This window comes from Neisseria elongata subsp. elongata, from assembly GCF_900113545.1.
In the GTDB taxonomy this organism is placed as follows: Bacteria; Pseudomonadota; Gammaproteobacteria; order Burkholderiales; family Neisseriaceae; genus Neisseria; species Neisseria elongata.
The window spans coordinates 170,403-225,478 of the sequence record NZ_FOPS01000001.1 but is presented as its reverse complement, the minus strand read 5'-3'; the positions used below and the strand labels follow the sequence as shown (position 1 = coordinate 225,478).

Annotated in this window: 58 protein-coding genes, 1 tRNA gene and 2 pseudogenes (1 of these 61 only partly in view); 19 read left to right on the top strand and 42 right to left on the bottom strand. The window is 51.6% G+C overall.

The genetic code is table 11. The features are described 5' to 3' along the window. The 3 genes from BM261_RS01190 to BM261_RS01180 all read right to left on the bottom strand — a co-directional run. Positions 1–1,552, bottom strand: the 5' portion of a protein-coding gene (locus BM261_RS01190; RefSeq protein ID WP_074894357.1) for a phosphatase PAP2/dual specificity phosphatase family protein. 98 nt of this gene lie to the left of the window's left edge; the window shows 1,552 of its 1,650 coding nt (coding positions 1–1,552); its start codon is at positions 1,550–1,552; its stop codon lies off the left edge, out of view. Positions 1,553–1,556: 4 nt separating this feature from the next. After that, positions 1,557–2,147: a hypothetical protein gene (locus BM261_RS01185; protein WP_074894355.1), complete on the bottom strand. Its 591-nt coding sequence runs from the start codon at positions 2,145–2,147 to the stop codon at positions 1,557–1,559. 62 nt (positions 2,148–2,209) lie between these two features. Then, a complete protein-coding gene (locus tag BM261_RS01180; RefSeq protein WP_074894353.1) occupies positions 2,210–2,998 on the bottom strand; it encodes a tetratricopeptide repeat protein in 789 nt (262 codons plus the stop codon). A 319-nt stretch (positions 2,999–3,317) separates the two neighbouring features. Between BM261_RS01180 and BM261_RS01175 the strand changes: the two genes are divergently transcribed. Further along, positions 3,318–3,680, top strand: a complete 363-nt coding sequence (locus BM261_RS01175; protein WP_074894645.1) for an ACP-like domain-containing protein — start codon at positions 3,318–3,320, stop codon at positions 3,678–3,680. A gap of 167 nt (positions 3,681–3,847) precedes the next feature. On the opposite strand, the gene murB is transcribed toward BM261_RS01175, so the two are convergent. The 10 genes from murB to hscB all read right to left on the bottom strand — a co-directional run bounded on the left by murB (position 3,848) and on the right by hscB (position 12,037). After that, positions 3,848–4,870, bottom strand: a complete 1,023-nt coding sequence (murB, locus tag BM261_RS01170; RefSeq protein ID WP_074894351.1) for a UDP-N-acetylmuramate dehydrogenase — start codon at positions 4,868–4,870, stop codon at positions 3,848–3,850. Then, entirely contained in the window at positions 4,867–6,246 is a 1,380-nt protein-coding gene (locus BM261_RS01165; protein WP_074894349.1) for an MATE family efflux transporter, read from the bottom strand. The genes murB and BM261_RS01165 overlap by 4 nt, the downstream gene beginning before the upstream one ends. 91 nt (positions 6,247–6,337) lie before the next feature. Then, positions 6,338–6,535, bottom strand: coding sequence for a Fe-S cluster assembly protein IscX (gene iscX / locus BM261_RS01160; RefSeq protein ID WP_074894347.1), 198 nt, complete (start codon positions 6,533–6,535; stop codon positions 6,338–6,340). A gap of 218 nt (positions 6,536–6,753) precedes the next feature. Continuing rightward, on the bottom strand, positions 6,754–7,095 hold the full coding sequence (fdx, locus tag BM261_RS01155) for an ISC system 2Fe-2S type ferredoxin (RefSeq protein WP_074894345.1): 342 nt from the start codon (positions 7,093–7,095) through the stop codon (positions 6,754–6,756). 60 nt (positions 7,096–7,155) lie between these two features. Next, positions 7,156–7,956 carry a hypothetical protein gene (locus BM261_RS01150; RefSeq protein WP_074894343.1) on the bottom strand — a complete coding sequence of 267 codons (801 nt, stop codon included), beginning with the start codon at positions 7,954–7,956 and terminating at the stop codon, positions 7,156–7,158. A 329-nt stretch (positions 7,957–8,285) separates the two neighbouring features. After that, positions 8,286–8,648: a TIGR02328 family protein gene (locus BM261_RS01145; RefSeq protein ID WP_074894341.1), complete on the bottom strand. Its 363-nt coding sequence runs from the start codon at positions 8,646–8,648 to the stop codon at positions 8,286–8,288. After that, positions 8,645–8,917, bottom strand: coding sequence for a hemagglutinin repeat-containing protein (locus BM261_RS01140; protein ID WP_240317900.1), 273 nt, complete (start codon positions 8,915–8,917; stop codon positions 8,645–8,647). Before BM261_RS01140 ends, BM261_RS01145 begins: the two co-directional genes overlap by 4 nt. Before the next feature lie 103 nt (positions 8,918–9,020). Further along, positions 9,021–9,452 (bottom strand): hypothetical protein, encoded by a 432-nt coding sequence (locus BM261_RS01135; RefSeq protein WP_240317899.1) that lies wholly within the window; start codon positions 9,450–9,452, stop codon positions 9,021–9,023. Positions 9,453–9,641: 189 nt separating this feature from the next. Next, positions 9,642–11,495 carry a Fe-S protein assembly chaperone HscA gene (gene hscA / locus BM261_RS01130; protein WP_074894339.1) on the bottom strand — a complete coding sequence of 618 codons (1,854 nt, stop codon included), beginning with the start codon at positions 11,493–11,495 and terminating at the stop codon, positions 9,642–9,644. Between the two features lie 41 nt (positions 11,496–11,536). Next, a complete protein-coding gene (gene hscB, locus BM261_RS01125; protein ID WP_074894337.1) occupies positions 11,537–12,037 on the bottom strand; it encodes a Fe-S protein assembly co-chaperone HscB in 501 nt (166 codons plus the stop codon). A 199-nt stretch (positions 12,038–12,236) separates the two neighbouring features. On the opposite strand from hscB, the gene BM261_RS01120 reads away from it, so the two are divergent. Beyond that, complete coding sequence (locus BM261_RS01120) at positions 12,237–12,467, top strand: alternative ribosome-rescue factor A (RefSeq protein ID WP_074894335.1); 231 nt, start codon at positions 12,237–12,239, stop codon at positions 12,465–12,467. Here the strand turns inward: BM261_RS01120 and iscA are convergent. The 7 genes from iscA to iscR all read right to left on the bottom strand — a co-directional run bounded on the left by iscA (position 12,435) and on the right by iscR (position 16,012). Then, positions 12,435–12,755 carry an iron-sulfur cluster assembly protein IscA gene (gene iscA, locus BM261_RS01115; protein WP_049253545.1) on the bottom strand — a complete coding sequence of 107 codons (321 nt, stop codon included), beginning with the start codon at positions 12,753–12,755 and terminating at the stop codon, positions 12,435–12,437. The two genes, BM261_RS01120 and iscA, sit on opposite strands and share 33 nt — an antisense overlap. 52 nt (positions 12,756–12,807) lie before the next feature. After that, complete coding sequence (locus tag BM261_RS01110) at positions 12,808–13,056, bottom strand: recombinase RecA (RefSeq protein WP_074894332.1); 249 nt, start codon at positions 13,054–13,056, stop codon at positions 12,808–12,810. A 141-nt stretch (positions 13,057–13,197) separates the two neighbouring features. Beyond that, the gene (gene iscU / locus BM261_RS01105; protein ID WP_074894329.1) at positions 13,198–13,584 is read right to left on the bottom strand and encodes a Fe-S cluster assembly scaffold IscU; all 387 of its coding nucleotides are present in this window, start codon (positions 13,582–13,584) and stop codon (positions 13,198–13,200) included. A 68-nt stretch (positions 13,585–13,652) separates the two neighbouring features. Beyond that, complete coding sequence (locus tag BM261_RS12815) at positions 13,653–13,781, bottom strand: hypothetical protein (RefSeq protein WP_002234986.1); 129 nt, start codon at positions 13,779–13,781, stop codon at positions 13,653–13,655. A 111-nt stretch (positions 13,782–13,892) separates the two neighbouring features. Further along, entirely contained in the window at positions 13,893–14,285 is a 393-nt protein-coding gene (locus BM261_RS01100) for a hypothetical protein (protein WP_074894327.1), read from the bottom strand. A gap of 42 nt (positions 14,286–14,327) precedes the next feature. Continuing rightward, the gene (locus BM261_RS01095; protein WP_049229055.1) at positions 14,328–15,542 is read right to left on the bottom strand and encodes an IscS subfamily cysteine desulfurase; all 1,215 of its coding nucleotides are present in this window, start codon (positions 15,540–15,542) and stop codon (positions 14,328–14,330) included. Positions 15,543–15,568: 26 nt separating this feature from the next. Beyond that, entirely contained in the window at positions 15,569–16,012 is a 444-nt protein-coding gene (gene iscR / locus BM261_RS01090) for a Fe-S cluster assembly transcriptional regulator IscR (RefSeq protein ID WP_003770462.1), read from the bottom strand. A 229-nt stretch (positions 16,013–16,241) separates the two neighbouring features. Between iscR and BM261_RS01085 the strand changes: the two genes are divergently transcribed. Next, positions 16,242–17,411, top strand: coding sequence for an alpha-hydroxy acid oxidase (locus BM261_RS01085; RefSeq protein ID WP_074894325.1), 1,170 nt, complete (start codon positions 16,242–16,244; stop codon positions 17,409–17,411). A gap of 128 nt (positions 17,412–17,539) precedes the next feature. Here BM261_RS01085 and BM261_RS01080 read toward each other — a convergent pair whose 3' ends face one another. The 3 genes from BM261_RS01080 to mnmA all read right to left on the bottom strand — a co-directional run bounded on the left by BM261_RS01080 (position 17,540) and on the right by mnmA (position 21,712). After that, positions 17,540–18,577, bottom strand: a complete 1,038-nt coding sequence (locus BM261_RS01080; RefSeq protein WP_074894323.1) for a histone deacetylase family protein — start codon at positions 18,575–18,577, stop codon at positions 17,540–17,542. Between the two features lie 267 nt (positions 18,578–18,844). Further along, positions 18,845–20,530, bottom strand: a complete 1,686-nt coding sequence (locus BM261_RS01075; protein WP_074894321.1) for an AMP-binding protein — start codon at positions 20,528–20,530, stop codon at positions 18,845–18,847. Positions 20,531–20,608: 78 nt separating this feature from the next. After that, the gene (mnmA, locus tag BM261_RS01070; protein ID WP_074894319.1) at positions 20,609–21,712 is read right to left on the bottom strand and encodes a tRNA 2-thiouridine(34) synthase MnmA; all 1,104 of its coding nucleotides are present in this window, start codon (positions 21,710–21,712) and stop codon (positions 20,609–20,611) included. A gap of 174 nt (positions 21,713–21,886) precedes the next feature. Here mnmA and BM261_RS01065 point away from each other — a divergent pair. Further along, positions 21,887–21,962, top strand: a tRNA-Ile gene (locus BM261_RS01065). Between the two features lie 256 nt (positions 21,963–22,218). Here the strand turns inward: BM261_RS01065 and pntB are convergent. Both pntB and BM261_RS01055 read right to left on the bottom strand, forming a co-directional pair. Further along, complete coding sequence (gene pntB, locus BM261_RS01060) at positions 22,219–23,604, bottom strand: Re/Si-specific NAD(P)(+) transhydrogenase subunit beta (protein ID WP_074894317.1); 1,386 nt, start codon at positions 23,602–23,604, stop codon at positions 22,219–22,221. Between the two features lie 98 nt (positions 23,605–23,702). Further along, positions 23,703–25,244 (bottom strand): Re/Si-specific NAD(P)(+) transhydrogenase subunit alpha, encoded by a 1,542-nt coding sequence (locus BM261_RS01055; protein WP_074894315.1) that lies wholly within the window; start codon positions 25,242–25,244, stop codon positions 23,703–23,705. A gap of 289 nt (positions 25,245–25,533) precedes the next feature. Between BM261_RS01055 and gloA the strand changes: the two genes are divergently transcribed. Next, the gene (gene gloA, locus BM261_RS01050; protein WP_049248450.1) at positions 25,534–25,941 is read left to right on the top strand and encodes a lactoylglutathione lyase; all 408 of its coding nucleotides are present in this window, start codon (positions 25,534–25,536) and stop codon (positions 25,939–25,941) included. Between the two features lie 85 nt (positions 25,942–26,026). Here gloA and serS read toward each other — a convergent pair whose 3' ends face one another. The 3 genes from serS to BM261_RS01035 all read right to left on the bottom strand — a co-directional run bounded on the left by serS (position 26,027) and on the right by BM261_RS01035 (position 29,477). Next, positions 26,027–27,319: a serine--tRNA ligase gene (serS, locus tag BM261_RS01045; protein ID WP_074894313.1), complete on the bottom strand. Its 1,293-nt coding sequence runs from the start codon at positions 27,317–27,319 to the stop codon at positions 26,027–26,029. Between the two features lie 122 nt (positions 27,320–27,441). After that, positions 27,442–28,854, bottom strand: a complete 1,413-nt coding sequence (locus tag BM261_RS01040; RefSeq protein WP_074894311.1) for an SLC13 family permease — start codon at positions 28,852–28,854, stop codon at positions 27,442–27,444. Positions 28,855–29,033: 179 nt separating this feature from the next. Continuing rightward, positions 29,034–29,477 (bottom strand): DUF6882 domain-containing protein, encoded by a 444-nt coding sequence (locus tag BM261_RS01035; RefSeq protein ID WP_074894309.1) that lies wholly within the window; start codon positions 29,475–29,477, stop codon positions 29,034–29,036. 24 nt (positions 29,478–29,501) lie between these two features. On the opposite strand from BM261_RS01035, the gene BM261_RS12610 reads away from it, so the two are divergent. Then, positions 29,502–29,789: a hypothetical protein gene (locus BM261_RS12610; protein WP_174888218.1), complete on the top strand. Its 288-nt coding sequence runs from the start codon at positions 29,502–29,504 to the stop codon at positions 29,787–29,789. Here BM261_RS12610 and BM261_RS01030 read toward each other — a convergent pair. The 8 genes from BM261_RS01030 to BM261_RS00995 all read right to left on the bottom strand — a co-directional run bounded on the left by BM261_RS01030 (position 29,759) and on the right by BM261_RS00995 (position 38,401). Then, positions 29,759–30,253, bottom strand: coding sequence for a hypothetical protein (locus tag BM261_RS01030; protein ID WP_003770536.1), 495 nt, complete (start codon positions 30,251–30,253; stop codon positions 29,759–29,761). The two genes, BM261_RS12610 and BM261_RS01030, sit on opposite strands and share 31 nt — an antisense overlap. 190 nt (positions 30,254–30,443) lie before the next feature. Then, on the bottom strand, positions 30,444–32,069 hold the full coding sequence (locus tag BM261_RS01025) for an ABC-F family ATPase (RefSeq protein ID WP_074894307.1): 1,626 nt from the start codon (positions 32,067–32,069) through the stop codon (positions 30,444–30,446). Between the two features lie 100 nt (positions 32,070–32,169). Further along, complete coding sequence (locus BM261_RS01020) at positions 32,170–32,661, bottom strand: DUF456 domain-containing protein (RefSeq protein ID WP_070453185.1); 492 nt, start codon at positions 32,659–32,661, stop codon at positions 32,170–32,172. Between the two features lie 141 nt (positions 32,662–32,802). Further along, on the bottom strand, positions 32,803–33,909 hold the full coding sequence (gene rodA, locus BM261_RS01015) for a rod shape-determining protein RodA (RefSeq protein ID WP_074894305.1): 1,107 nt from the start codon (positions 33,907–33,909) through the stop codon (positions 32,803–32,805). After that, on the bottom strand, positions 33,906–35,960 hold the full coding sequence (gene mrdA, locus BM261_RS01010) for a penicillin-binding protein 2 (protein ID WP_074894303.1): 2,055 nt from the start codon (positions 35,958–35,960) through the stop codon (positions 33,906–33,908). The genes rodA and mrdA overlap by 4 nt, the downstream gene beginning before the upstream one ends. Continuing rightward, positions 35,957–36,457 (bottom strand): rod shape-determining protein MreD, encoded by a 501-nt coding sequence (gene mreD, locus BM261_RS01005; RefSeq protein WP_074894301.1) that lies wholly within the window; start codon positions 36,455–36,457, stop codon positions 35,957–35,959. Before mreD ends, mrdA begins: the two co-directional genes overlap by 4 nt. A 6-nt stretch (positions 36,458–36,463) precedes the next feature. Then, positions 36,464–37,339, bottom strand: coding sequence for a rod shape-determining protein MreC (gene mreC, locus BM261_RS01000; RefSeq protein ID WP_074894642.1), 876 nt, complete (start codon positions 37,337–37,339; stop codon positions 36,464–36,466). 18 nt (positions 37,340–37,357) lie between these two features. Further along, positions 37,358–38,401, bottom strand: coding sequence for a rod shape-determining protein (locus tag BM261_RS00995; protein WP_049248438.1), 1,044 nt, complete (start codon positions 38,399–38,401; stop codon positions 37,358–37,360). A gap of 196 nt (positions 38,402–38,597) precedes the next feature. On the opposite strand from BM261_RS00995, the gene gatC reads away from it, so the two are divergent. The 11 genes from gatC (at position 38,598) to BM261_RS00940 (ending at position 47,507) form a co-directional block, all read left to right on the top strand. Then, entirely contained in the window at positions 38,598–38,888 is a 291-nt protein-coding gene (gene gatC, locus BM261_RS00990) for an Asp-tRNA(Asn)/Glu-tRNA(Gln) amidotransferase subunit GatC (RefSeq protein ID WP_040665683.1), read from the top strand. A gap of 30 nt (positions 38,889–38,918) precedes the next feature. Further along, the gene (locus BM261_RS00985; RefSeq protein WP_074894299.1) at positions 38,919–39,404 is read left to right on the top strand and encodes a hypothetical protein; all 486 of its coding nucleotides are present in this window, start codon (positions 38,919–38,921) and stop codon (positions 39,402–39,404) included. A gap of 84 nt (positions 39,405–39,488) precedes the next feature. Further along, the gene (locus BM261_RS12605) at positions 39,489–39,818 is read left to right on the top strand and encodes a hypothetical protein (RefSeq protein WP_074894297.1); all 330 of its coding nucleotides are present in this window, start codon (positions 39,489–39,491) and stop codon (positions 39,816–39,818) included. Between the two features lie 190 nt (positions 39,819–40,008). Then, positions 40,009–41,217: a phospholipase D family protein gene (locus BM261_RS00975; protein WP_074894295.1), complete on the top strand. Its 1,209-nt coding sequence runs from the start codon at positions 40,009–40,011 to the stop codon at positions 41,215–41,217. An 87-nt stretch (positions 41,218–41,304) separates the two neighbouring features. Continuing rightward, positions 41,305–42,753, top strand: a complete 1,449-nt coding sequence (gene gatA / locus BM261_RS00970) for an Asp-tRNA(Asn)/Glu-tRNA(Gln) amidotransferase subunit GatA (protein WP_074894293.1) — start codon at positions 41,305–41,307, stop codon at positions 42,751–42,753. Between the two features lie 133 nt (positions 42,754–42,886). Then, positions 42,887–43,411 (top strand): hypothetical protein, encoded by a 525-nt coding sequence (locus BM261_RS00965; protein ID WP_143095743.1) that lies wholly within the window; start codon positions 42,887–42,889, stop codon positions 43,409–43,411. A 135-nt stretch (positions 43,412–43,546) separates the two neighbouring features. After that, entirely contained in the window at positions 43,547–43,903 is a 357-nt protein-coding gene (locus tag BM261_RS00960; protein WP_074894289.1) for a VOC family protein, read from the top strand. A 14-nt stretch (positions 43,904–43,917) separates the two neighbouring features. Then, positions 43,918–44,538, top strand: coding sequence for a trimeric intracellular cation channel family protein (locus tag BM261_RS00955; RefSeq protein WP_049248432.1), 621 nt, complete (start codon positions 43,918–43,920; stop codon positions 44,536–44,538). A gap of 93 nt (positions 44,539–44,631) precedes the next feature. After that, the gene (gene gatB, locus BM261_RS00950; RefSeq protein WP_256205698.1) at positions 44,632–46,077 is read left to right on the top strand and encodes an Asp-tRNA(Asn)/Glu-tRNA(Gln) amidotransferase subunit GatB; all 1,446 of its coding nucleotides are present in this window, start codon (positions 44,632–44,634) and stop codon (positions 46,075–46,077) included. Between the two features lie 165 nt (positions 46,078–46,242). Continuing rightward, positions 46,243–46,662 carry a hypothetical protein gene (locus BM261_RS00945; RefSeq protein WP_074894285.1) on the top strand — a complete coding sequence of 140 codons (420 nt, stop codon included), beginning with the start codon at positions 46,243–46,245 and terminating at the stop codon, positions 46,660–46,662. Positions 46,663–46,880: 218 nt separating this feature from the next. Next, entirely contained in the window at positions 46,881–47,507 is a 627-nt protein-coding gene (locus BM261_RS00940; RefSeq protein ID WP_074894283.1) for a peptidoglycan-binding protein, read from the top strand. A gap of 227 nt (positions 47,508–47,734) precedes the next feature. Here the strand turns inward: BM261_RS00940 and BM261_RS00935 are convergent, their stop codons facing one another. Further along, entirely contained in the window at positions 47,735–48,208 is a 474-nt protein-coding gene (locus BM261_RS00935) for a hypothetical protein (protein ID WP_240317897.1), read from the bottom strand. 69 nt (positions 48,209–48,277) lie between these two features. On the opposite strand from BM261_RS00935, the gene BM261_RS00930 reads away from it, so the two are divergent. Together BM261_RS00930 and BM261_RS00925 are read left to right on the top strand one after the other, a co-directional pair. Continuing rightward, a complete protein-coding gene (locus tag BM261_RS00930; RefSeq protein ID WP_074894281.1) occupies positions 48,278–48,565 on the top strand; it encodes a hypothetical protein in 288 nt (95 codons plus the stop codon). Positions 48,566–48,629: 64 nt separating this feature from the next. Then, entirely contained in the window at positions 48,630–49,268 is a 639-nt protein-coding gene (locus tag BM261_RS00925; RefSeq protein WP_074894279.1) for a DUF1294 domain-containing protein, read from the top strand. Between the two features lie 142 nt (positions 49,269–49,410). Here the strand turns inward: BM261_RS00925 and BM261_RS00920 are convergent, their stop codons facing one another. The 5 genes and pseudogenes from BM261_RS00920 to BM261_RS00895 form a co-directional block, all read right to left on the bottom strand. Beyond that, positions 49,411–51,147, bottom strand: a complete 1,737-nt coding sequence (locus BM261_RS00920) for a ShlB/FhaC/HecB family hemolysin secretion/activation protein (RefSeq protein ID WP_074894277.1) — start codon at positions 51,145–51,147, stop codon at positions 49,411–49,413. A 319-nt stretch (positions 51,148–51,466) separates the two neighbouring features. After that, entirely contained in the window at positions 51,467–52,045 is a 579-nt protein-coding gene (mog, locus tag BM261_RS00915) for a molybdopterin adenylyltransferase (RefSeq protein WP_074894275.1), read from the bottom strand. Positions 52,046–52,404: 359 nt separating this feature from the next. After that, positions 52,405–53,046: pseudogene (locus BM261_RS00910) on the bottom strand (molybdopterin dinucleotide binding domain-containing protein); the annotation flags it as partial. Further along, positions 53,042–53,938: pseudogene (gene narH, locus BM261_RS00905) on the bottom strand (nitrate reductase subunit beta); the annotation flags it as partial. The pseudogenes BM261_RS00910 and narH, both read right to left, overlap by 5 nt. A gap of 364 nt (positions 53,939–54,302) precedes the next feature. Further along, positions 54,303–54,845 (bottom strand): DUF2478 domain-containing protein, encoded by a 543-nt coding sequence (locus BM261_RS00895; protein ID WP_083426620.1) that lies wholly within the window; start codon positions 54,843–54,845, stop codon positions 54,303–54,305. Positions 54,846–55,076: the final 231 nt, after the last annotated feature.

Here is a 55,076-nt window from a genome sequence, read left to right as displayed (position 1 = left end):
CCTGCGCCAAATCCCGACAGCCGCCGTAAACCAGCAGCCAAGTCAGCACCACCGCCGCACTGCGTCCGTAGCCCAGCGCACAACAGATCAGAACCTTGCCGCGTTGTCGGCGCAATGTTTCCAGCAATGAAGCCGCCTGCATCAAATTGTTTTCAGACGGCGCAACCATGTCCAATAACGGCAGAGCACAGTATGCGCCGCAATAACGGTGATGGGGATATTCGGCGCATACGTCCAATACAGCGGGGAGGCCGTCTGAAATTGCCAGGGGGTGCGGAGATTTAGCTTGTGAAGCGGATTTTTGTGGCAAAAAATGGTAGATGCAAGGCAAAAAGCGCAGCAAGGTTGAACACCTTGCGAGCATTTTTAACGCAGCAGATGCCGTTTTTTTCCCAAAAACTCCGCCACAATGCTGAATCTCCGCAACCCCTGAGATACTGCCAATCGACACATCATCACGAATCCGCGCCGTCTTTGCCTTGCCGCTCAGCCAATAAGCCATGTTCAGCCGCACGCCCACCAGATAAGGCAGCAGCAAAATCGTTGCTGCTGCCGACAATCTGCCGTTTGCCTGTTTTTGGAATACCGCCGCGTTGCCGGTCAGATAGGCGAAAGCGACCACCGATAGCGACACGCTGACCCACAACATCCACAACCATACACCGCCGAACAAGGACGGCAGAGCCGACAATACTGCTCCCGCCAGATACAGCATGGCGATTTTGATTTCGCGGGAACGTATTTCGGGGGAAGTTTGGGCTTCACGGAAATCAGTGTTGTTCGTTTTAGCTTCGCAGAAACTCACTTCGCTCGTTTTAGCTTCGCAGAAACTCACTTCGCTCGTTTTGGCGAAATTTGCTTCGCTCATTTTAGCTTCGCAGAAACTCGCTTCGGTCATTTTCAGACGACCTGTTTGGCTGTCCGGCTCTGCTACGGACAAACTTCGTCTCCTGAAAGGCGATACGCCGTGTTGCGGTATTGCCCACAACACCAGCCAGCCCAGCAGCGCGCCGGTCGGTACATCGATAAAGTGGTGTTGGTAAGTCGTCAGCACCGATAAGGCAATCAGGCTTTGCCACAACAAAATCGGCAAACGGATTTTGGGAAACCGCGTCCAATAAAACGCACCGACAATGATAGACAGCGCGATATGCAGCGACGGCGCTTGGTTGTACGGCAAGTCAAACGCTACCAACGAATCAAAAAGCCAACCCCACAGCCCGTCGGTAGGCGGCTTCGGCCAGCCGAAATGCAGCGGAAATAGCATGAAGCAAGTAGTGGCAATAATTTGCGCCGATACCAGCCGTGCGACGTAGCGATTTTGTTCACACGCATTTCGGCAAAGGAAAAACGCCGCCGCATACATCAGGTTCAGCGACCAATAAGGCACAATCGTCCACGCCCAAAACGGAATGCCGCGCTCCCACGCAAAAGCGACTTCCGGCACATAGGCCAGCGATGCCGCGTAATGGTTGGACAGGCCGTAGCTGGTGTAGAACAGCGCACCGACCAAAGCAAGCTTGCATAGGGAGATTTTCAGGCGGGGAGTCATGATTCTATTTCGAGCATCCGAATTCATCGCCGTAATGATCAGAATGCAGGCAGGATAAAGCATTTTCTCTTGGATGGTAGCGGAACTCCTGCCACGGGCCATCAGATGAAACGGCACGCCAGTGATGCGGTGAAGATTGGTATTGCTTCAACGTCCCGTGTGTACCTTTGATACAAAAATTCTGCGCCCTACCCGCTGCCAACATACCGCGTCGTTTATCGGTTGGTGTTGTAAATAAGGGAATAAGCTTAGACATATCGGCATTTCGGGCAAACTTCATTTTGACATAGCCGAATCCTTCATTGGATTCAATAACTAAGGCTGACAACGGCTGTCCGAAAGCAATAGAGTTTTTCAATTCGATGGTGAATACTTCACCATCTGATGCTGTCTGTCTGCTATGGCTGCGGGCAACGGAGGCACGGTATTTGGCAGGCAGTTTGCCGATTGCGGACTTTCCATAAGGCAAGGCATTAAAATCAACAGCGCAGCCTTTCTTCATAGATTCCAACAACGGCGTCCAGTCAACCGCAGCAGCATGGCCGACGGTTGTTGAAAATATAGAAATAAGTAATATAGGAATAGACTTAATCATAAGGAAACTTGTGTTGAGCAGTGGCTAGGAGATGGAGAAAGTTATCCGGGTATGTTGCCTGATCAGTGTGTTTCTCCGTTTATTTCCTTGTGTAAGGCATCGCTGAATTTCTCATGATATTCATCTACTTTTTGTTGCCATTTGGCTGCTTCCGCCGCATCTTTTCTAAAGCAGGCCGAACCGTTTTTATACCAGTGAACCAGCAGTTTGTAGGTCTCGCCGTCATTTTGTTCCGCAGCCCGCCGAATCCAGCCTTCGGCTTGTTTGCAGTCGCGTTTAAGGTATTTGCCTTCGTTCAAACCGATTGCCAACCGTCGCTGTGAGTCGGCATTGCCTTGTTCGGCGGCTTTGCGCGTCCAGTAGTAATATTTGTCGTGGTTTTGGTTGCCGAGTGTGAGGTAGAGGTAGGCCAGTTGGTTTTGTGCCAATTCATGTCCCTGCTCTGCGGATTGTTCCAAGAATTTCATGCCGCGCAGACGTTCTTTTTCGGGGTGCCCGTCTCCCGTCAAATAGTCTCCCAGCAGATATTGAGCTTGGATGATGCCTGCTTGTGCGGCTTCTTCCAGAAGAGGGATGGCTTTTATATGGTTGAGTTCGGGGCGGCCTTTGGGATTGTAAGGACTGGTGCAGCCTCTAAGGTACAGATAGCCTAAATTGCTTTTTGCGCGGGGATTGCCTTGTCCAGCCCATTTTTGCCAGATTTTTTCAGCAGTAACATAATCTTGTTGATAGTAACAGGCTAGCTTGGCAACAGTGTTTTCGGGTTCAAACTCAGCATTTTGCCGTTCTGTTTGTGCAAAGGCATTAACCGAGAGAAGGGCGGTGAGGGCAAAGGAAAGATACTTAGGCATGTGGCCTCCATGTTTGGGTGGGATAACGGCGGAGTTTTGCTGGTGTGTATGGTTAAACCGCCGAGTTTCATGGTTGAAAGTATGGCATTTTCGGCTGGAGGAAGGAAGTTTTTTGTGCGAACCGTATAACTTCCAGAATATTATTCATAATAAACATAAAGTTAATAATAAACAAACATAAATTTTCAAATTTTCGATTGAATGTTCAATCGGAAGCTTTACAATGCGACCCGTTGCATTGGCAACCGAAGGAAAATCGCTTGCAGGTTTTCCGGTTGAAAAGCAAACTCTTCCAATAATGAAAATGGAGTACATATTTATGAAATTATTACCTGCTTTTGCCGCTGCCGCTTTGGCTGCCGTTTCATTCAGCGCCGTTGCCGCTCCTGCCGGTTATGTGTCTTACCGCTGCGACAGCGGTAAAAAACTGAATGTAATGTATGAATTTGACCGTGATGGCAATGCTGTCGGTGCTGCTGTCAATGCAGCCGGTACTAAAGCAAACCTGCGTGTTGACAGAAATCGTTCCGACGATACCGGTACGACTTTCAGCAATAAACGCGGTTATGTAATGTCTGCAGGCTACATCGGCAGAGACACCCACACTACATCTGAAGTGGTTGGATTGAACGCTCCGGGTGGACGTTTCATCGTTAAAAACTGTGAGCCTACCAGCCGTTAATCCCGTTTGATATAAGAGGCCGTCTGAAAATTGTTTTCAGACGGCCTTTCTGTTGCCGTTTTTGGGATGGGGCGGTAAGGTTTTATTGTATTTTTATTGGCAACGGTTTCGGCAGGTGGCGATAAGGTTGGGGATAGCGGTAATCCGTTATGGCCAAATGTCGGCAGTTAAACCCAGTTGGGTTCGGTTTCCAATTCGACGGCAAAAGTTTGATAAACCTGAGTGCGGATTTCGTCTGCCAATGAGGCAACGTCAGTAGCGGAGCCTTGTCCGAGATTGACAATGACCAATGCCTGTTTTTCATGTACGGCCGCGTTGCCGATGCGTCGGCCTTTCAGGCCGCATTGGTCTATCAGCCATCCGGCGGCGAGTTTGACTGTTCCTTCTGCCTGGGGATAGTGCGGCATGGTTGGATGGGCGGCGAGCAGTTCGGCGGCACGGTGTGTGGAAACCACGGGGTTTTTGAAGAAGCTGCCGACATTGCCTTGAATTTTAGGGTCGGGCAGTTTGCTGCGGCGGATGGTGCAGACGGCTTCGGAAACGCTGCCGGCAGTCGGCTGCCGTCCGCCGCATTGTTCGGCCAATACGGCTGCCAGGTCGCCGTAAGCGGCTTTCAGGATGAAGTCGGTGGAGAGTTTGAATACGACGGCGCAAATGACGTAACGGCCTTTGCCTTCCTGCTTGAACAGGCTGTCGCGGTAGGCGAAGCGGCATTCGGCGTTGGAAAATTCGACGAACCGCCGTTCGGCCAAATCGAAGCATTTGACGGTGTCGATCAGGTCTTTCACTTCCACGCCGTAGGCACCGATATTCTGTACGGGTGCCGCGCCGACCGTGCCGGGAATCAGGCTCAGGTTTTCCAAGCCGTTCAGGCCGATGGTGACGGTGTGGCAGACGAAGTCGTGCCAGATTTCGCCTGCTTGCGCTTCCAGTAGCACCAGGCCGTCTGAACGCCGGATTTCACGGATGCCTTTATTGTTGATTTTCACCACCAGCCCCGGATAGTCGCCCCGGAGCAGGATGTTGCTGCCGCCGCCCAGCCAAAGGACGGGATGCTTGGCAAATATTTCGCTATCGCAGAGGGCCGGCAGTTCGGCTGCATCGTTCAGTTCGGCAAAGTAGCGGGCACGTCCCGGCAGGCCGAAGGTGTTGAGGGTTTGCAAATCAATGTTTTCTTGAATGTTTATCATGACGACCTCGAATGGTTAGCGATGGTTCTGCTGTGTTTTTCAAGCAGCCACACGAGCAGGACGGCGGCAGCGGCGAGGGAAACGATCAGTGCCGCCCAAAAGCCGTAAATCTTCATTCCGGCCAAATTGGCCAACAGCCATCCCGGTATCAGTCCCAAGCCCCAGAAGGCGGCGGCGTGAACCAACATTGGCGCACGGGTGATTTTATAGCCGCGCAGGGCATAGGAGGCGATGCATTGGGTGAAGTCAAACAGTTGGAACAGCGCGGAAAAAAGCAATACGGAAGCCGCCAACTGCAAAACGGCGGCATCTTTGGTGTACATTCCGGCCAATGGAGCGCGCAGCAAGGAGAGCAGCAGCATGGTGCATAAGGCCAGCATCAGGCCGCAGGCGATGCCGACGCCGGAAATATAACGCGCGCGCTGTTTCTGCCGCCGTCCGATAGAGTAGCCGACGCGCACGGTTACCGCCGCTCCGACGGCCTGGGGAACCATGTAGATAATGCCGGTGAGGCTGATGACGATTTGTTGCGCCGCCACATAATCATTGCCGAATTTGGCAATCAGAAACATGATGAAGGTAAACAGGCTGGCTTCGAGAAAGTACGACAGGCCGGCCGGTTTGCCCAGTTGCCAAAATTGCTTGAGCATCGCCAAATCCGGTTTGGAAAAGCCACCCTGCAGGCCGAAGCGGTGGAAATAGGGCGATTTTTTCACATATAGCCATAATGCGACGGTGCTGAACCAGCAGACCAACATGGTGGCCAGGCCGCAGCCCGCGCCGCCCAATTGCGGCATGCCGAACTTGCCGTATACGAAAACATAGTTCAGCGGGATATTCAGCAACAGTGCGGCCCAGGAAACCCACATAATCGGTTTCGGCCGGTTCAGGCTGGAGGCGTAGGCGTGCAGGGCGCGGTGCAGCATCATGGCGGGCATGGCGGGCGCGGTAAACATCAGATATTGCGCCAGCATGTTTTCCACATTGTCCGACAGTTTCAAATACCATAAAAAAGGCGGAATCGCGGCCAGCAGAAGCACCATGCCGGCCAAGCCAAGCAGCAGGCCGAACCACAGACCCTGACGGCCGGTTTCGCCTACCTGTGCCGTTTCGCCCGCGCCGTGCTGCTGCGACAAAATCGGGTTCAACGCAGTCATCACACCCATCCAGGTAATGAATACGGTGGCGAAGGCCGCACTGCCCAACGCGACGGCGGCCAAGTCGTCTTTGCTCGCACCGCCCGCCATGACGGTATCGACAAACCCCAGCCCCACCGCCGCAATCTGCGCCAGCATCATCGGCCAGGCCAAGGCAGCCAAAGTTTTGGCTTCTTTGGCGAAAACGGCCGGGGAATAGCGGTTCAAATCAAGCAGCATGGGAATTCCGATACGGTTCAGACGGCCTGTTGTGCAGGCCGTCTGAAAAATAAAAAAGGGGCGTATTTTAACAAATTCGGGCGGCTAAGGCCTATTCCATTTCCTCAATCCATGCTTGTTGCACGGCTTCCAAAATGCGTTCGCCGCAGCGGGCCGGGTCATCGTCAAAATCGGGCAGCGCCATAATTAAGTCGCGCAGTTGGGTGAAGCGTACGGTTTTCGGGTCGATGCTGTCGCCGTGCAAATCGTAGAGTTCTTCGGCGATGCGTTGGGTGTCTGTCCATTTCATCAGAATTTCCTTAACGGTTGAAACCCCATCCTTCAGGGCGGTGGAACCTTGGTTTATTTTGGATGGGTGTAACCCTTTCCAAATCAGGGCGGCACACAGGGCTGCGCCTTATATGCGGCCCTATGTGTTGAAACATGGTTTGTTCTTTGTGTTTCGGGATTGCGTTGTCAGGCCGTCTGAAAGAGCCCTGTTTGGGTTTTCAGACGGCCTGTTGCCGTTTAATGGTTTTCACGCGCGTGGTTGATGGTGTATTTGGGGATTTCCACTACCAAATCTTCGTCGGCAACAACGGCCTGACAGCTCAGGCGCGAGTCGGCTTCCAAGCCCCATGCCTGGTCGAGCAGGTCTTCTTCCAGCTCGCTTGGCTCTTCCAAACTGTCGAAGCCTTTGCGGATGATGACGTGGCAAGTGGTGCAGGCGCAGGATTTTTCACAGGCGTGATCGACTTCGATGTCGTGGTCGAGCAGTACGTCAAGGACGGTTTTGCCTTCGGGCGCGTCTTCAATGACTGCGCCTTCGGGACATAATACGGCGTGTGGGAGTACGGTGATTTTGGGCATTTTTATTGTCTCTTGTAATGAGTGGTTTGATAATGGTGGGGTTTAACAATAGTCTGTGTTCTATGTCCATTCGAATGTAAATAATGCAATCCGGCTGACGGGTTCATAGAGCAGAATTACGTCATCTGCTCCGTTGGAGTATCCATATCCTGAGCATGAGGCAATATGGTAGAAAGGATTACCCTGGTGTTCTATGAATACGTTCCAATCCTTGTCTTCTTTTAGAGTGAAGGCGGGAGGAATGGGACTAGTATCTACCCAATTTCCACCTTTAATCACTCCGCCTAATCTATCAAGATATAGACCAAAATAGGTATTATCGTAAGGCTCGTCGCCGTACCGCCCCTCTCGTTTTTCAAAATCTGATTTGTTCTTTTGATAGATTTGAACAGATTCATCGAAATACTTCAGTGCTTCTTGATAAAATTCTTCTTTACACGTTTCCAGAATGTCTTTGTTTTCAAAAGCATTGGGATCGAAATCGGCGCAAAGTATTTGTTTTAAGTTCTCTCTGTATTGAGGACTGCGGGTGAAATAGCCTTCTTCTCCCAAAAATTCATATTTGTTATCGTCTGTCAAACGGAAAGCCAGCCAGTTTTCACCAATAAATTTATTGTGGTAAGCGGGTGTGCAGCCACCTATATTGTATCCATAAGGTTCGATTGGGTTGATAAGATGGACGATTGTGCCACTCCATTCTGTTTTAAATTCTCCCAAATCTATACTCATCATGGGTAGGAAATGATTTTTTAGCCATGGCTGTTTTTCACAGAATACAGTTTCCGGTTCTGCAAAAGCAATGAGATTTTCATTGAGTTCGTTGACTTTTTCCTTGAATGGGAGATTTGTAAGTTTGTTCATGGTTTGCTCGTGCTGGGTTGGTTATTATAGTGGATTAAATTTAAATCAGGACAAGGCGACGAAGCCGCAGACAGTACAGATATAGTGGATTAAAATTGCAATGATACGGCGTTGCCAACGCCCTTATGTACTACCCGTACACGGCGGGCGTTGCCGCCTTGTCTCATTTTTATTTTAATCCACTATAGTACGGAACCGATTCACTTGGTGCTTCAGCACCTTAGAGAATCGTTCTCTTTGAGCTAAGGCGAGGCAACGCCGTACCGGTTTAAAGTTAATCCACTATATTTCAGACGGCCTTTTGTGATGAAAGGGTCGTCTGAAACCGTTTATAACACGATGCCTTTGTTTTTTAAATTTTCCAGACATTCGTCCAGATAAGCATCATCGTGTTCGGGGTAAATCGGCGAATCGGCGGCTTCGATATCGTGTGCGGGATAAGGGGCAACCGCTTTGCCGCGGTACAGCGGGTCTTTCCACAGCGGGTCGGGTTTGTAGCCGCGTTTTTCCATTTCATCCATAATCAGCGCGTGATACAGATAGAGCTTGTAAGGCGAATGGGTGAAGACGTAATTCACCGTCGCGTGCGGCCTGCCCCAGCCTGCTCCGCGTAAGGCGGCGCATTCGCGGTGCTGCCCTAACAGTTGGGCACGGGGGAGCAGGGGAATGAGGGTTTGGTGCCAGAGTCTCATTTTGATTCGAATAATGTCAGGTACTCGGAATAGGCTTGTTTTAAACCTTTTTTGGAGTAGGTGGTATAAATAATGTTGCTGCCTTGGACGGTAATGTTGCCCTCGCGGCTGCGGATATTGATGTCGCCGCCGGCTTTCAGGCTGCTTTCGCGGCTTTGGCGGTAGTTTTGGTTTTGTTCCTTGCCGGCGGTTTTAAAGCCGAAGCCGGCTTCGACGGACAAGAGGACGGCGCCTTGCTGTCCGGTTTGGTTTTTAAGGGCGTCGGCCACTTTGCCGACGCCATCGGCCAGTTGGTAGGCTTGGGCGCCGGCGGCATCTGATTATTTTGAAATTGCCATTTCAATGACTTGCTCAACATAGTTGTTTTCCAAATCAATTACGTCTCCTTTTTTTTTGTTTTGATATTTTTAATTCGTCATACGCGTAAAAAATAGCAATTTTTTTCCCTTCACAAAATAAATGTCTGTCGGATTTATTCATCATATACATACTTTCATTCCTTACGATGCCTTCACCATCTATAAAACTAAAACTATTCGGTATGTTTCTTCTTTCCATTCCTGCCTCATATATTGACGATATTACTCCGGAAACGCTTCTGGTGATAATCTGTCCGGAATCAATATTAGCCCACCATTCATCCGACGCAAACAATCCTTTGTCTTTTTTGATGCCAAAGATACTTTCGTCATTCAATGACAGTAATCTTGTATCTTCAATATGCTCCTTCTTTTTTCTATTTTTCATATCTTTTTTAAAATCATAAACCAAATACATATCATCATCTAAATTTAAATAGCTCATTTTATATCTCCAATTTTTTCAAATGGAGTCCGTCTTCGATTTCAGTGGTTAATTTTGTTCCGCTTTTGCCGAAATATTCATCAGACAGACAATGCCGGATTTTTCCATCTTGATTCTTTATTTCGTTTTTACAGACGCTATCTTCAGACGGCCTATTTCGTTGTATAGGCCGTCTGAAACCTTTTAGCGTCAAATGTTATCTACATTCTGCCCTGTCAGCGCGCGCTGTATGGTGCGGTTCATGCGTTTGGCAGCGAAGTTGTCGGTGCTTTGTCCCAGTTTAGCGACGGCGGCGCGGATGTCTTCAGCCGTGCCTTCTTTCAGACGGCTTTGCAGTTCGGCGATGCAGCCGCGTATATCGGCTTGTTCGTTCTCGTCCAGCAAGTCGCCGTCCAGTTCGAGTGCGGCGGTTACGGCGGCGGTGATGCTTTCGGCTTCAACCAGGGCTTCGGCACGGGCGCGGGCGGCCATGTCTTCGGCGGCGTTGGCCATGCTGTCTTTGAGCATTCGGGTGATGGTTTGGTCGTCCAGGCCGTAGGACGGTTTGACTTCGATTTGCGCCTGCACGCCGGTGGTTTGCTCCTGCGCGGATACGGACAGCAGACCGTCGGCATCGACTTGGAAGGTTACGCGGATACGCGCCGCGCCCGCACTCATGGGCGGGATGCCGCGCAGGGTGAATTTGGCCAGGCTGCGGCAGTCGGCGATGAGTTCGCGTTCGCCTTGGACGACGTGGATGGTCATCGCGGTTTGGCCGTCTTTGAAGGTGGTGAATTCTTGTGCGCGGGCGGTGGGGATGGTGGTGTTGCGCGGTATGATTTTTTCGGCCAGCCCGCCGTAGGTTTCGAGTCCGAGCGACAGCGGGGTTACGTCCAAGAGCAGCCAGTCGCCGCTGTTTTTGTTGCCGGCGAGTATGTCGGCCTGCATGGCCGCGCCCAGTGCGACGACTTGGTCGGGGTTGAGGTTGTTGAGCGGGGTTTGGCCGAAATAGGTGGCGACGGCTTGTTGGATGTGGGGCATACGGGTCGAGCCGCCGACCATAATCACGCCTTTGATGTCGGCTTTGGATACGCCCGCGTCTTTGAGTGCCTGTTTGACGGGCTCTATGGTTTTTTGGACGAGTTGGCGGGTCAGGTTTTGAAATTCCTGTCGGGTGATGACGGTGCTGATGCTGCGGCCGTCTGAAAGAGTGGTTTCGACCGTGGTTTGTTCGCGGTCGGTGAGTTGTTCTTTGGCGCGGCGCGACAGGGCGAGCAGGTTTTGGCTGTCTTGTTCGTTCAGGGCGGAGAGTTTGTTTTGTTCGAGCAGGTGGCAGAACAGGCGGTGGTCGAAGTCGTCGCCGCCCAGCGCGCTGTTGCCGTTGGTGGATTTGACGGCAAACAGGCCTTTGCTCAGTTCGAGTACGGATACGTCCAGCGTGCCGCCGCCCAAGTCGTAAACGACAAACGTGCCTTCCGCACCGTTGTCCAGTCCGTAGGCGATGGCGGCGGCAGTGGGTTCGTTCAGCAGGCGCAGGACGTTGATGCCCGCCAGCCGTGCCGCGTCTTTGGTGGCTTGGCGTTGGGCTTCGTCGAAATAGGCGGGAACGGTGATGACCGCGCCGACAAGCGTGCCGCCCAAGTTGGCTTCGGCGCGTTCTTTCAGGTGGCGCAGGATGTCGGCAGAGACGTCTATCGGGGTTTTCGCACCTTGCCGCGTGTTGATTTCGATGATGTTTCCGCCGTTGCCGAAGCGGTAGGGCAGGTGGGCGGTGTCGATGTCTTCGAGTTTGCGCCCGATCAGGCGTTTGGCCGAACTGACGGTGTTTTGCGGATCGGCTTTTTGCGCGCCCAGGGCTTCGCCGCCGATGACCAGGCCGTCTGAAAGGTAGCGGACGACGGAGGGCAGGGCGGTGTGCCCATGCTCGTCTTTCAGGCAGGTTGCGCTGCCGCTTTTGACGGTGGCAACCAGGCTGTTGGTTGTGCCCAAGTCTATGCCGACGGCGAGGCGGTGTTGGTGGGGGGCGGCGGATTTGCCGGGTTCGGCGATTTGGAGTAGTGCCATGATGTGTTCTTTATGTATTCGGGGTTTGGGGCGGATTCGGTTTAAACGGCGTTTTCGATTTCCTGCCGCATTTTATTGAGAAAACGGCCTTGTCGCACGAGTTGGGCGGCAGTTTGATATTGTTGCGCATCGAAGGCGGCAGCCAGTTGGCCGTATAGGGCGGTTTGCTCCGCAGATACTTGGCGCTCCAAGGCATTCAGGGCGGCGGTGTCGCCTGCCGCACGGGCTTCGGCCAGCGTTTCGCGCCATTCCATCTGCTGCATCAGGAATTCGGGGGCAAAGGCGGTGTGTTCGGGGGCGTCGGCATCGATGTTTTGCGTCATGAGCAGGCTGGCGGCGCGGTCGATGGGGTTTTTCAGGATGCGGTAGGCTTCGTTTACGGCGGCAGCCATCATCACGGCCTGTTTTTGTTCGAAAGCCGATGCTGAGGCAAATTTGTCGGGATGGCAGTTGGCCGCCAGTGCGCGGTAGCGGGTTTCAAACGCGTTTTCGTCGATTTGGAAGGTTTCGGGCAGGCCGAACAGGGTAAAGTGTTGGTTCATCGAAATTTCCTTAATGCTTGAAACTCCATCTTTAGTGACGGTAGGGCAGGGTTCGTTCGGGAGGGGTGTCGGCGTTTCCGGCAGGGCTGTACATGGGGCTGTGCCTCATATGCGGCCTTTTTGTTGAAACATCAGCTTGTTACGTTTTTTTGTTTTGGCTATAATCCGCCGCTTTGTTTTAATATGAAAGGACTGGCAGATGGCCGGCAAGGTTCAGCTCAATAAGGGCAAAATCCGCGATAATGCGTTGAAGGCTTTGGTTAAATCCAATTTGTTCCGCCACAAGGTAGAGCGCAAACGGAAAGGCAAAGGCAGTTACAACAGGCAGGAAGCGAAAAAATGGCGGGACGGTTTTGATACTGTCCCGTCTTTTTTGTTGCCCGCTTCCCGACGGATGTCAAACGTGGAAGCTTTCTCCGCAGCCGCATGAATCTTTGACGTTGGGGTTTTCGAATTTGAAACCTTCCTGTAAACCTTCTTTGGTGTAGTCCATTTGCGTGCCGTCGAGATACACCAGGCTTTTCGGGTCGATGTAGACTTTTGCGCCGTTTTGTTCGAATACCAAGTCTTCGGGGTCGGCTTCATCGACAAATTCGAGATTATAAGCCATGCCGGAGCAGCCGCTGGTTTTCACGCCCAAGCGAACGCCTAAGCCTTTGCCGCGTTTTTCAAGGAAGTTTTTGATGTGGTTGGCGGCGTTTTCTGTGAGGGTAATCATGTTTTTCCTTTGTTTTCGAGTGGAAACGGGTTTCAGACGGCCTGATTTACTTTTAAAGGCCGTCTGAAAGGTTTTGGCGAGCCCATTGGATTGCGGCGTTTACGGCGGCTTTGGCCTGCGGGCTGTTTTTCCAGCAGGTTGAGCCGGTCAGTGCCGCGCCGTGCTGTAAAACGGTGTCTGCATCGGCTGCCGCAAGTTTGGCTACGTCATCCAAGCCCATTTGCTGCAAACGTTGCAATACGGTTTTGCCTATGCCTTTGACGGCAAGCAACGATTGGGTTTGTTCTTCGGTAAAGGGCATGGGTTTCTTTCTTTGCCGTGCGGTTGTCGCCTTAGTTTCTTGATGGTTTGCCGGCCTGTTTCGTTTGGAGGGCGGGCTGTTTGGGTGCGGCATTTTGTTTTTCAGACGGCCTCTCGGATAGCAGGCCGTCTGAAAACGCCATCAGGCTGTTTCGCGTTTTTTGCGGTAGTCGGATACGGCGGCTTTAACTGCGTCTTCGGCCAAAATCGAACAGTGGATTTTTACCGGCGGCAATTCCAATTCTTCGGCGATTTCGCTGTTTTTAATTGCCATGGCTTCATCCAAACTCTTGCCTTTCAGCAATTCGGTAACAAGTGAAGACGAAGCGATGGCGGAACCGCAGCCGTAAGTTTTAAATTTCGCATCTTCGATGATGCCCTCGTCGTTCACTTTGATTTGCAGGCGCATCACGTCGCCGCAGGCGGGCGCGCCGACCATGCCGGTGCCGACGGATTCGTCGTTTTTGTCGAACGTGCCGACGTTGCGGGGGTTTTCATAGTGGTCGATTACTTTATCGCTGTATGCCATGATGTGGTTTCCTTAATGTTTTTGATAGTTTCAGTGGTTTGTTTGCCGATTTTCAGACGGCCTGAAGTTTAGATTTTGCACGCACCGCCTTCGCAGCCGTCGTCGTTTTCCGAATCGACGCCGCCTTCCACGGTAACGCCGTCAAAATCTTCAAGCAGGTTGTCGAGATTGTCCAAATCTAAATCTTGTTCGTTCATGGTTTTGTATCCTTGATTTTAATGTGGTGGCTTTTAGGTCGTCTGAAAAGGCCTTTGGGGATTTTCAGACGACCTTTTTTATTTATAGGTAGGTTGCTGAAAACGGATGCTTTAGCTCAAATCAAATACCTGTATCGTCAAAACCGCTTCGGGCGGCAATGTGCGCAGTAATTCAGGACGATGCAGTTTCAAAGGACGATAGCCGTACGACTTCATCAGCACGGTTTCGCCCTTGTCGTCTTCCATAAAAACAGGCGTGAAGTTTCCATGCGGCGCATTGCCCTGCGGCGAGATTTTACCGCCTAGCAGCCACGAGGCGACGTGCCGCGCCTGCGTTTGGTAAACATCTGGATAGCCGCCTTTGTTCTCGGTCTGCGTGGCTCGCCCTTCTTTGCAAAGTTCATCCAGCCAGTCCGAACCGGAAACGCCGCACTCCCACGAGGCGATGAGATGTGGCTCTTGCCTGTCTGCATCGCTGAAAACGCTTATCCACCAACCCAGCATAATTTATTCCTTTCGTGATGGTTTTTTGAGTGCAAGCTGCTTTTAATGCGCCGCCCATTCAATCGAGTTCAAATCAATCCCGTCTTTGAACATTTCCCACAGCGGAGACAGTTCGCGCAGTTTGCCGATTTTGGATTTGATCAGTTCGGCGGCGAATTGCACTTCTTCTTCCGTGGTCATGCGGCCGAAGGTAATGCGCAGGGATGAGTGTGCCAGTTCGTCGTTGCGGCCGAGCGCACGCAGGACGTAGCTGGGTTCGAGCGAGGCGGAGGTGCAGGCGGAGCCGCTGGATACGGCGAGTTCTTTCACCGCCATAATCAGGCTTTCGCCTTCGACGAAATTGAAGCTGACGTTCAGGTTGTTCGGGGCGCGGTGTTCGAGGTCGCCGTTGATATAGACTTCTTCGATGCCTTCGATGCCTTTGAGGAAGATGTCGCGCAGTTTGCGGTAGTGCGCCATGTCTTGCTCGAGTTCTTCTTTGGCGATGCGGAAGGCTTCGCCCATGCCGACGATTTGGTGGGTCGGCAGGGTGCCGCTGCGGAAGCCGCGTTCGTGGCCGCCACCGTGCATTTGGGCTTCGAGGCGGACGCGGGGTTTGCGGCGGACGTACAGTGCGCCGATGCCTTTGGGGCCGTACACTTTGTGGCCGGACATGGACAGCAGGTCGATTTTGGCGGCTTCCACGTCAACAGGCACTTTGCCGCAGGCTTGGGCGGCATCGACGTGGAAGATGATTTTTCGTTCGCGGCAGATTTCGCCGATGGCGGGAATGTCTTGCACTACGCCGATTTCGTTGTTCACCCACATCACGGAAATCAGGATGGTGTCGTCGCGGATGGCGGCTTTGAGTTCTTCCAAATCGATTAAACCGTTTTCCTGCACGCCGAGATAGGTTACTTCGAAACCTTGGCGTTCGAGTTCGCGCATGGTGTCGAGCACAGCTTTGTGTTCGGTTTTGACGGTGATGAGGTGTTTGCCTTTGGTTTTGTAGAAGTTTGCCGCGCCTTTGATGGCGAGGTTGTCGGACTCGGTCGCGCCGCTGGTGAAGACGATTTCTTTTGGATCGGCGTTAATCAGGGCGGCGATGTCGGCGCGGGCTTTTTCGACGGCCTCTTCCGCTGTCCAGCCGAATGCATGGCTGTTGGAAGCGGGGTTGCCGAAGGTTTCGGTTAAGTAGGGAATCATTTTTTCGGCAACGCGTTTGTCAACGGGGGTGGTGGCGGCGTAGTCGAGATAAACGGGGGTTTTGACGGTCATGGTGTGTTCTTTCTTACTGTTGTTTGTCAGTTGATATGGGTCAGATGAACGATTTTGTTCGAGTGGTGGTCTTTTTGATTGAGTACGGTTTGCAGGGTTACGCTGCTGAGGTATTGGTTGATGGTGCGGTTTAGGTTTTCCCACAGGTCGTGGGTCAGGCAGGGTGCGCCGTTGTGGCAGTTGGCTTTGCTGCTGCACAGAGTTGCATCCAGTCTGTCTTCGGCGGCGGTGATGATTTGGGCAATGCTGATTTCGTCGGCTGCTGCAGCTAATACATAGCCGCCGCCCGGCCCGCGTATGCTGTCCACCAGTTTGGCCCGGCGGAGTTTGCCAAACAGCTGTTCCAAATAGGATAGTGAGATGTTTTGACGTTCGCTGATGTCGTTTAGTTTGACCGCGCCGTTTTGGGCATTCATGGCCAAATCGAGCATGGCGGTTACGGCGAAACGTCCTTTGGTAGTCAGTCGCATGGTGGTTGGTGTTGTTATGGTTTCGGGGTGGATTTTGCGATAGTTGAGTGAATTAGTCAAGTATTTGCGCTTTATTTGACAGCGGTCAATACAGATAAAATTTAAAATGATATGTATTTGCAAGTAATGAAGATTTGCGTTAGAGTGCGACGTTTTACCGCAGCAGTGAGGCCGTCTGAAAAAGGGGCTTGCGGCGGTTGGATTTAAGCCGATAAGAAGGAAGGAAAATATGCGTGATTTAAGCAAAATGACCTGCATTGAGGATTTGCGCCGTGTGGCGAAATTCAAAATGCCGAAGATGTTTTACGACTACATTGATTCTGGCTCGTGGACGCAAACCACTTACCGTGCCAATACCGCCGATTTTATCCCGATTCAGTTTCGGCAGAAGGTTTTGGTGGACATGGAGGGGCGTTCTTTGGCGGCCAAGATGATCGGGCAGGATGTCAAAATGCCGCTGGCCATCGCGCCGACGGGTTTTACCGGTATGGCTTGGGCGGACGGCGAAATCCATGCGGCGCGGGCGGCGGAGAAATTCGGCGTGCCGTTTTCATTGTCCACGATGTCGATTTGTTCGATTGAAGATGTGGCTGAAAATACTTCCGCGCCGTTTTGGTTTCAGCTTTATGTGATGCGCGACCGCGAATTTATGGAAAATCTGATTAAGCGGGCGCAGGCGGCAAAATGCTCGGCGTTGATTCTGACTGCGGACTTGCAGGTTTTGGGACAACGCCATAAGGATATTAAAAACGGTTTGTCCGCGCCGCCCAAACCGACGTTGTTAAACTGCATCAATCTGGCGATGAAATGGGAATGGTGTTGGAATATGTTGCATACCGAACGGAGAACTTTCCGCAATATCGTCGGCCATGCGAAAAACGTCGGCGATTTGTCTTCGCTGTCTTCGTGGACTTCCGAACAGTTCGACCCGCGCCTGAGCTGGGACGATGTTGCCCGAATTAAGGATTTGTGGGGCGGCAAGCTGATTATTAAAGGGATTATGGAACCTGAAGATGCGGAGTTGGCGGTCAAACACGGGGCGGATGCGATTGTGGTGTCCAATCACGGCGGCCGTCAGTTGGACGGTGCGCCTTCGTCTATTCATGCATTGCCTGATATCGTACAGGTAGTTGGCAGCCGGACCGAAGTGTGGCTGGACAGCGGCATCCGCAGCGGGCAGGATATGCTGAAGGCTTGGGCGATGGGCGCGCGCGGCTTTATGACGGGCAGGGCGTTTTTATACGGACTGGGTGCGTACGGCGAAGATGGCGTGCGCCGCGCTTTGGAGATTATGTATAACGAAATGGATATTACGATGGCGTTTACCGGCCACCGCAATCTGCATGATGTGGATAAAAATATATTGGTGGAAGGCACTTATCCGCAGCCCGCGCGCTGATTACCTGTGTTGTTGTGTCTAGTTCGCAGGATTTTCCGCAAATAGAGTGTGCCGCATTCGCAGAATGATGAGGGTTGCAGAAGTTGCGGATAGCCGATATTGACTGTTCAGGCCGTCTGAAAGTTTTTTCAGACGGCCTGATTTTTCTCTTCTTCCTGTTTCAACAGCTGCTCATATTCGACGGCGCAGGGCGGCTTTCCCAGTCCGGCGAGTACGTACAAATGGGCGGCGGCGGCGGCGGCCAGCGAGGGCGGGTGATAGCCGCCTTCGAGGACGGAAACGATTTTCCCGCCGCATTGCGGGGCGGTTTGCATGATTTTATGCGTCAGCCAGGCGTAGTCGGCCTCGTGCAGGCGCGTGTCGCCGAGGGGGTCGTCGCGGTGTGCGTCGAAACCGGCGGAGAGCAGGATCAGTTGCGGTTTGAAGGCACGCAGGCGCGGCAGCCATTCGTTGCGGACGGTATGGCGGAATTCGCGGCTGCCGCAGCGTTCGGACAGGGCCGCATTGAAACAGTTGCTGTTTTGCGGCAAGGAATGGTTATCGTAGGGGTACAGCCTGTTTTGACTCAAGCCCAGCAGCAGGATGTTGGGTTGTCCGTGCAGGATTTCTTCGCTGCCGTCTCCTCTGTGCACATCGAAATCCAGTACGGCGACCCGTTGCAGGTGGTGCCGTGAAACGGCGTGCATGGCGGCAACGGCCGTGTGGTTGATGAGGCAGAAGCTGCCGCTTTGTTTGCTTTTGGCATGATGTCCGGGCGGGCGGGTGGCGCAAAAGGCGTTACGTATTTTGCCGGCCAAGACGAAATCGACGGCTTTTATTACGGTGCCTGCGGCGATTCTGGCGGCTTCCAATGCGTTGTCGGTTAAAACGGTGTCGTCGTCGATGCGGCGTATTTTGCCTGTTTGAGGCTGCATACCTTCCAGCCGGAAGAGGTAGCTGCGCGAGTGGGCGAGTGCGATTTGACTGTCGGTTGCCTCTTTTCCCTGAATCTGCAACAGGTGCGGCCAGATGCCCTGACGGCGCAGTTCGGCCTCGACGGCGGCCACGCGTTCTGGGCTGTCGGGGTGTTTCGGCGGCCGGTAGGCATGCATCGTCGGGTGGTCAAACCAGCCGAGGCGCAAAGGGTGGCCGAACAGGCGGCGCAACCGCTGGGGAAGGAGGAGCATGATTTATTTTTCGGCAGTCTGGTAGGGAAGGCGGCACGACGGTTGTGGCCGTCTGAAAAAAGAAGCCGGATTGTAATCAAATTAGAGTAGTTTGTCAGATTTGGGGCGCGGATAAGGATAGGCCGTCTGAAAACGGTATCGGGTTGAAACGAGACAAACCCGCAGGATATTTATCTGCGGGTCTGTTGTCCTGCACCGTCAGGGATTCAATCCCTGAAGGTTGGCACAGTTGTGTTGCTTCGTGTTTTCAGACGGCCTTCGGCGATATTAGGCGGATGCCGCGTTTTGTTCCGCTTCTTTGCGCAGTTCGCGGCGCAGGATTTTGCCTACGTTGGACTTGGGTAGTTCGTCGCGGAATTCGATGTCTTTCGGCACTTTATAGGCGGTCAGCTCGGTGCGGCAGAAGGCGATGAGCTCTTCCTCGGTCAGCGATTCGTCTTTTTTTACTATAAACAGTTTCAATGCTTCGCCGGTTTTCGGGCTTGAAACGCCAATGCAGGCGGCTTCTAAAACTTTCGGGTGCGAGGCGGCAACATCTTCGACTTCGTTCGGATAGACGTTGAAGCCGGAGACGACAATCAGGTCTTTTTTGCGGTCTACCAGTTTGAACCAGCCTTTTTCGTCCATGACGGCGATGTCGCCTGTGGCAAGGAAGCAGCGCGAATCCAGTACTTTAGCCGTTTCTTCGGGGCGGTTCCAATAGCCTTTCATCACTTGCGGGCCGCGTATCCACATTTCGCCCGGTTGTCCTTGTGCCACTTCGTTGCCGTCGGCATCGCGCAGTTCGATTTCGGTGGAGGGGATGGGCAGGCCGATGCCGCCGGTGTAGGCGGGGATGTTTAGAGGGTTGGCGCATACGCCGGGGCTGGCTTCGGTCAGGCCGTAGGCTTCGACGATGGGCGTGCCGGTGATGTTTTTCCATTTTTCGGCAACGGCTTTTTGAGTCGCCATACCGCCGCCCAAAGTCAGGCGCAGGTTGGAGAAATCGACGGTGGCGAAGTCGGGCTGGTTCACCATGCCGTTAAACAGGGTGTTGACGCCGACAAAGACGCTGACGCGCTCTTTTTTCATGTCGCCGATAAAACTTTTCATGTCGCGCGGGTTGGTAATCAGGATGATTTTGGAACCGGCCTGGGTAAAAATCATCAGATTTACGGTCAGCGCGAAGATGTGGTAGAGCGGCAGCGCGGCGATGACGGTTTCTTTGCCGGGCCGGAGCAAATTGACAATCCATTCGGCCGCCTGCTGCATATTGGAGCAGATGTTGCCGTGGCTGAGTATGGCACCTTTGGCCACGCCGGTCGTGCCGCCCGTGTATTGCAGCAGCGCGGTGTCTTCGCGGGTCAGGGTAACGGGGCGGAAGGTGTGCGCCGCGCCTTCTTTCAAGGCCGTCTGAAAAGGGATGGTGTCGGAAATGCGGTATTCGGGCACCATTTTTTTGATTTTGCGCAGGACGAAATTCATCAGCGTGCCTTTGAAGAAACCGAACATTTCTCCTACGGAGGCGACGATGACGTGTTTGATTTGCGTGCGCGGCAGCACCAGCTCCAGCGTGTTGGCAAAATTTTCCAAAACGATGATGGTGGTCGCGCCGCTGTCTTTCAACTGATGCTCCAGCTCGCGCGGGGTGTAGAGCGGATTAGTGTTCACCGCCACCAGCCCCGCCTGCAGGATGCCGAAAAGCGCAATCGGGTATTGCAGCAGGTTGGGCAGCATAATCGCCACGCGCTCGCCGCGCGGCAGCTTCAGGACGTTTTGCAGATAGGAGGCGAAATCTTCCGCCAGCTTGCCGACTTCGGCGTAAGTGAGCGTTTTGCCCATGTTTTGAAACGCGGGTTGGTGCGCGAATTTTTCCACGCTTTGGCGGAATACGTCGGGGATGGATTGGTAGAGTGTCTCGTCGATTTCGGTTTTTACGCCTTTTTCATAGCTGTCGAGCCAGGGCTTTTCCATAATGTTCGCTTTCTAGGTTGAGGCCGTCTGAAACGTTTTGGCGAAATGCGCCAATCGGTTTTCAGACGGCCTGATGTTTTATCGGGTGATGATGACGGGCTTGTCTGTGGACATGATAATGCCGCCGCCCAAGCAGACATCGCCGTCGTACAGCACGGCGGATTGACCGGGCGTTACCGCCCATTGCGGTTCGTCGAACACCAGCTCGACCGTGTCATCGTCCAGATAACGCAATTCGCAGGGCGCGTCCGCCATGCGGTAGCGGGTTTTGCAGGTGTAGCGCCCTTCTTTCGGGCGTTCGGGCAGGGTGAAACTCAAATCGTTCATAACGAGGCTGCGGGTATAGAGCAGCGGATGGTCATGACCTTGTACGACGATGAGTTCGTTTTTCGTCAAATCCTTCGCGGCAACAAACCACGGTTCGCCCGCGCCGCCGATACCCAGTCCTTTGCGCTGTCCGAGCGTGTAGAACATCAGCCCGACGTGTTCGCCGACGGTTTTGCCTTCGGGCGTGACCATTTTGCCGTTGTTGGTCGGCAGGTATTTTTGCAGGAACTCGCGGAACGGACGTTCGCCGATGAAGCAGATGCCGGTACTGTCTTTTTTGGCGGCAGTCGGCAAATTGAATTCGGCGGCAAGGCGGCGGACTTCAGGTTTTTCCAAATCGCCCAACGGAAAAATCGCGCGCTCGAGTTGGAAAGGCTTGAGGCGGTAAAGGAAATAGCTTTGGTCTTTATTTTGATCCAAACCTTTAAGCAGGTAATGAGTGCCGTTGCGGACTTCTTTGCGCGCATAGTGTCCGGTGGCAATGGCATCCGCGCCCTGCTCTATGGCATAGTCCAAAAAGCATTTGAATTTGATTTCGGCATTGCACAACACATCCGGATTCGGCGTGCGCCCCGCGCTGTATTCTTTGAGAAAATAGGCGAATACGTTGTCTTTGTATTGGGCGGCAAAATTGACGATGTCGATGTCTATGCCGATGATGTCGGCGACGGCAATGGCATCGAAAGAGTCTTGCTTGATGCTGCAATATTCGTCATTGTCGTCGTCCTCCCAGTTTTGCATAAACACACCGCGCACTTGATAACCCTGCTGTTTGAGCAAGGCGGCGGTTACGGAGGAATCGACACCGCCGGAGAGTCCGACGATGATGTTTTGCTGTGTGTGGTCGATGTTCATGCCTGGGAGGTGGAAATGAGATGAGGATAAGGGGTTAGCAAATTGCTAATTGCGCCAGGATTTTATATTTTCAGACGGCCTTTGTATAGCAGGCCGTCTGAAAATATAAAATCTATGCTTGTTTCAATGCGAATTTAAGGATACAATCGCGCCCTTATTTGTTTTGTTCTAGCCGGGTCTGTAGCTCAGGGGTTAGAGCAGGGGACTCATAATCCCTTGGTCGTGGGTTCGAACCCCACCGGACCCACCATATCTAAGCCGCATGGAATATAGGTTCCGGCGGTTTTTTTGTATCTGAACAATTGGTTTGGCGAATGTCGGCATGATGCAAAGCGGACATGATCGGACTGTTTTCATCTGCCGTATCTTAAATGGGCCGGTTGGCTGCTATTATTGTGAAATTCGAATGACGTGAAAAAATTGCTGCAAGCCTTCATGGATAGGGCTTGCAGCGATTTTGTCCAATCAGACGGATTTAAAATCTTAGCCGAGCTTTTCAGACGGCCTTATTTCTTCAATTCCGCCAAAATCTCGTCAACGGTTTTCTTCGCGTCGCCGAAACACATTACGCTGTTTTCGTTGAAGAACAGCGGGTTTTGTACGCCTGCGTAGCCGGTGTTCATCGAGCGTTTGAAGACGACGACTTCTTTTGCCTTCCACACTTCCAACACGGGCATGCCGGCAATCGGGCTGTTCGGGTCGGTTTGGGCGGCGGGGTTGACGGTGTCGTTTGCGCCGATGACCAGCACTACGTCGGTTTCGGGGAAGTCGTCATTGATTTCGTCCATTTCCAACACGATGTCGTAGGGGACTTTGGCTTCGGCGAGCAGTACGTTCATATGACCGGGCAGGCGGCCGGCGACGGGGTGGATGCCGAAGCGTACTTCGGTGCCGTTTTTACGCAAAAGCTCGGTGATTTCGGCAACGGGGTATTGTGCTTGCGCCACTGCCATGCCGTAGCCCGGGGTGATGATGACGCTGCCGGCGTTGCGCAGCATTTCGGCGACTTCGGCGGGTTTGGCTTCGCGGTATTCGCCGATTTCTTCGCTGCCTGAGGCTGCGGCGGAGCCGTCGGTACCGAAGCCGCCTGCGATGACGGAGATGAAGGAGCGGTTCATGGCTTTACACATGATGTAGGACAGAATCGCGCCGCTGGAACCGACCAGCGCGCCGGTTACGATGAGTAGGTCGTTGGAGAGCATGAAGCCTGCCGCTGCGGCCGCCCAGCCGGAGTAGGAGTTCAGCATGGACACGACCACGGGCATATCCGCGCCGCCGATGGAGGCGACCAAGTGCCAGCCGAATGCGAGGGCGATCAGGGTCATCAGGATCAGGATGAAGCCGCTGCCGTCAACGGATACGAACACCAGCATCAGGATAAAGGATAAAACCAATGCGGCGAGGTTGAGTTTGTGTTTGGCGGGCAGTTGCAACGGCGCGCTGCTGATTTTGCCGTTGAGTTTGCCGAACGCGACCAGCGAGCCGGTAAAGGTTACGGCGCCGATGAAGATGCCCAAATAGACTTCGACCAGATGGATGGTGTGCATATCGTGCGAAACGTTGCCCGGCTCGATATAGCTGTTGAAGCCGACCAAAACCGCCGCCAAGCCGACGAAACTGTGCAGAAGTGCAATCAGTTCGGGCATTTCGGTCATTTCGACTTTTTTGGCTTTGTAGATGCCGACGGCGGCGCCGATCAGCATGGCGATGATGATCCAGCCGAGTCCGTTGGTGTTTTCGGAAAACACGGTAACGAACAAGGCAACCGCCATACCGGCTACGCCGGAATAACAGCCCTGCTTGGCGGTTTCCTGCTTGGACAGCCCCGCCAGCGAGAAGATGAACAGTATCGCGGCTACGATGTACGCCGCTGTAACGAGTCCTGAAGACATGGTGATTCTCCAATTATTTGTGAAAGTAAATGTATTTTGAAACTCGGAGGCCGTCTGAAAACTTGATTCAGACGGCTTTGACAGTCTGAAAACCCGTTTTACCCTTTCCTAAACATATTCAACATCCGGCGCGTTACGAAGAAGCCGCCGAAGATGTTGATGCTGGCAATCAGGATGGCGATGAAGGCCAGCAGGGTAACGAAACCGTTGCCTTGGCTGATTTGCAGCAGTGCGCCGACGACGATGATGCCGGAAATCGCGTTGGTCACGGACATCAGCGGGGTATGCAGCGAGTGGCTGACGTTCCAGACGACGTAGTAGCCGATGACGCAGGAGAGGACGAACACGATAAAGTGGTTCAAAAATGCTTCGGGTGCGACCGCGCCGACCCACAGCACCAATACGGCGGCGATGACGGCGGGCGCGAGTTTTTTCCACAGGGGAACGGGTTTCGGCTCGGGCTTGGCGGCAGGCGCGGCTTTTTCAGACGGCGTTTGCTGCGGCTGGGCGGAAACCTGAATCGGCGGAGGCGGGAAGGTGATTTCGCCGTCGCGGGTAACGGTCATATTTCGGATAATCACGTCTTCGAAGTCCAGCGTGATTTCGCCGTCTTTGTTCGGGCTTAACAGCTTGGTCAGGTTCACCAAGTTGGTGGCGTAAAGCTGGGAAGACTGTCCGGCAAGGCGGTTTGCCATGTCGGTGTAGCCGATGATTTTCACGCCGTTGTCGGTCACGAACAATTCGCCCGGTTTGGTGAGTTCGCAGTTGCCGCCCGTCGCCGCCGCCAAATCGACGATGACGGAGCCGGATTTCATGCTTTCCACCATTTCTTTGGTAATCAGCTTGGGCGCGGGTTTGCCCGGAATGGCGGCGGTGGTGATGATGATGTCCACTTCTTTCGCCTGCTCGGCAAAGAGCTTCATCTCGGCGGCGATAAATTCGTCGCTCATCACTTTGGCGTAGCCGTCGCCGCTGCCGCCCGATTCTTGCGGGAAGTCGAGTTTCAGGAATTTACCGCCCATCGATTCGATTTGTTCCGCCACTTCCAAGCGGGTATCGAACGCGCGCACCACTGCGCCGAGCGAGTTTGCCGTACCGATTGCCGCCAAACCCGCCACACCTGCACCGATCACCAAAACCTGCGCGGGCGGTACTTTGCCGGCGGCAGTAATTTGACCGGTGAAGAAACGACCGAATGCGTTGGCGGCTTCAATTACGGCGCGGTAGCCGCTGATGTTTGCCATCGAAGACAAAGCATCCAAAGCCTGCGCGCGGGAAATGCGGGGAACCATGTCCATCGCCAATACATTGACCTTTTTATCGGCCAGTTTTTTAACCAGTTCTTCGTTTTGGTTCGGATAAAGGAAGCCGACCAAAGTCTGGCCTTCTTTCAGACGGCGGCATTCGTTGCCGTTCGGCGCGTTCAGCTTGTAAATCAGCGGGCATTTCCACACTTCGGCGGCTGCGGCAACTGTTGCCCCCGCTTCTTCATAGGCTGCATCGTCAAAACTCGCGCCCAAGCCTGCGCCGTTTTCCACCACCACGTCGAAGCCCAGTTTCTGCAATTGGGCAACGGTGGCGGGGGTGCAGGCCACACGGGTTTCACCGGCAAGGGACTCTTTTGGGATACCGATTTTCATGTATTGTTTCCTTTCAAATATTCAGGATATGGAAAGCGATAAAAGGCAATTGATGCAGTGGGATTCACGACTGCAAGACCGCCGAAAATTAAGGCATAGCGTTTATCCGAGGATATTGATTAACTTTATAACTGAAAGCCTGAACAGGGGCAACCGCTTTGGCTGAAAAAAACGCATTTCGGCATCGTTTATTGCCGCCCGGCAGCCGCTTGCCGTACAATGTTGCCGCTTGAAGTGCAGGATTGGCAGCACTTTGTCGATTAAACGGATAAAAAAAGGAAACACAATTATGCGTATGCTCCACACTATGCTGCGGGTGGGCGATTTGAAAAAATCGCTCGAGTTTTATCAGGACGTATTGGGGATGCGGTTGCTGCGTCAGAAGGATTATCCCGAAGGACGGTTTACGCTGGCTTTCGTCGGCTACGGCAGCGAGGCTGAAAGTACGGTTTTGGAACTGACCCACAACTGGGATACCGAAAGCTACGATTTGGGCAATGCTTACGGCCACATCGCCATCGAAGTGGACGATGCTTATAAAGCCTGCGAACGTGTGAAAGGGAAGGGCGGGAAAGTCGTACGTGAAGCCGGACCGATGAAGCACGGTTCGACCGTGATTGCCTTTGTGGAGGACCCCGACGGCTATAAAATCGAGTTTATCCAGAAAAATACGGGCAAAGATTCCGTGCAGTATTAAAGGTTGGCAGATTCATGAAGAGAGGCCGTCTGAAAACCCGTTTCAAGGTTTTCAGACGGCCTCTTTATTCGACGGGACGGCTTGCTTATGCTTCCAGTTTTTCCAAACCACCTAAGTAAGGACGCAGGGCGGCGGGGATGTTGATGCTGCCGTCTGCGTTTTGGTGGTTTTCCAAAACGGCCACCAAAGTACGGCCGACTGCCAGGCCGGAGCCGTTCAGGGTGTGTACCAGGCGGTTTTTGCCGTTTTCATCTTTGAAGCGGGCCTTCATGCGGCGGGCTTGGAAGTCTTCGCAGTTGGAACAGCTTGAGATTTCGCGGTAGGTGTTTTGCGCGGGCACCCAAACTTCCAAGTCATACGTTTTGGCCGCACCGAAGCCCATGTCGCCCGTGCAGAGGGTGATGACGCGGTAGGGCAGTTCCAAGGCTTTCAGGATGTTTTCGGCGTGGCCGACCATTTCTTCCAGCGCGTCGTAAGACGTTTCGGGGCGAACGATTTGCACCATTTCCACTTTGTCGAACTGGTGTTGGCGGATCAGGCCGCGCACGTCTTTACCGTGCGAACCGGCTTCGCTGCGGAAGCAGGGGGAATGGGCGGTCAGTTTCAGAGGCAGTTTTTCAGACGGCACGATGCTGTCGCGCACGGTGTTGGTGAGGGTAACTTCGGCGGTAGGGATCAGGTATTGCGTGGTTTTGCTTTCGTCGCCGCCTCGGGTAACGTGGAACAGGTCTTCGCCGAATTTAGGCAGTTGCCCCGTGCCGTAGAGCGTGCTGTCGTTTACGATATAGGGCGTGTAGTGTTCGGTGTAGCCGTGTTGCTGCGTGTGGGTATCGAGCATGAATTGCGCCAGTGCGCGGTGCAGGCGGGCGATTTGGCCTTTCATGACGGTGAAGCGGGAGCCGGAGAGTGCCGCGCCGCCTTCAAAGTCCAAGCCCAAGGGTGCACCCAAATCAACGTGGTCTTTAATGTCGAAATCAAATGTGCGCGGTGTGCCGACGCGGCGCACTTCGACGTTTTCCGTTTCGTCTTTGCCGGCGGGTACGCTTTCATGCGGCAGGTTGGGGATGGCGGACAGCCAGGCTTCGAGTTCTGTCTGCACGGCCTCGAGTTCGGCGGCGGCCTGTTCCAGACCGGTTTTGATTTGTGCCACGGCATTCATGGCCTGTTCAGCTTCTTCGTGTTTGCCTTGGCTTTTGAGCATGCCGATTTTTTTCGATTCGCTGTTGCGCTCGGCCTGCAATTCTTCAGTTTTGACCTGAAGCTGTTTGCGTTTGTTTTCCAGGGCTTCGAAGCGGGCGGTGTCGAATTGGAAACCGCGTGCGGCCAGGCGTGCGGCGACTGCGGCTGTGTCGCTGCGGAGTTGTTGGATGTCTAACATGGGATGTCCGTTGGATGGTTTGTCAAGGAATGTGCGGTATTGTAAACGATTTTACAGCGGCAAAAAACCGAAAGGCCGTCTGAAAGAAGGTTTCAGACGGCCTCTAAGACGGTTTCAGGGTTTTAGCGCAGGAAGAAGTACGCCCACAGTGAAACCAGGACGATGCTGAGGATGTTGAGCAGCATACCAACCCGCAGCATGTCTTTCTGCGTAACCAGCCCCGTGCCGAACACGATGGCATTCGGAGGTGTGGCCACCGGCAGCATAAAGGCACAAGATGCGCCGATACCGATGATGAGTACCATCACTTCTTTCGGCATGCCCATTTGTTCGGCCACGCTGGCAAAAACGGGCACGAGCAAGGCGGCAGAGGCGGTGTTACTGGTAAACTCGGTCAGGAAGATGATGAAGGCGGACACAGCCAGAATCACAATGAACGGATGGGTGGCGACAAAAGCCGAAGCCATTTCGTTACCCAATGCGGCCGACGCACCCGATTTTTGCAACAGGTTGCTCAAGGCAATGCCGCCGCCGAACAGCAGCAATACGCCCCAGTCAGTATTGCGGGCGACTTCGCGCCAGCGCACCACACCGAAAATCACCACTGCAACGGCTGCCGTGAGGGCTACGAACGCATCCGGACTATCAATGCCGAATTGTTTTTTCAGTTTGTCGCCCATTACCCAAGCTACGGCCGCAGTGATGAAAATCAGCATGGCAATCACGCGGTGCATTGTCCATGGAATGTCTTCTTTTTCCACTTTGACACGGTGCGACAGATTAGGCCTTAAGATGACGAACAGAGAAATCAGCATCAGCGGCAACAGTGCCAGCATCATCGGCAGGCCGAATTTCATCCAGCCTGCAAAATCTAAATTCAGGGCTTTGGCGGCGATGGCGTTCGGCGGAGAGCCGACCACGGTACCCAAACCGCCGATGCTGGCGCAATAAGCGATGCCGAGAAGGACGAAGACAAAAGTATTGCGGTCTTTTTCCTTATCCAGATGGCTCATCAGACCCATGGCCAGCGGTAACATCATGGCGGCAGTGGCCGTGTTGCTGATCCACATGGAAAGGAGGGCGGTAACGGCAAACAGGAGGTGCACGGCGATAAAGGTGTTGCCGCGCGAAAGGGAAATCAGCCAAATAGCGATTTTCCGATCCAGCTTCTGCATGTGCAGCGCGGTGGCCAGTGCGAATCCGCCGAAAAAGACATAAATAATCGGGTCGGAAAATCCTGCCAATGCTTGCTTCGTGCCCATTTCGGGAACTTTGAACAAAATGGCGAAAAGCGGCACGATCAATGCGGTTACCGTGATATGCACGGCTTCGGTAAACCACATGATGGCGACAAATGCCAAGATGGTCAGGCCTTTATTGACGTTTTCGTCATAAGGCAGGATTTGATAGAGCACCACGCTGATAATGGTGGCAACGATGGCGATCATCAGGCCTCGGAAATTGGTTATCGGCGCTTGTGCGCTCAATAACTCCACGTTTTCCGGCTGTTGGTCGGTTTGAGGTTTGTTTGTCATGGAAAATCTCTCCTAATGGATTCTTCTTGCCGAAAGCCGAAGCTTCGGTGTGCGCACGATAACATGAATTTACATGAAATGGCAAAAAATTAAAGTAAGGGGATTTTCCAGACATTGCAAATATTATTTCAGACGGCCTTTACAGCGGCTTTGGATGCGTCTGGAGGCCGTCTGAAAAATTATTTTTGCAGTTGGGCAGACAAATCACGAAAGAAGCCGTCTTCAAAATCGGCTTTCAGCACGCTGCCATTGCGTTGCGCCGTGATGCCGATGTGTTTGCCGTTTTCGCTCTGCTCAATTTGATAACCTGCTTGGCGCAGATATTCGGCAACGGCTTCGTGCTGCCGATACAGCACAAACGTTGCCACCATCTCGGGAATGACGACAGTGGCGCGGGCAGGATTCTCGGCGGCCAATGCTTGTTTCAAACGCGGATCGCGCAGGGCAAATACGGCAATGCCCGCATCGTGAAATGCCAAATAATAGCCGTCCGCCTGCGTGATGCCGACGGCAACGGCAGCCACTGCCTCCACGTCGTCCTGTTCCAGTTCAAACGTACGCTCGGTCAGCCACGCAATGCCGTTTTCCTTACCGTATCGTTGCAATGCAAAGCTGTCGCGCACAATGTTTTCGGCAAAATCCTAACCTTGGTTGCACCAAGCCCACAGCCAAGTACCGCCGCACAACACATCCGTCTCACCACCATCGGCATATTGCAATACCTCTCGCCCAGCCTGCAATTCCTGCTCGGCCTCACCGCCTTCCACGAACCGTTCAGCCGTATGCAGTTTGCCGGTTATCTGTGGGTATGGGCGGGCTGTGGGGCGCACGTAAAACAAGGACTACCTGAAAACCGCCGTACCGATTTTCAGGTAGCCTCACATGAGCCGATTCCAAGCCTCCACTATAGTTGGTTTCCAAACCACACCACATAACCGATGGCAAGCAACAGCAACACGATTGCCAGCCAAATAATCGGCGATACTTTCAGCTCTTTGTAGCGCAAACCAATTGCCTTGCAGGCCCGATAGCGCAGGAAAAACGGCAAAAGGGTGTAGGCAAACATCGCGCCCACCGCCAGCCAAAATGAGATTTGCCCCGCCAGCGGCGACAATGAATCCAACACGCCCGCCATCCAAGCAAACAAGGCAAGAAGTGCGGGTATGCCGAGTGTGTATGCCCATATCCGCCGAGCCTGACCCCAATGCACCGGCTGCTTGATGATTTGATAAGTTGCGCCGGAGAGTATGGTCGAATCTATCGACAAAACCCGCGCGCTATATAGTGGAATCAGCGGTATCCATAAAGCCACAATCCACGCCGTGGTAACGTACGTGCCGTCCGGTTCGTAATCGCATTCACCGACAAACGTGGTACCAAACCCATTGAGTGTGAACATACTTTCTCTTTCTTTCGTTTTATAGTGGATTAACTTTAAATCAGTACGGCGTTACCTCGCCTTGCCGTACTGTCTGTACTGTCTGCGGCTTCGTCGCCTTGTCCTGATTTAAAGTTAATCCACTATAACTGATTGCCCCATGGGCTGCCTGAAAACCGCTTTGCCGATTTTCAGGCAGTCTGCACTTGTCTTACTCAATCCCTTTTTTCGCCAGATAGCTCTCGTAATCGCCCAGATAATATTCATAGCCGCCTTTGCCGTCGAGCTCGATAATCTGTGTGGCGAGAGAAGACACAAACTGGCGGTCGTGCGACACGAAAATCAGCGTGCCTTTGTATTTTTCCAGCGCCATGTTCAGTGATTCGATGCTTTCCATGTCCATGTGGTTGGTCGGCTCGTCCATAATCAGCACGTTGGGTTTCAGCAGCAAGAGTTTGCCGTAGAGCATGCGGCCTTTTTCGCCGCCGGAGAGCACTTTCACTTTTTTCACCACGTCGTTGCTGCCGAACAGCAGGCGGCCGAGCGTGCCGCGAATCACTTGTTCGTCGTCGCCTTCCTGCCCCCATTGGCGCATCCATTCGGTCAGGTCCATGTCCACGTCGAAGTCGTTTTCGTGGTCTTGCGGGTAGTAGCCGATGGTGGCTTTTTCCGCCCATTTGATGCAGCCTGCATCGGGTTTGATGTCGGACAGTTTTTCGTCAAACGCGCCGGCCAATAGTTTCAGCAGGGTGGATTTGCCCGCGCCGTTCGGGCCGATGATGGCGAGGCGTTGTCCGGCTTCCAGAATATAAGACAGCTTTTCAAACAGGGTTTTGTCGAACGATTTGGCCAGGTTTTCCACTTCCACGGCTTGGCGGTGCAGTTTGTTTTTCTCGTCGGTTTCAAAGCGGATATACGGGTTTTGGCGGGTGGAGGGTTTCACTTCCACCATTTCGGCTTTGATTTTGTCGGCCTGTTTCAGACGGCTGGTGGCTTGGCGGGCTTTGGATTTGTTGGCCGAGAAGCGCGCCACAAATTCTTGCAGTTCCTGCAATTTTTCTTTGGCTTTGGCGTTGTCTTTCAGCGCGCGCTCGCGGGATTGGGCGGAGGCGAGCATGTAGTCGTCGTAATTGCCGGGGTAAACGGTGATGGTGTTGTAGTCCAAATCCGCCATGTGGGTGCAGACTTCGTTCAGGAAGTGGCGGTCATGGCTGATGATAATCATGGTGCTGTCGTATTGGTTCAGCACGCCTTCCAGCCAGCGGATGGTGTTGATGTCCAAGTTGTTGGTCGGCTCGTCCAAGAGCAGCACGTCGGGCTTGGAAAACAGGGCTTGCGCCAGCAATACGCGCAGCTTGAAGCCGGGCGCGACTTCGGCCATGGTGGCGTTGTGAAGTTCTTCGGCAATGCCCACACCACTGAGCAATTCGGCGGCGCGCGCTTCGGCGGTGTAGCCGTCGTATTCGGCAAACTTGGCTTCCAGTTCGGCCGCGTGCATATAGTCTTCTTCGGTGGCTTCTGGGTTGGCGTAAATTGTGTCGCGCTCGGTCATCGCCGCCCACATTTCGGTGTGCCCCATCATCACCACGTCCAGCACGCGCATGTCTTCGTAGGCAAACTGGTCTTGGCGCAGTTTACCCAAGCGTACCCCGTGTTCAATCGCCACTTCGCCGCTGGTCTGCTCCAAATCGCCGCCCAAAATCTTCATGAAGGTGGATTTGCCCGAACCGTTCGCGCCGATAAGGCCGTAGCGGTTGCCTTCGCCGAATTTGACGGAGACGTTTTCAAACAGCGGCTTCGCGCCGAACTGCATGGTGATGTTGTTGGTGGAAATCATGGAATAGCTCTTTCAAATAGGGAAATCAAAAATCGGCGGATTGTAGCATAAGAGGGCATACGCCCGATAACGTGCCGGATTTGGAATTTTTCAGACGGCCTTAAAACAGGCTGTAAAGCCATACGCCCAACAGGGTCAGGAGGATGGCGACGGCACAGCCGACTTTCGCCACCACGCCCAAGATGAAGCCGATAAAGGCTCCGATGCCGACTTTCCCTGCCAGCCAGGCATCTTTACGGGCGAGGAATTCTCCGATTGCGGCACCGAGCAGCGGGCCGAGCAGCAGGCCGGGAATGCCGAAAAAGGCACCGGCAATGCCGCCGAAAAACGATCCCCAGACGGCCTCTTTACTTGCGCCGGTGAATTTTGCGCCGAGCATACCCGCTACGAAGTCGGTTGCCGTGCCGACGGCGGTAAAGATGCCGATGGCAATCAGGGTGCCGCTGCCGATGGTGGCGTAGTCGTCGGCATATCCGAGCAGCCAGGCTCCTACGAACATGAGGATCAGTCCGGGAAGGGCAGGGTATATCGTGCCGAGGAGGCCGATGGCGAGGGCGGTCAGTCCGAGGATGATGAGCAGGGTGGGTGCCATGATGCGGGTACTTTCTAAACGGCTGGTGGGGAAATATGTTTTTCAGACGGCCTGGATGGTGTGCGAAGCGGGGAAACCATGTCAAGGCCGTCTGAAAGATTCGGGAGAAGATTGATTGTAAGGGGGGGGGTTTCAGACGGCCTAACGCCGTTTGTCTTTCTGATTGGCGATGCCCATCAAGAGGGCGAGGATGATCATAATGGATAACGTGGATGTGCCGCCGTAGCTGACCAGTGGTAGCGGTACGCCGACCACGGGCAGGATGCCGCTGACCATGCCCATATTGACAAAGGCATAGCAGAAGAAAGTCATGGTCAGCGCGCCGGCCAGTGTGCGGCTATAGAGGTTGTGTGCCTGCGAGGCGATGTAGAGCCCGCGGCCGAGGATAACCAGGTAAATCAACAGCAGAAGGAGGTTGCCGATCAGGCCGAATTCTTCGCCATATACCGCGAAGATGAAGTCGGTGGTGGACTCGGGGATGTAATCGAGATGGGTTTGCGTACCGTTGAGCCAGCCTTTGCCCCAAACGCCGCCCGAACCGATGGCAATCATCGATTGGATGATGTGGTATCCGTCGCCAAGCGGGTCTTTTGTCGGATCGAGCAGGGTAAGGACGCGAGTTTTTTGATAGTCGTGCATACCGTAGTTCCACATCAACGGCAGGGCGCAGATGAAGAGGACGACGGAGGCGAAAATGACTTTCCACGGTAGTCCGGCGAAGAAGACGACGAACAGGCCGGAAGCCATAATCAGGGTGGCCGTGCCGAGGTCGGGCTGTTTGAGGATCAGCATGACCGGCACCATGACCAATATCAGTGCGATCAGGTAGTGATGCCAGCGCAGGTTGCCGCTATGGCGTTGGAAATACCAGGCCACCATCATCGGCAGGGCTATTTTCATGATTTCGGAAGGTTGGATGCGGATGCCGAGGTTCAGCCAGCGGGTGGAGCCGTTTACGGTAATGCCGAAAAAATGCACGCCCAACAGCAGCAGTACGCCGAGAATGTAGGCGGGCGGTGCAAAGGCAGCCAGTGTTTGCGGCTTGATACGGGCAATAATCCACAGCAGGACAAAGCCGATGATGGTGTGTATGGTCTTGCTTTCCAGCCGGCCGATGTCTTGGCCGTCGGCCGAGTAGAGCAGGAACAGGCTCATGATGTAGATGATCAGCATGGCGTAAAAGAGCCAGGCATCCATCGGATCCCAAATCAGGCGTTTGAGTTTCAATAGGATGTTTTCTTCGGTCATGGTGCGGCTTCCGAGGCGGCCGAATGTGCGGCTTCAGGGTTATGGATGGTGCGGAAGGCTTCGGTGATTTTGTTTTCAGACGGCCTCACGGTGCCGCTGCCTGCCAGCAGGGGGTTATCCACGCCTGTTTTATTGCGGTTGTCCACCGGGATGTCGTGGTCGCCACCCGATTTGAGTTTGAGCAGGTAATAATCGCTCAGCCCGCGGGCCAAGGGGGCGGCATTGGCACCCCAGCCGCCGTTTTCCAAAATCACGGCAATGGCGATTTGCGGTTTTTCCATGGGCGCGAAGGCAATAAACCAGGCATGGTCGCGGTGTTGTTCGGCCAGTGCGGCGGCATTGTAGTTTTTACCTTGGGCGATTTGCACCACTTGGGCAGTACCGGTTTTGCCGCCCATGCTGTATTTCAGACCCACACCGATTTTTCGTGCGGTTCCGCCCGGCTGCAGTACTTTGGCCATCGCCGCTTTGACGTAGTTGAAATTACTTTGCTTGAACGGTAGGACGCGCTGCGGTTTAGGGTCGATTAGGGTGATTTGCTGTTTATTGTGATCCAGCAGTTCTTTGACCAAGTGCGGACGGTAAACCACGCCGTTGTTGGCCAAGGTAGCGGTGGCGTGCGCCATTTGCAGCGGGGTATAGGCGTTATAGCCCTGGCCGATGCTGATCGGCACCATCTCTGCCGTGTTCCAGCGGCGCCGTTCGGGCGGTAACTTGGAAAACCGTTTTTCTTTCCATTCGGGCGAGGGAAGTACGCCGCGGTATTCATTCGGCAAATCGATACCGGTTTGTTGGCCGAAATCGAATTCCGCCAAATACGGACGGATTTTCTCAATGCCCATTTCAAATCCGAGTCGGTAGAAAAAGGTATCCGAGGAAACTTGGATGGCTTTGCTTAAGTTAGCCGAACCGTGGCCGCTGCGGACGGAGTCGCGGAACATATGTTTGGTTCCCGGAATGCTCCATGCGCCGGGGGCGGGAATCACGGATGATTGGGTAATTTTGCCGCTTTCGAGCAGGGCCATGGCCATAAATGGTTTGAAAGTGGAGCCTGGCGGATACAGGCCTTGGGTAACACGGTTGATGAGCGGCTTTTGCCAGTTTTCGTTCAATGCCTTCCAGTTTTCGCCGTCGATGCCGTCGATGAAGAGGTTGGGGTTGAAAGACGGGTTGGATACAAAAGCCAGTACGCCGCCTGTTTGCGGGTTGATGGCCACCATGGCCCCGCGTTTGCCGCGCATCAGGCGGACGGCTTCTTGTTGCAGGCGGATGTCCATTGCCAGCTTCAGGGTTTGGCCGTTTTGCGGCGGAACGGTGCGCAGGGTGCGGATGATGTTGCCGTAGGCGTCTTTTTCTACTTCGCGGTAGCCGGGCAGGCCATGCAGCTGGCGTTCGTAAAAACTTTCCAAGCCGGATTTGCCGATGTGGGTGCTGCCCCGATACAGTGAGCCCAGTTTTTCTTCGGCCAGTTTGGCTTGGTCTTTGTCGCTGATGCGGCCGATGTAACCCAAGAAATGTGCGGTCAATTCCCCATAAGGGTATTCGCGGAAGGTTCTGGCGTTGATTTCCACGCCGGGCAGCGCATATAAGCGGGCGGCAATACGCGATGCCTCGTCCGGCGTGAGTTTCAGCTTGAGCGGGATTTTTTCGTAGGAACGGAATTCGGTACGGAATTTCTGAAAACGGTTTAAATCGGCTTCGGTAATGTCGGCCAATGTTTTTAGGACGGCGATGGTGTCGTCCAGTTTGCCTTTGATTTGGCTGGGTATGATTTCCAATGAGTAGGCCGGATAGTTGCGCGCCAGCACGACGCCGTTCGCATCGACGATTTCTCCCCGTATCGGTGCCGTAGGAATTAAGGAAATACGGTTGGAGGCTGCTTGGGCGGTAAATTCGTCCCGTTTGTGGATTTGAAGATGGACAAAGCGTGCCGCCAAGATGCTGAATAACAGGAAGATAAACAGAAAGGCGGCAAGTAGTCTGATACGGAAGTCGCGCTGGATGGAGGCATTGTCATTGCCGAGACGCGAAATGTGGCGGAGTGTTTTCATCGGCGACGGTACAGGTTAAGGACGGCCAGCATCAATTTGTTCAGCATCGGCCAGGCCAATGCGCCCACAACAGGGGCTAAAAGTCCGGATAGGCCGATGAGGCGGTGTTCGCTTATCAGGCGGATAATCAGCAGTGTAAGCTGACTTCCGGTTAGTGCGATAAAGACGGCAACCGCTTGAAAGGCGTAGCTTTGCAGGATAATGCGCCGTTGGTATTTTTGAATGAAAAAGACCATCAGGACATAGGCCAGTGCATGTTGTCCGAGTGGTAGGGCGATACCGGTATCCAGAAATAGGCCGCAGGCGAACGCGGTAAACAGGCCGACCGATTGCGGACGGTTAAGCCCCCAATACAGCAGGCTCAGGGCAGTCATTTCGGGCAGCCAGAAAGACAATGCGGCAGGAAACGGAATCAGGTCAAACAGCAGGGAAGCGGCAAAAGTGGCGGCAATCAGACGTTTGGGAATCCGGTTGTGAAAGTCGTCAAAATCAGTCATGGGTTCTTATTGGGGAGAGGATGCCGCAACGGAAGAGGCCGTCTGAATCGACAGTTCTTCAATTTGCGGCAATACCAAAACATATTTGCTGCTGCGAATGGCGGCAGGAATAGATAAGGTTGTGCGGTAGTAAGGCGTTCCGGAAGAACGCAGGGCACTTTCCACTTTGGCCACAGGAATGCCGGCAGGGTAGACAGAATCCATTCCTGATGTAACCAGTAAATCGCCAGGCTGCAAATCGGCATCTAATGGGAAATAGCGCAGGGAAACCTGGTTGCTGTCGCCATAGACCAAACTGCGTACGCCGGTACGCGCCACCATTACGGGAACGACTGTCTGACTGCTGGTGAGTACGGTTAATTCGGCATTAAAAGGCTGCACTGCCGAGATCTGGCCGATTAGGCCGTATTGGTCGATTACCGCATCGCCGGCCTTCAGTCCGTCGTTGCTGCCTTTGTTTAACAATAATTTGTCAGACAAGGGGTTTTTGCCGTTTGAAACAATTTGTGCCGCCGTGCTGTTGCCGATACCGCTGCCGGCTAAGAGGTTGAGTTTTTTCAATTCTGCCAGCTGAAGCTGCTGTACGTCGTTTTGCCGGATGGCGGTGCTCAGGCGCATATTTTCGGTTTGCAGCCTTTGATTTTCCTGAATGAGTGTTTGCTGTGATTGCAGGAATGTACTGCCGTAGTCATACAGTGCGACAGGCTGGTCGGCTAGCCATTGCAAAGGTTGCAGTGCGATGGCCAAGTAAGCCTTGAGTTGGCGGACGGCTGCATAGCGGTTGTCCAATACCATCAACAGGATGCTGATTATCGACAGGATAATCAACCGATTGACGGGACGCTCGCGATAACTGCGGGTAAAACTAAGCGATTTGGACATGGCGGGTAACGGCGGCAATTAGGGGTTCGGAGCAAAAATGGAATTCAGACGGCCTATCAAGTCCAATGCGCGGCCTGTGCCGCGTGCCACGCAGGTCAGCGGATCTTCGGCAATCATAACGGGCAATCCGGTTTCTTCAGCCAAAAGCCGATCTAATCCTTTCAATAATGCTCCGCCACCGGTCAGTACCAAGCCGCGTTCGGCAATGTCAGCACCCAGTTCGGGCGGGGTTTTTTCCAGTGCGGTTTTTACAGATTGTACGATTTGATTGATCGGCTCTGTAATGGCTTCAAGTATTTCGTTGGAGGAAATGGTAAACGAACGCGGGATGCCTTCGGCAACATTGTGGCCTTTGACTTCGATTTCTTTGACTTCCATGCCCGGGAATGCCGTGCCGATTTCTTTTTTGATGCTTTCGGCAGTCGCTTCGCCAATCAGCATCCCGTAATTGCGGCGGACATAGTTAATAATCGCTTCGTCAAACGCATCTCCTCCGACACGTACCGAATGGGAATATACCATGCCGGATAAAGACATTACGCCCACTTCGGTCGTGCCGCCGCCGATATCGACTACCATTGAGCCGGTCGGCTCGTCAATCGGCAGACCTGCACCTATGGCTGCAGCCATAGGTTCTTGGATTAGATAGACAGCTGACGCCCCGGCTTCTTCAGCTGAGTTTTGAATCGCTTTTCTTTCTACCTGGGTAGAGCCGCAGGGAACACAGATGACGATACGCGGGGTGGCGGCAAAACGGCTATTAGTTACTTTTTTAATGAAATGCTTCAGCATATCAGAGGTTACGGTAAATTCAGCAATAACGCCGTCCTTCATGGGGCGGATGGCTTTGATGCTGCCCGGCGTGCGGCCGAGCATTTTTTTTGCATCAGTGCCGACGGCCAAAACCGAACGTTGTCCCGTGTCGGGGTGAATCTGCATGGCCACCACTGAAGGTTCGTCCAAAACGATGCCTTTGCCTTTGGAGTAAATCAAAGTGTTGGCGGTGCCCAAGTCGATAGCTAAATCATTGGAGAAATAACGTGTGATGAAACGCAGAAACATGAGTAATCCTGAATGGTAACAATGTATTGAACACATTTTCAGACGGCCTGAATCAAGCGCAACAGGCCGTCTGAAAAGCGGAAATCTTTAATGGTAGGGAAGGTTTCGGTTATAATCCCGCGCCCGAAGTAGTTCGGAAAACGCGCTATCATACCTTAATTCGCCAATATTGCTAATTATCTTTAAGGAATTTTTCATGGCCTTGAATTTGTCTGATGTGGAAAAAATTGCCAAGCTGTCGCGCTTGAGTTTGACAGAAAACGAGAAAACGAAAACTTTGTCCGAGTTGAATGACATTTTCGCTATGGTTGAGAAAATGCAGTCTGTGAATACAGACGGAGTAGAGCCTATGCCGCATCCGCATGAAACCGCGCTGCGCCTGCGTGAAGATGCCGTTACCGAAACCGATCACGCTGCCGAATATCAAGCTGTCGCCCCCGAAGTTCGCAATCGCCTGTATATCGTGCCCCAGGTGATTGAAGAGTAAGTTGAATTTAATTTTTTTAAGGAGTCAATGATGAACAAAATCTTAACAGCATTACTGCTCGGCGCATTTGCCGTTAGTGCCCATGCCGCACCGAACCAGGGTGATAACGAAAAATCCGCCGCCCTGCTTGCCGGCCGTTCGGGTAAAACCGTGCATTTGTATGACTACGAAACCCCGGGTGGCACATACAGTGCATCGCTCTATCCGTCCAGTGTAAAAAATCTTGGCAACGGTTGGTATTCGACCGTCACGCTGCATCAGCCTGCCCGCGCAGGCAAACATGCCCATATGCTGATTTTGGATTGGGTGCACTGCCAAGAGCCCAAGCAGTCTGTCATGAGTGCGATTGCACTGTTCGGAAAAAACGGCAAGCTTGAAGAGCGCGCCGATATCCACGATTACGATAGTCCTGAAAAAATGCCGCAGGAAGTCATTGAGCAGGTGCAAAAAGAAGATTCCGAAGAAGCCATGCACAGCGGCAAAATGGTGGAAACCGTGTGCCGCCGCGTGAAATAAACAAGCATCAGATGTTTTGCTTTGCCTAAGCAGGCCGTCTGTAAAGCAATATCTACTCTTTCAGACGGCCTGAAAGGCATTTTTATGAAGCAGGCTTTCATATATACCGACGATAAATCTCAAAAATTTTGGATTATTGATGCTGCCGGCAATGACATCATGGTTAATTTCGGTAAGCTTGGAACGAACGGACGTTTCCAAAATTACCGAATTACGGCGATGAAGCAGAGTGTCAAAAAGCCGCTGACAAGCTCATCATGCGAAAGACAAAAAAAGGTTATAAACCTGCCCCGCGAAAACAAAACCGAAGCCTATCAAACCAACAAAGCCATCATCGCCACCGCCTTCGGCAGCATCACAATTTCAGGTAGCCTGCTCCCCGAACTGCATCGCCTCTCACTGCTCGCCATATAGCGGCTCGACATACTGGCGCAACTACGCGGCTGGCTCACTGTCGACATGCCGTTTGAAACCGGCTAATGGCAGAAGACCTGCAACGCTTTGCCGCTGAAACCGCCTCCTTCAGGTAGCCCGAAATATATAAACCCACAAAGGTATAAAATAGATCTGACAACCTAGATACAATTAGGAGTGTAGCTATATTATGGATCTCATTACTAGTGCAAGAGAATTAAGCAAGAATTTTATTACGTTAATTAAGAAATATAAATATATGTCTTTTGCGACAGCATGGGCTTCAACAGAGCATCCTGCTTTTCAAAACCTGCTTGAATACCAAGAAAAAATCCAACACTCAACTATTGGTCTACATTTTTATCAAACAGACCCTGAAGTTTTGGCACAACTACAGCACAATAAAAATGCGAGATTCATCTTGCAAACAAATGGTGTATTTCATCCGAAGCTGTATTTATTTTGGAATACGCCAACTGATTGGGTATTGCTTTCAGGTAGCGCAAACTTTACCAACGGTGCATTTAATGGCAACAATCGAGAAACTATGCTTTTAATAAAAGGGGAATCTGCCGATTTTTTTCAAGAAATTTCCTGTTTTTTAAAAAATGATTGCTTCGATAACGCCGTAGAAATTGGCGACGAACAAATCGAACGCTATCGTATCCTTTATCATCAACGGCAAAAACCCTTACAGACTCTATCCAACCGTTATCTGACTGGTAATAAGCATAGTGAAATGGGTAAGAGCATCTTATCCACTAACATATTGACATATTCGTGGGATAAATATTTTAAAATAATCCAGCAGGATAAAAATCAATCGTTTAAAGATCGATTGGATTTATTGGATTATGTAAAAGAATTTTTCCAAAATAATGGAAACTTTCTTTCCATAGATTCAGAGAATCGAAAACTTATTTCGGGTTTGCCCAATAATGCAAAAGGCAGTCAAGAACTAGACTATGGTTTGTTTGGCAGCACCAAGAGCAATGGTAATTTCCACAAGGAGATTAATAATGGAAATCCAAAAATTATTCAAGCCATTAACTTAATTCCTTTAACAGGAGAGATTAGTAAAAGTAATTTTTTAGAGTATGACAAAATTTTCCGGCAAGCCGGCTTTAACAACCCGATAGGTGTTGCTACGCGGCTATTAACAATGAAAAGACCTGATTTGTTCTTTTGCTTCAATGGCGCAAACAAAGAAAAAATATGTGCGGAATTAGATTTGCCTAAAAACCTTAATGCTGAACGCTATTGGGATGAAATTTTGCTGCGTATTTACGATACTGCTTGGTTTAACAGCAGCAGACCACAAGATACAATCGAACAAAAAGCATGGGACGGCAGGGTTGCCCTTATCGACTGTATTTATTATGAACCAAAGAAAAGCTAGCAATTACCTGCTATCTGCTTTCAGGCAGCCTGCACCCCATCCCCCCCCCTTTAAATTCCCAATTATTTCCAACCGAAAGACCCGAAAATGACCCAATACACCCTCAAACAAGCCAGCCAACTGCTCCAATCCAAACAAATCTCTGCCGTCGAGCTGGCAACCGAATATCTTGCCGCCATCGCCGCAAATAACTCCTCCATCAACGGCTACATCACTCTCGACCAAGATAAAACTCTCGCCGAAGCCCGTGCCGCCGATGCACGTATCGCGCAAGGTAACGCTACCGCACTCACCGGCATACCCATCGCCTACAAAGACATTTTCTGTCAAACAGGTTGGCGCAGCGCGTGTAGCTCCAAGATGCTGGACAATTTCGTTTCGCCCTACACTGCCACCGTCGTCCAAAACCTGCTCGACGAAGGCATGGTAACGCTCGGTCGTACCAACATGGACGAATTCGCCATGGGTTCGACCAATGAAACCTCGTTCTACGGCGCAACCAAAAATCCGTGGAATCCTGAGCACGTCCCAGGCGGTTCATCCGGTGGTTCCGCAGCGGTCGTTGCCGCACGCCTTGCTCCTGCCGCACTCGGTTCAGATACCGGCGGCTCCATCCGCCAGCCTGCTTCACACTGCGGCATCACCGGTATCAAACCCACCTACGGCACGGTTTCCCGCTTCGGCATGGTTGCCTACGCATCCAGTTTCGACCAAGCAGGCCCAATGGCGCAAACTGCCGAAGACTGCGCGATTTTGCTCAATGCGATGGCAAGCTTCGACGAGCGCGATTCCACCAGCTTGGAACGTAACAAAGAAGACTACACCCACGATTTGGACAAACCGCTCAAAGGCATGAAAATCGGTCTACCTAAAGAATATTTCGGCGAAGGCGCGGATGCCGATGTGCAGGCTGCTTTGCAAAACGTTATTGACCTCTTAAAAGCGCAAGGTGCGGAAACCATTGAAGTTTCCCTGCCCCAAACCGCCCTGTCCATCCCCGCTTACTACGTCCTCGCTTCCGCCGAAGCCAGCACCAACCTTTCCCGCTACGACGGCGTGCGCTACGGCCACCGCGCCGCCCAATTCGGCGACCTTGAAGAAATGTACAGCAACACCCGCGCCGAAGGCTTCGGCAGCGAAGTCAAACGCCGCATCATGATTGGCACTTATGTGTTGTCGCACGGCTACTACGATGCCTATTACTTGAAAGCCCAAAAACTGCGCCGCCTCGTTGCCAACGATTTTCAGACGGCATTCGCGCAATGTGATTTCATCCTTGCCCCAACTGCGCCCACCGCCGCCCCCAAACTCGGCAGCGACATCCACGATCCCGTGCAGATGTACCTTTCCGACATCTACACCATCGCCGTGAATCTGGCAGGATTGCCCGCCCTGACCCTACCCGCAGGTTTCAGTAGCAGCGGACTGCCCATCGGCGTGCAGTTCATCGGCAACCACTTCTCCGAAGCCAAAATCCTTGGCGCAGCGCATCAAGTACAGTTGGTAAGTGATTGGCATACGAAAGTACCTGTGTGAAGTTTTCAGGTAGCCTTTGAGGCCGTCTGAAAACCGCATGGATGAATGATAAAAACGTGCGAAGTGCCGACTACCGCCAAGAAATGGTAATCTCATCAAGATATTATCCGCACAAGCGAACGAGTCATTGAAGATGAGAAAAGCAGCCTGCATCTCCCATTCTATAAAATGCAGGCTACCTGAAACCCAAGACCAAGGACATCTAATGCCCGCCGCAATCCTCGTATACGCCGCGCTCCTGCTCGGTAGCACCTCCGCCGTAGCCTCTGCCAATAGAGACATCTTGTTCTATTGCCAAACCACCAACGGTAAGCAAGTGCATATCCAACAACACGACAGCAACGTGCGCTACCGCTTTGGCAAAAACCTGGCCCACCCCGAACTGGAATTCACACAACCCAAAACTCAGGTTTACCAGCGGAACTTCACAGTCGATGACAACGGCTACCGCGCCCACGCAAGACAAATGTGGCTGCACAACGGTAATGCGCACTATGTCACCACCGTGCTTTACCTTTCAAAAGGAACGGTGTATTCGCTGGGCGTATACCATGACGGCAAAGATGTCGACATTCCCTGCCGGCGGCGACACGCCTTTGAAAACATAACGCTCATCGATGCTCTGCCTGAACTTCCTGACGATTTTGAAGTTGAATAAGTTATTGATTTACTGTATTAATTACGGTTTAAAATAGTGTGTTATCGCCGCCTCATTGGAAGATTTTTTTGACCTGTTTGACTGGGCATAATCCTTTTTTCAGGTAGTCCAAAGCAATTCAACTAGGAGATTACAATGAAAAAACTGTTCCAAACCAGTTCGTTAGTTTCCGTGCTCAATGTATCCGATTACACAGTGGCTCTGACATGGTACAGCGCATGGCTTAGCAAGCCCGATGAAACACCGATGGACGGAATGGCCGAATGGCGTATTGCCGACAATGCCTGGCTGCAACTGGATGCTACTGCAGAAACGGTAAAGCCCTCGGCGGCCATTATCGGCGTGAATGACTTGGCCGCCTGCCGCACCGTGTTGCTGGAAGCAGGAATTGCCGTTGGCGAAATCCAAGATTGGGAAGTGGTATTAAGCTGCGATTTGCACGACCTCGACGGCAATAAGATTTCGCTGGCACAAATCATCAGCCAACAATAAGGCTACCTGAAACCATGACCACCACCGACTTCATCCAAATCATCGGCACCGCCGCCTTCGCCGTGTCCGGCTACCTCGTCGGTTACAGCAAACGGCTCGACGTACTCGGCGTGGTCATCACCGCCTTGCTCACCGCCGTGGGCGGCGGCATGATGCGCGATGCGCTGGTAGGGCGCATACCGCAGGTATTCCTGCGTACCGACGCACTTACCGTTGTGTTTGCGACCCTCGTTATTGCTTGGCTACTGCGTGTGCAACGCTATCGCCGCACCTACCTAACAACCGCCTTCCTCATTGCAGATGCCGTTGGTTTGGCCGCCTTCAGCATCACCGGGGCACAAATCGGTATTGCCCTACAATTAAACCTGTTTGGTGTCATCATGCTTGCCTTCATAACCGCCGTGGGCGGCGGCATTGCCCGCGATATTTTGGTAAACGATGTACCCGTTATCTTGAGTGCAGACCTTTATGGCAGCGTCGCTATTTTGATTGGCGGCCTGATGTATGTTTTCGCGCACCTTGGCTGGATCAATGCCGTTACCCTGCACCTACTGTTCGCTGCAGGCCTCGCCCTGCGGTTGGCTGCCTATCATTTTCACTGGCAGCTTCCCGGCTTCCAGCCGCGCAGAAAATAGCGGCAAAAGGCCGTCTGAAAGATAGAATCTAGGTTTTCAGGTAGCCTCTGCCCCAACCGGAACCCCTTTTACAAACCGATTAACCCTTCTTCAATAGAAAGACCCCTTATGACCTGGGAAACCGTAATCGGACTGGAAATCCACGTCCAACTCAATACCAAATCCAAAATCTTCAGCGGTGCATCGACTGCGTTCGGTGCGGAACCCAATGCGCACGCCAGCGTGGTTGAATGCGCACTGCCGGGCGTGCTGCCGGTAATGAACCGAGAAGTCGTTGAAAAAGCCATCAAATTAGGCTTGGCTTTGGATGCGAAAATCAATCAGAAAAACGTGTTCGACCGCAAAAACTACTTCTATCCTGATTTGCCAAAAGGCTATCAAATCAGCCAGTTGGATTTGCCGATTGTCGAACACGGCAAATTGGAAATCGTGGTCGGCGACGATGTGAAAACCATCAACGTAACCCGCGCGCACATGGAAGAAGATGCGGGAAAATCCGTGCACGAGGGCTTGAACGGCGCGACCGGTATCGACTTGAACCGCGCCGGCACGCCGCTGTTGGAAGTGGTATCCGAACCTGAAATGCGTTCCGCCGCCGAAGCCGTTGCCTACGCTAAAGCTCTGCACAGCTTGGTAACCTGGCTGGACATTTGCGACGGCAATATGGCGGAAGGTTCGTTCCGCGTCGATGCCAACGTATCCGTCCGTCCGAAAGGTCAAGCGGAATTCGGCACGCGCCGCGAGATTAAAAACCTCAATTCCTTCCGCTTCTTGGAGCAGGCGATTAATTACGAAGTGGAAGCGCAAATCGAGATTTTGGAAGACGGCGGCAAAGTGCAACAGGCAACCATGCTGTTCGACCCTGAAAAAGGCAAAACCCGCGTGATGCGTTTGAAAGAAGACGCGCACGACTACCGCTACTTCCCCGACCCCGATTTGCTGCCCGTCATCATTTCAGACGACCAGTTGCAAAAAGCCAAAGAAGAAATGCCAGAGCTGCCGAAAGAAATGGCGGCACGTTTCGTGGCGGATTACGGCGTATCCGACTACGACGAGCGCCTGCTCACCGCCAGCCGCGTGCAGGCTGCCTATTTTGAAGAAGCCGCCAAAGAGAGCGGACAAGGCAAGCTGACTGCCAACTGGATGAACGGCGAACTCGCCGCCACGCTGAACAAAGAAGGCATGGAACTTGCCGACAGCCCGATTACCGCTTCGCGCCTTGCCGCTCTGGTAGGCAAAATCGCCGACGGCACATTAAGCAGCAAATTGGCGAAAAAAGCCTTTGAAGCCATGTGGGCAGAACCTGAAGCCACCATCGCCGAAATCATCGAAAAACACGGTTTGCAACAAATGACCGATACCGGCGCGATTGAAGCGATGGTAGACGAAGTGCTGGCAAACAACGCCAAAGCCGTGGAACAATTCAAATCCGGTAACGAAAAAGTCCTGAATGCGATTGTGGGACAAGTGATGAAAGCCAGCAAAGGCAAAGCGAATCCCGCGCAGGTGCAGGAATTGGTTAGGGCGAAGTTGGGGTAAAGAGAGTGTGCAGGCTGCTTTTGTCAAGCGAAAAGCAGCCTGCACACCAATCATTCAGAAAAATACCCGTCCGCACCGATATTTTCAGACGGCCTTCCCGTCAAAATACAGTGGTTTCAATACACGAACGGAAACCAACGCAATCTGCCTAATAAAGGATAAAACATGAAAATGTGGACACTGCTTTTGGCTCTGCCCCTCTCGATGACGGCAGCCGCCGAACCGTCTTACGGCGGTTATTCGGGACACGGCGGAATGACGGCCTATGACATCGCCCCAAATGTGTACGAATACCATTACGACCACGGTTTTACGGGCGAAGACGCGATGGGATGGAAACCCGAACTGCAATTTATTTGGTCGCGCTTCGGTGCAGCCGAAGCCTGCGGCCTTCCCTATGACAGCGAAGCGGCATTGGCGGCATTGCAGCAAAAATACGGGCATGACCGCTTCGTACACGAAATCAATGGCGTCAGTTTTCATGCCGCACAAGCTAAAGCCAATGCAAATTTCTGCACACCGAAACGGGTGCAGCAACTTAAACGTGAATTGTCCGAAATTAATAGTAGATTAAAATTAAAATGATACAAGGCCGAAACGCCGCAGCATTGCAGTTTTAATCCGCCATACACTTCAAACCCGCACTTTATTTTGCCGAAATGCAGGCACTCATCGACACCACCGCTTGGTGGCAGGGCAAACCGAACGGTTTTAAAGGCCGTCTGAAAGCAGGGTATAGGCTTTAATTTTGTTAAAGCTTGATTTTCAGACGGCCTTCAAGCCATTACAAATCAAGGAATAAGATGAAAATAATATTACCTGCAGTGCTATTGCTGGCAACGGCTTCTTCGTTTGCAAAGAATTACGCCGATCAGCCTTTTACCCCTCAAGCAGTGCAGGATGTATTGCATTGCAAGGCGTCATCGTTGGATTTTTCGCGTTGGATTCCGGAAAATTTCACCGGTTATCTTGATCCGAATGAACGTGCGGAAGAAGAAAATGTGGGACGTTTTGTCAATAAGATCGACAATATTACTTACCGTTACCGCTTGCCATTTAAGGTGCACCTTGCCAATCCCTTAGATGGAAAAGAAGTAGAAGGGCAGTATGTCGCTATTCGCAACAACGCCATCTATTTGGAAATTGATTGGCCGCAATATCCCAACCTGCATTCACGATACCGTCAGAAATATCAGGAAAACCTTCAAGAGCTGATGCAACAGATAATGGGACAAAATATCATTTCTAAAACGACAGCTAAAAAACGGGATACATTGGGTTATGATGTCCCTGCTGACGAAAAATCGATAACAGACCCTGGTGAGAAAGTTAAGATATTGAAATATTTTGGCTTTGCTGCTGTCTTTAAAGCAGATGTACTAAAGGGTGATTCAGATAGAGGCTATATCGGCTGCCGTTATCCGTTGTAGGCTGTATTCCGAAGATGAAGGCCGTCTGAAAGTTGATTTTTCAGACGGCCTCAATGCAAGAATAGCATCAGCCAATTGTAGAAATTGAATTATTAAAAATATATTTTGTCATGCAGATTACGGTTTGCCCTGCATTATGTATATTTTGAAAAATAATGGGAAAGGATAATTATGCCAGCGGGAGAAATTCTATTTTAAAATGGTTGGATATGACCAATTCTTTGAATTTATCCGAGAATACCCAAATCATCGTTTATATCCTTTGCGCAAAACTCGAAGTCGGAGATATTTTTCAAGAATACAGGCGGGTGATCAATAAATTTTTCTCCGTCGATTTCATAAAAACTTGATTTTTCCATATCCACTAAATTGGCAGCTAATTTAATTTTTCCCAGGAAAAATTTGAATCCTTCATCCTTAATTTTCAGCTTGGCAGGGAAGAAGTCCAGTTCATTTTTTAATGTCACAGCCAATTTATAAGTAAAATTTTCAGAAAACAATAACATTTTGGGAATGGTTTGAACGTAATCCGTTTGGTGGATGTTTGTAGAAGTATAGCCGCTTTGAGCAATAAAAACAGCTTCGTTTGTATACCTGCCTTCATTATAATTAATGAAATTGATAATTTTTCTATTTGCCTGCTTTAAGTCCGCATACGCATCTTTATTGTCTACGGCAGAATATATTTGATAAATATTCATTGTCCATCCTTTAAGATTAACATCCACCCGTCTGCTTTCAGACGGCCTCATTTATCCGAGCCAATAATCATGATCAACCTATCAAACAATGAAGCATTAGGCGCAGCTGCCATCGCCGCACATAAATTTTCCTTTAAAAATAGAGAGTATCTTATACGGCCACAGCTTTGCGGCTGTTTTCATTGTTTAACCATCTTTCATTCGACAGAACTGAAAGAAGATGACTTTCTGTCGGAAGACGACGGACAGTATACTGCATGGTGCCCTTATTGCGGCATTGATAGTATAATCGGGGAAAATTGCGGGTATGAAATTACCCCGAAATTATTGGCAGCGATGAAAGACTATTGGTTTTAAAAGATATAAAGTATAGAGTAGGGCTTTCAGACGGCCTCCAAATATTAAATGATCAAAAGAAAAAATGACTGAAAAATTTAAAGGCCACATTGTGAAGTGGCACGATGAAAAAGGTTTCGGCTTCATAAAATGCCAAGATTTATTGGAAGAGATCTTTTTTCATATTAGCCAATATAAAGGGCGGCAACGTCCTGAAATCAATGAACAGGTGGTGTTTGCCTTAGGCAAAAACAGGCAGGGGAAAACGCAGGCTTTGCAGGTGCAAGAATGGCTGTTTGTACGCAAACAAGAGCGAAAACATGAGCATTGGCAACAGCAGCAAGACGAATTTGAGCATAATCGCCAACTTTTTACTGTTTGTGCCATCGCTCCCCATATCTTATTGGCGGCTGCTTGGTTGATTGGAAAAGTTCCGACTGTATTGCCATTGTGGTACGTTATATTAAGCCTGATGACTTTTGCTGCCTATGCCAAAGATAAATACGCTGCGGAAAACGGCAGCTGGCGCACTCCTGAAAATACGTTGCACTTGCTTAGCTTGTTTGGCGGGTGGAGTGGTGCATGGCTGGCGCAAATTTGGCTGCGGCATAAATCAAAGAAAACAGAATTTCGCAGAATCTATTGGCTGACTGTCTTGGTTAACTTGTTGCTGCTTTTCTATTTATTATTTTCCCCATCAGGCCATCGCTGGCTTAGCATTTAGGGGTAACTTTTATTTGTAATTGGGTAGGAAAATTATAAGACTACTAGATTTTTGATGTGAGGACTTAATATTTTTCTTACTTGTTAAGTATAAACGGCAGCTGTTGCTTCTCCGCAGCTGCCGTTCATTTGACTATGCCGTTTTAAAACGTATAGCCTACCTGAAAACCGCTTGCCCATTTCCTTGATTGGAAAGATTCAGGCTTTTTCAATGCACGGCCGGTAAATATATCGTAATGCAGGTTACCACCGAGCTTCATCTGCCCGCGTATCCCAACTGCTGTGCCGGCTAAAGTTTGGCCCGATAACCATTGGGCGGATTGTCCTGAAACATGTCCTACATCAGCCCCAAAATAAAGCTGATGGCCTGGTTTAAATTGCCAGCTCAAATCGTTGCGCCAATACCATCCCCGCTCGGCAGACAAACTCATTTCACCGTCGAAGCCACGTACGGTGTGGCGTCCGCCGATGGCCAGTTTGTCTTGCGATGTTAACGGGGTTTTGTTCCATTGTGCGTGAACAGATGTATCGTAGGCAAATAGCTGGTTACCGATTTGAAAAGGAATGTTTACATCAGCCGATGCCATCCAAATTTTCATACGTGACGAGCCTTCGTTAAAGGCTTCTTCAGGCGCGCGCAGAGCATCTTTCATGCCGGTGCCGCGTTTATATTTCAACTTAAAATCTGCCGTACTGCGGCCGATATATTCTTTGTGGGAAAGTTCTGCCAACCAACCTGCAGTTTTACGCCGTTGTACAGTCAGTTCGGCATCATCAATGTAACTTTTTGTTTCCCTCGTCCACAGTTTTACACCGAGATAGGTTTTGCGTTTGGCATCACGATACAACAGGCGATTAAAGCCGAAATCAGTATTGTAACTTTTTCCATTATAGTCATAGACTTCCGATAATCCGGAAACTGCCTGATGGTAACGGTAGCCGTTGTGATTGAATGCCCATGTCCATTTGCCGAAAGGGGCTGAATAATGTACGGCGTAATTGTTTGATCCGCCTTCTTTGCGATGGCCGTCAAAACTTTCCTCATCGGGTGTGCCACCAATTGAACGTCCATAATTTACATAGAACATATCACTCAGTCCAAAAGGATTGTCGGCAGAGAAAGTGATATTTCCTTGGTATTTTCCTGTCGCCTTACTACCCGAATTATCCACACCCACACTCACACGGTAGGGCAGCAGACGTTGCCGCCATTGCACCACGACATCACTTTGGTTTGGTTCGCCCTCTACGGGAACGATTTGGAGATCGGCTTCCGCAGTCGGGAGACGTTTGAGATTTTCCAGTCCTTGTTCCAAATCACGCAGATTCAACAGATTGTTCGAGCGGGTGGGAAATTTGTTTTGGAATGCCGCAATACGTCCTGCATGGGTTTGATCATCGTTAGACCTATCGATTCGTATGGAGCGCAGATAGCCCGGCATCAGGGTTAATTGAAGCTTGCCACTATTCAAATCCTGTGGGGCAGCCAAGATACGGGTCGTGGTATATCCCCTGCCGATCAAAGCATTTTGTGCTAAAGACATGATTTGATTAATGTTGCCCGCATGCAGACACTTGCCGGGAACAAAATGTGTTTGGCGCAAGGCATGGTTGAGCGCAAACCGAAATTTAGCCGCTTCTTCACCCACCAATTCCACCTCAGAAATAGGAAAGCAGGGGCTTGCCTCATCCGAATTTGCATCGCCTACCTCTGTTGCCATCTTCTCCATGCCCGTATTGGTACCATCCAAACGAACATCTTGTTCCGGCTGCATCTGTTCACGCAGTTGCTTCTCACGTTGACGTTGGAGAATATCCTGTTGTTGTAAAACAGCTTCAGGTGTGGGTGCGGCTGATGTTGGGGTAGGGAAGGCAGCCATCAATGATAGGACTAACAGTGATAAGGGATGAAATACATTTTGGGAGGAAAAGAAAGGTTTCATAGGATTGGTCTAAGTAATGTAAACGGGCAATTATAGCAATGAACAAAAACAGACAAAAAGATAAAAAACACTAATGCTATGAATTTTGCTTTAACTATATGATCTAAAAAAGAGAGGTGTAAGATTTGAAGCCGTCTGAAAAAGGAGTTGAGAATTAGATTATTTTTTCAGACGGCCTCTTATGATGGCAGACGTTAAAAACAGAGTTATCCATATTCACACATTATAGGGTGCTGGAATAACTTGTGGGAGGATTTTATTTTTGTTTAGGCCGGAAGGCGTGGCAAATGGTAATATCGGTTTCAATGAAGCCGCCGCCGATTAAATCCACACAATAAGGAATGGCGCCGAATAGGCCTGGTACAACGATGCTGCCATCTTCCGAACGTACGCCGCCCAATGTTTCAGCAATGGCTTTCGGTCGGCCGGGTAGATTCACAATCAGGCTGTTGCCACGAACACCTGCTGTTTGGCGTGACAAAATGGCTGTGGGTACATAATGCAGGCTGATACGGCGCATTTGTTCGCCAAAACCGGGCAGTTCCTTGTCTAATACGGCTTGTGTGGCTTCGGGTGTGATGTCGCGTGGTGCCGGCCCTGTGCCGCCGGTGGTAAAGATCACATCGCAATGCTCTTCATCTGTCATATGGATAAGCACGCTTTTGATTTCGTCTTGATCGTCAGGAATAAGGGCTTCTACATAACGGATCGGATTGAGGACGGCTTTGTCAAGCCAGCTTTTGAGTGCAGGAATTCCTTCATCGGCATACACGCCGCTGCTGGCGCGGTCACTGGTGGAAATTAGGCCGATGGTGATGGTAGGAAGTGTGTTCATGATAATAGCAGACTCAAAAGATAGAAAACTGCATTGTACCTGATTAGCTGTATCTGTTGTGGGTGTTGGCAATGTGCAAAATAGCAGGACTTAAAATACATATCTTCAGGTAAAGGCTAGCTTGAGAAGTTGTCTATAAAAATCATTTCTCAATAAATGTACTCAATCTCAAATAGGATGATATTCTGATTATCTCCTCATTATTGTTCTGCTCAACAAGTAGTTAGCTATGAATGAAATCTTGTGCATAAATTGCCTCAACCGCTTTATTTCCTATTGACGGAGAATTTAATAAAAAATGCCTGTCTGAAAGTTTCCTCTCAGACAGGCATTGCTCTTCACTAAGTTTTCAGACGACCTTAACCTGCCGGTTCGTCCATCCAATCTACTTTGCTCATCTTGCGCACAATCACCCATTCGTCGCGGTTGGAACCTACTGTACCGTAGTAGTTAAAACCGTAGGCAAGTTGGGCGTAGCCGCCAATCATGTGGGTTGGTTTCAGAATGGCGCGGGTTACCGAATTGTGGATGCCGCCACGTTTTTGTGAAACCTCGCCCGCTGGGGTATGGACAATTTTTTCCTGTGCGTGATACATCAGGATCATGGTCTCGGGGATGCGTTGGCTCACCACGGCGCGACAGGCAATGGTACCGTTGGCATTAAACACTTCTACCCAGTCGTTATCGACAATTCCGGCTTTCTTCGCATCGACTTCGGAAATCCACACGTTCGGTCCACCACGGAACAGGGTAAGCATACGCAGATTTTCCGAATAGGTACTGTGAATACCCCATTTTTGGTGAGGTGTGAGGAAGTTCAGTGTAATTTCCTTGTTACCGTTGGGGTATTTGCCCAGCAGTTTTTTGGTGGTTTTAAAATCAACGGCAGGTTTGTATACACACAAGTGTTCGCCGAAATCCCGCATCCATTTGTGGTCTTGATAGAACTGCTGGCGGCCGGTAATGGTACGCCACGGGATCAGTTCGTGTACGTTGGTATACGCCCAGTTGCTGTTCGTACAGGTCTTGCGGATTTTCCACTGACGCGGCTTGTTCGATTTTGTCTGCATCGTACAGCAGTACGCCCAAATAGCGGATGCGGCCTACGCAGGTTTCGGAACATACGGTCGGCTGGCCGCCTTCGATACGCGGATAGCAGAATGTACATTTTTCAGCTTTGCCGGAAGTCCAGTTGTAGTAGATTTTTTTGTAGGGGCAACCGGATACGCACATACGCCAGCCGCGGCATTTGTCTTGGTCAATCAGTACGATGCCGTCGTCTTCGCGTTTGTAGATGCTGCCTGACGGGCAGGATGCCACACAGGTCGGGTTCAAACAATGCTCGCACAGGCGCGGCAGGTACATCATGAAGGTTTGTTCGAACGCAGCGTGCATGTCTTTTTGAATGCCTTCAAACAGTACGTCTTTTGCACGTTTTTCAAATTCGCCTGCCAAATCGTCTTCCCAGTTCGGACCCCATTCCACTTTGTCCATTTTTTTGCCGGTGAGCACAGAGACAGGACGGGCGGTCGGCGGCGTTTTCATTTTCGGCGCGTTTTGCAGATGCTCGTAATCGTAGGTGAACGGCTCGTAGTAGTCGTCGATTTGCGGCATGTTCGGGTTGGCAAAAATATTCGCCAAAATCTTCAATTTGCCGCCTTGTTTGGGTACCAGTTTGCCGTCGGGTTTGCGTACCCAGCCGCCATTCCATTTGTTTTGGTCTTCCCAGTTTTTCGGAAAGCCGATGCCGGGCTTGGTTTCAACGTTGTTAAACCACGCATATTCCACGCCGTCGCGCGAAGTCCAGACGTTTTTACAGGTAACGGAGCAGGTGTGGCAGCCGATACATTTGTCTAAGTTCAGAACCATGCCGACTTGTGCTCTGATTTTCATGGTAGTGTTCCTTTTGGTTTGGTTTTCAGACGGCCTGTCTAAATAAGCCGTTTGAACATAGCCGTTAATGATGGGGCGGTAACGGTAGCTTGTTTTAAAAAGATTTTTGACGCTTAGGAGTTTATAGGAGCACACACAAGAAAAATATGCATAGAAAGCGTAGCCCGAGACAGCAAAATAAGGGGAAAAGGCTGGCTGAAAGAGTGAAAGTGCATACTACTTTGGAAGTATCGGGCGAGGGCGTGAAAATGCGTTGCGTTTGTCTTCTTGAAAATAAGGAAGGCCGTGAAAAGAGTCGGCATCATGGCCATAAAATTGAAAACGCGTATGTAAATAAGGCAGTCTGTTGGGCAGAGGTGATTTTTTAAGGCAGGCTTCGATTACCGGATTGATTGATCCAGGCAAGAACGGCATCGCTATCTGCGGGCAATTCTCCACCCTGTCCGCCCGAAAAACTTCTCCAGTCCGGCAGGTATTTGCTGTGCAAGGTGGTCAAAACGGGAATGCCGCAGCTGACAGCGGCAAGGTATTCCGACAACAAGCCGCGGTTATCAATTTCGGCATGGCCAAATTTATTGATTACCACCAAATCCACACCTTCCTCTATGGCTTCACGAATCACTGAGCCGGCAGTTGCCAATGCGCCGGAGTCCAGTTTACAGCCGTCCGCATGGCGGCCGAGATTTTGGAAGATGGGAAAGCACCGGCCGTCTGCAACTGAAGCCAGTTCCGAATTGCAGTGCCTACCGTTGTCATCTATCGGATTTAGTAGGCCGGCTACACGCCATCCGTCTTGTTGCAACTGACGGACCGCTTGCCATAATGCCGTTATCGCAGCGTCGCCTTCATCGGCGTATACCACGGCAGCAATGGCATAGTCTGATCGTTGTTCCATATGGTTTGACATCAATATGCTTTCAAAGGTTGTGATAAGGCATCTCTGGAACCGGAGGACACTCTCCTGTTATTAGAGTCTTGGGGCAAATCATGCGATGCCGTTGTAAATGATAAAACGTTAGAATCTTTTGGAGCTATTGTCCGTAGGTACTAGTCGGGAAATGAGGACTGATGCAGTTGTTATCGAAAATAATAAGGAATGCACAAAGTTTGGCAAGTAAAAGGCCGTCTGAAACGGATT

What these genes read in the sequence shown, in the direction of transcription:
- BM261_RS00930 (WP_074894281.1), top strand. Translation starts at nt 48,278, where the DNA reads ATGATCAACCTATCAAACAATGAAGCATTAGGCGCAGCTGCCATCGCC.
- BM261_RS01055 (WP_074894315.1), bottom strand. Translation starts at nt 25,244, where the DNA reads ATGAAAATCGGTATCCCAAAAGAGTCCCTTGCCGGTGAAACCCGTGTG.
- BM261_RS01095 (WP_049229055.1), bottom strand. Translation starts at nt 15,542, where the DNA reads ATGACCGTCAAAACCCCCGTTTATCTCGACTACGCCGCCACCACCCCC.
- BM261_RS00920 (WP_074894277.1), bottom strand. Translation starts at nt 51,147, where the DNA reads ATGGCTGCCTTCCCTACCCCAACATCAGCCGCACCCACACCTGAAGCT.
- iscR (WP_003770462.1), bottom strand. Translation starts at nt 16,012, where the DNA reads ATGCGACTGACTACCAAAGGACGTTTCGCCGTAACCGCCATGCTCGAT.
- BM261_RS01145 (WP_074894341.1), bottom strand. Translation starts at nt 8,648, where the DNA reads ATGAGACTCTGGCACCAAACCCTCATTCCCCTGCTCCCCCGTGCCCAA.
- pntB (WP_074894317.1), bottom strand. Translation starts at nt 23,604, where the DNA reads ATGTCTTCAGGACTCGTTACAGCGGCGTACATCGTAGCCGCGATACTG.
- BM261_RS00925 (WP_074894279.1), top strand. Translation starts at nt 48,630, where the DNA reads ATGACTGAAAAATTTAAAGGCCACATTGTGAAGTGGCACGATGAAAAA.
- hscB (WP_074894337.1), bottom strand. Translation starts at nt 12,037, where the DNA reads ATGAACCAACACTTTACCCTGTTCGGCCTGCCCGAAACCTTCCAAATC.
- BM261_RS12605 (WP_074894297.1), top strand. Translation starts at nt 39,489, where the DNA reads ATGAAGCAGGCTTTCATATATACCGACGATAAATCTCAAAAATTTTGG.
- gatA (WP_074894293.1), top strand. Translation starts at nt 41,305, where the DNA reads ATGACCCAATACACCCTCAAACAAGCCAGCCAACTGCTCCAATCCAAA.
- mreC (WP_074894642.1), bottom strand. Translation starts at nt 37,339, where the DNA reads ATGTCCAAATCGCTTAGTTTTACCCGCAGTTATCGCGAGCGTCCCGTC.
- iscX (WP_074894347.1), bottom strand. Translation starts at nt 6,535, where the DNA reads ATGAAATGGACAGACACCCAACGCATCGCCGAAGAACTCTACGATTTG.
- BM261_RS01180 (WP_074894353.1), bottom strand. Translation starts at nt 2,998, where the DNA reads ATGCCTAAGTATCTTTCCTTTGCCCTCACCGCCCTTCTCTCGGTTAAT.
- BM261_RS01085 (WP_074894325.1), top strand. Translation starts at nt 16,242, where the DNA reads ATGCGTGATTTAAGCAAAATGACCTGCATTGAGGATTTGCGCCGTGTG.
- BM261_RS01080 (WP_074894323.1), bottom strand. Translation starts at nt 18,577, where the DNA reads ATGCTCCTCCTTCCCCAGCGGTTGCGCCGCCTGTTCGGCCACCCTTTG.
- mog (WP_074894275.1), bottom strand. Translation starts at nt 52,045, where the DNA reads ATGAACACACTTCCTACCATCACCATCGGCCTAATTTCCACCAGTGAC.
- iscU (WP_074894329.1), bottom strand. Translation starts at nt 13,584, where the DNA reads ATGGCATACAGCGATAAAGTAATCGACCACTATGAAAACCCCCGCAAC.
- BM261_RS00965 (WP_143095743.1), top strand. Translation starts at nt 42,887, where the DNA reads ATGAGAAAAGCAGCCTGCATCTCCCATTCTATAAAATGCAGGCTACCT.
- gatC (WP_040665683.1), top strand. Translation starts at nt 38,598, where the DNA reads ATGGCCTTGAATTTGTCTGATGTGGAAAAAATTGCCAAGCTGTCGCGC.
- BM261_RS01185 (WP_074894355.1), bottom strand. Translation starts at nt 2,147, where the DNA reads ATGATTAAGTCTATTCCTATATTACTTATTTCTATATTTTCAACAACC.
- mreD (WP_074894301.1), bottom strand. Translation starts at nt 36,457, where the DNA reads ATGACTGATTTTGACGACTTTCACAACCGGATTCCCAAACGTCTGATT.
- BM261_RS00995 (WP_049248438.1), bottom strand. Translation starts at nt 38,401, where the DNA reads ATGTTTCTGCGTTTCATCACACGTTATTTCTCCAATGATTTAGCTATC.
- fdx (WP_074894345.1), bottom strand. Translation starts at nt 7,095, where the DNA reads ATGCCCAAAATCACCGTACTCCCACACGCCGTATTATGTCCCGAAGGC.
- mnmA (WP_074894319.1), bottom strand. Translation starts at nt 21,712, where the DNA reads ATGAACATCGACCACACACAGCAAAACATCATCGTCGGACTCTCCGGC.
- BM261_RS00895 (WP_083426620.1), bottom strand. Translation starts at nt 54,845, where the DNA reads ATGTCAAACCATATGGAACAACGATCAGACTATGCCATTGCTGCCGTG.
- BM261_RS01100 (WP_074894327.1), bottom strand. Translation starts at nt 14,285, where the DNA reads ATGCTGGGTTGGTGGATAAGCGTTTTCAGCGATGCAGACAGGCAAGAG.
- BM261_RS01175 (WP_074894645.1), top strand. Translation starts at nt 3,318, where the DNA reads ATGAAATTATTACCTGCTTTTGCCGCTGCCGCTTTGGCTGCCGTTTCA.
- murB (WP_074894351.1), bottom strand. Translation starts at nt 4,870, where the DNA reads ATGATAAACATTCAAGAAAACATTGATTTGCAAACCCTCAACACCTTC.
- BM261_RS01110 (WP_074894332.1), bottom strand. Translation starts at nt 13,056, where the DNA reads ATGCCCTTTACCGAAGAACAAACCCAATCGTTGCTTGCCGTCAAAGGC.
- BM261_RS00955 (WP_049248432.1), top strand. Translation starts at nt 43,918, where the DNA reads ATGACCACCACCGACTTCATCCAAATCATCGGCACCGCCGCCTTCGCC.
- BM261_RS00945 (WP_074894285.1), top strand. Translation starts at nt 46,243, where the DNA reads ATGAAAATGTGGACACTGCTTTTGGCTCTGCCCCTCTCGATGACGGCA.
- BM261_RS12815 (WP_002234986.1), bottom strand. Translation starts at nt 13,781, where the DNA reads ATGAACGAACAAGATTTAGATTTGGACAATCTCGACAACCTGCTTGAA.
- BM261_RS01025 (WP_074894307.1), bottom strand. Translation starts at nt 32,069, where the DNA reads ATGATTTCCACCAACAACATCACCATGCAGTTCGGCGCGAAGCCGCTG.
- BM261_RS00940 (WP_074894283.1), top strand. Translation starts at nt 46,881, where the DNA reads ATGAAAATAATATTACCTGCAGTGCTATTGCTGGCAACGGCTTCTTCG.
- serS (WP_074894313.1), bottom strand. Translation starts at nt 27,319, where the DNA reads ATGTTAGACATCCAACAACTCCGCAGCGACACAGCCGCAGTCGCCGCA.
- BM261_RS00935 (WP_240317897.1), bottom strand. Translation starts at nt 48,208, where the DNA reads ATGAATATTTATCAAATATATTCTGCCGTAGACAATAAAGATGCGTAT.
- BM261_RS01135 (WP_240317899.1), bottom strand. Translation starts at nt 9,452, where the DNA reads ATGAGCTATTTAAATTTAGATGATGATATGTATTTGGTTTATGATTTT.
- gloA (WP_049248450.1), top strand. Translation starts at nt 25,534, where the DNA reads ATGCGTATGCTCCACACTATGCTGCGGGTGGGCGATTTGAAAAAATCG.
- BM261_RS01150 (WP_074894343.1), bottom strand. Translation starts at nt 7,956, where the DNA reads ATGAACAAACTTACAAATCTCCCATTCAAGGAAAAAGTCAACGAACTC.
- BM261_RS01165 (WP_074894349.1), bottom strand. Translation starts at nt 6,246, where the DNA reads ATGCTGCTTGATTTGAACCGCTATTCCCCGGCCGTTTTCGCCAAAGAA.
- iscA (WP_049253545.1), bottom strand. Translation starts at nt 12,755, where the DNA reads ATGATTACCCTCACAGAAAACGCCGCCAACCACATCAAAAACTTCCTT.
- hscA (WP_074894339.1), bottom strand. Translation starts at nt 11,495, where the DNA reads ATGGCACTACTCCAAATCGCCGAACCCGGCAAATCCGCCGCCCCCCAC.
- BM261_RS01020 (WP_070453185.1), bottom strand. Translation starts at nt 32,661, where the DNA reads ATGGCACCCACCCTGCTCATCATCCTCGGACTGACCGCCCTCGCCATC.
- rodA (WP_074894305.1), bottom strand. Translation starts at nt 33,909, where the DNA reads ATGACCGAAGAAAACATCCTATTGAAACTCAAACGCCTGATTTGGGAT.
- BM261_RS01030 (WP_003770536.1), bottom strand. Translation starts at nt 30,253, where the DNA reads ATGTTCACACTCAATGGGTTTGGTACCACGTTTGTCGGTGAATGCGAT.
- BM261_RS01040 (WP_074894311.1), bottom strand. Translation starts at nt 28,854, where the DNA reads ATGACAAACAAACCTCAAACCGACCAACAGCCGGAAAACGTGGAGTTA.
- mrdA (WP_074894303.1), bottom strand. Translation starts at nt 35,960, where the DNA reads ATGAAAACACTCCGCCACATTTCGCGTCTCGGCAATGACAATGCCTCC.
- BM261_RS01075 (WP_074894321.1), bottom strand. Translation starts at nt 20,530, where the DNA reads ATGGAAAAGCCCTGGCTCGACAGCTATGAAAAAGGCGTAAAAACCGAA.
- BM261_RS00985 (WP_074894299.1), top strand. Translation starts at nt 38,919, where the DNA reads ATGAACAAAATCTTAACAGCATTACTGCTCGGCGCATTTGCCGTTAGT.
- BM261_RS01120 (WP_074894335.1), top strand. Translation starts at nt 12,237, where the DNA reads ATGGCCGGCAAGGTTCAGCTCAATAAGGGCAAAATCCGCGATAATGCG.
- BM261_RS00960 (WP_074894289.1), top strand. Translation starts at nt 43,547, where the DNA reads ATGAAAAAACTGTTCCAAACCAGTTCGTTAGTTTCCGTGCTCAATGTA.
- BM261_RS00975 (WP_074894295.1), top strand. Translation starts at nt 40,009, where the DNA reads ATGGATCTCATTACTAGTGCAAGAGAATTAAGCAAGAATTTTATTACG.